Below are 56,661 nucleotides of genomic sequence, written 5' to 3' on the forward strand. Positions count from 1 at the left end.
GTTAGCTTCCCCTCTATATCCCAAATGATCTCCCCATGTAAAAAATATTTCACGGAATCCCGTTGGTCTCCGATTAATATGCCCTGTTCAATTTCACGGCTGCCGACATGCAGCAGTTGGTATGCCGATTCTCCGCTTATGCCGTGTTCGATGCGCTGTTCCGTCTCCTCCAAGCCATGGTGCACAACCATAATGAGATACTCGAAATCATGCAGCAGCGAGTCATGGGAGCCGGCTTGATCCAGGCGATATCCGACCGCTCCAATGGCCCCATGCCCGGCTTTCTCCTCGTCCAAGATCGAAAAAATGGTTGTTTCCACGGATACCCTCCCAGCTTGGCGTATTCCTGCCGATTCGTTATAATATAGTTCTACGCCTAATCTGAGTTTCCTTCTTGTTTTTTTGGAGCACTTGGAAAAAGTCGGGGGAGGTTCCCCTATCAATAGCTGATGAAACGAGGTGGCCCAATGTTCTTTAAATCGAGCAAAATCAATGAATTCCGTTTATGGGGCTTGCTGTTGACCATGCTTGGGATGGGCCTGATGGTGCTGGGCACCGCCGGGATCGTATTTTGGGGGCCATCGGGTAAAGTGGTCGCCGCAATCGGATTAGTCATCGGCTTAATCGCGATGCTGGCGAGCTTGGCCATTTATTTCTGGGCTGGCATGTTGTCCACCTCCGCAGTGCAGTTGGAGTGCCCGGAATGCCACAAGCTGACCAAAATGCTGGGCAAAACGGACCGTTGCATGTTCTGCAAAACCATTCTGACTCTGGATCCGGCGCAGGCAACCATCACCGCCGATCAATTGGAACAGCAGCAAACGGCAGGCGTTTCCAACCAAAGCTGAACCGCCAAGTCTGCCATCCTCTCATCAAATGAATCTGTTAAAAAAACGGACCCTGCCAATAAAGCAGCGGTCCGTTTTGTTTCAGCGTATCCTCTATTTTTCAATGTTCCGCAGCGTCTCCCAGGCATCGTCGGAAGCAAAGCCGCGAGTCCAGGTGGCAATGCCGCCTAGCTTGAATGACTTGGCCAATTCCACGCGGCGTTTCAACGATTCCGTGTCCTCCAGCCAAATGCGGTGCCGTCCCTCTTGATCCTCATATTCCACATAGTTCTGTCCCGTCTCTTCGGAGAAGCTCGGTTTCAGCTTTTTCTCGGCGATGATTTGCTGCGCTTTGTCCATTCCGATCGCTTTGGACTTGACCTCCGTTTTGCCGTCCTTCTCCGTTTCCGTCCAGACTCGAGTATACAGAGGGATACCTAGGATCAACTTGCTCGGCGGTACACCGTCCTCCTCCAGAACTCGGGTCACCGACGATCGGACCCAAGGCAACGAGGCAACGGAACCGGATACCGGACTGGCCGCCCAATGCTCATCGTAGGCCATCAGAATGAGATAATCCACCACTTCACCCAAGGCCCTGCGATCCAAAAAAGCCGACCACATTTCGCTGTTCGATTTCGGAGTCACGTCGATGGATACCATTAACCCCTGCTCCTCAGCTAACGGGCGAAGCTCGCGCATGAATTGGGTTAAGTTCTCCCCGTCTTTCGTATAGACATTCTCATAGTCGATGTTGATGCCGTCCAAGTCATAGATCTTCGCATAATGAAGCATTTGCAGGATGGTCCTCAGCCGGTTCTCGAAGCTGGACAATGCCTTGGTGGTTAAATCCGGCTCAAAGCTGTTGCTGAACAACCCCCAGACTTGCATCCCCTGGCTGTGCGCCCATTTGACATAGGCGCTGTCCGCTTTGCTCTGCACATTGCCGCTCCCGTCCACCAGGGAAAACCAGGTGGGACTTACGACATTGACCCCCGGCAGCTTGCCGATGGAGGACGGCTTCGGAGCTACCTGATACACCGCCTCCCAAGTCATATTGACCGTTTGGGTCTGCCATTTCTGTTTGGCTGCGGATAATTCCAGCTTCTGCTCGGGGATGAACTGTTTCTCGCCTATCCTCACATTTTTCTTCCGAACGTAACCGGTATACCCGTTGTCCAGTTGGACGTAATACCACTCGTCGTCCGAGGTCTGCAGAATCCGCAGAGCTGTATCCGCCTTCATATCGGCCAGGATCGGCTCATGAATGCTGGGTCCGGTTCGCAGCGCAACGGTCCCGTCCTTCTTGCCGGACCCGGTGTTCACCGCAGCCGGCAGGATACTTTCCCCTGCCCGGAACAGCCGCACCGCGCCGGAGGCAGGATCCTCGCGCACCTCGGCCCCGTATAATTCTTGGATCAAATGAGCCGGCAGATAAAAAACGCCGTCCTTTTCCTCGGGGGCAAACCGCAGCTCGGTTGGCTTATTGTTCACTTTAGCGATCTTCTCGTCCGCTTTAAGCAGAACCAGTTTTCGCGGCGTAGTCAAGATGACCGACTTGGTCTCTTCCTCATAACGGATCGTGGGTTCGATGACTTGCTGAATCACCGGAAGCGGGAGCTTCAAGCGATCTCCCGATCCAATTCCGGTCCCGTCCAGCAGTTGCCCGTTGGCAAAGAGGGGTTTATCCACCTGGCCCAGCCACTCGGGATCGACATGCTCCCGGTTAGGCAACCATACCGATTGGGCCCAATAAAGTCCTGCTATAATAAGAATCAGTCCGAAAAACCATGTTGTTTTTCTCCTGCCGCGTTTTTTTCTACGATACGTCTCTTTTCTGCTCTTCAAGGACAACCCTCCGTCTATCAATCACTATCTATTAATAATAACTGATGAAGCCTGCCGAAAGTTACCGAAAAAATAAAAACGTGAAGAATTCGCGAAGGAATTCCACACGTTCTCTAAATTCTCACAGAATATGGCTGTTTAATGTTCGACGCGGCACTCGCGGCAAACCCCATGCAATTCCAACCGGTGTCCGTGAATCTCAAACCCGGTTGCCTCTTCCGCTTTGCGCTCCACATCTTCCAGGGAGGGATACATGAAATCCTCGATTTTACCGCATTTCTCGCAAATTACATGATAATGATTGGACACGTCGGCATCAAAACGGCTCGAATTATCCCCGTATGTCAACTCCCGGACCATGCCGGCTTCAATCAGCATTTTCAAATTGTTGTAAACCGTAGCTACGCTCATGTTCGGGAAGCGGGGCTCCAGGGACCGGTAAATCTCGTCCGCGGTTGGATGGCTCATCGATTCCATCAGATACGTAAGTATGGCGTGACGCTGCGGCGTAATGCGGACACCATTGTTCTTCAATTGGTCCAGGGCATGTTGTACGCGCGTTGTCATCTCGTCCACCGCCTTCTAAATGCTCATTCCTTACTAATAGTTATGCCAAAAAAGTTCGCAAGATTATTGTACGTTTAGGTCAAAACTTTTGTCAACGCAGGATCAACGCTAGTGCGCCGGGGCATCGCCTGATTTTTCCGGTGTTCAGCTTTTATTCACATATAGATCGCTGTTGCCGTCAATCTTGAGCTGATGCTCGCCGCTTCCGACGATGCCATGAATTTCCTTCCGGTCGACCTCAAAAGGCAAATCGGTATAAATATCACCGTATCCGCTGGATCCCTTCAGTTCGTAATCGCCCTCCGCCGGAAGTTCCAGCCTTAGCTCACCAACCGCACTGTACACCTCCCAGTCGCCCTCGACAAGGTGGGAGGTGATATAAACTTTGCCGTTGAGCGACTCAACTTGCAGCCCGAGCGGAACACCGTCCACGCGGATGTTTCCGTTCTTCGTGCGCGCCTGAATCGCTTCCTGAGCTTCCGTTAAGGTGATATCGCCCACCAAGGTGGATAAGGATACCTTGCCGGTAATCCCCCGGCCCTTAATGTTCCCGCCTTGCGTATCAACTTGAGCCTCGCCGAAAATCCGGTACAACTCGACGTCCCCGTTCAAGGTCTTGGCCGAGACATCCCCGATCACATCCCACAAACGCAAATCCCCATTCCCGGTCTGCAGCTTCACCTGCTTCATGGCCTGGACGCCGGTCAGGGTGATATTGCCGTTAGAGGTCGTGATGTTCAGGTCCAAAAACCGGTTTTCAGGGACGATCAGCGTCACATTCACGCGCGGATGCCGGCGTCCGGACTCCCCATAAGCTTTGTCCTTCACGGATATGCCCAGCGATTTGCCTTCATTCACTTCCATGGAGGTCACCGCCGCGATTTTGCGGGCTTCTTCCGTATCCAACTGGTCGATCCATACCGTATAGCGGACGATGATATGATCGATCTCCGCTTTACGCACCTCGATATCTCCGTTCATTCCGTCAACAACGATCCGTTCGGTATCCAGGTCAATGGGGATGTCGAGCTGCGGCTTCTCCACACGGTAACCTTCCTGCGCGCCGTATTCCGCCCCGGCTGCCGTCAAATCAAGACTAACCCGGTTCCATACGTGCATATATTGATCCTGCTGCGTAATCGCGAACACCGAGAAGCCCATGAACAGGGACAACAGAAGCCCTTTTACGTCCACATGCGGCCGCCGTCTGGCTTGCGTCTTTTTCATAGGGTTCCATGCTAATATCATAATATGCTCGATTCCCCATAAAACGAATACTAAAGGCCACCCTTTCACAAGCAGCCGCATGTCATCCAGTCCCGTTATCGCATCGCGCAGAAGGATAACCGCAACCGCCAACAGCAGCAAGGCAGAGGTAAAGCGCCCTGATCGTATAAACGCGCGTTTGGCTTCACGCAGCACCAACAGCAGTGCCGCCAGTGCCAAGGCAAACGAGACCAGATAAGCTCCGGCGTCTTGCACAAGCAGTTGCAGCCAGAACGGCTTCATTCGGAAGAGGAACAGGACAGCGCCGCCGCCGATCAGCACAGCCCCGGCTCCAAGTCCTTGCTTGACGTTCCGGACGGAGGGCGCATCCGCCGGGAGCGCTTGACCCGCTTCAAGCTCTCGTCTCAGGCGCGCATTATGGGCATCCGTAGATTGAAGAACATCATAGATGCTGAAGAAGTATGCCGCAGGAATCAGCAAGCCGAGCCAAATCAGCAGCGGGACGTTAATCGCCATGCGAACCGAAGAGAAATAAATCAACGCCGATGCGTCGATTAAAATGAAATACATGAAGCAAAGGCCGCGTAAATAGAGACGCAAGTACAAATGTCCCAAACCTGGGAGCAGGGCGGACAGCAAGCAGGCTACCAGCTTACGCTTCCGTCGCCGGGGCTGATAACCTTTGATTCGCGTCTCTGTCGTCGGCCGGCCTATAGGCAGTATCTCCGGCATCCTCTCCCCACCCCTTTCTATTCTATCGTTGTCTTGATTCGCGCAGATCCGTCGTTTTCCTTAATCATAACCGAAATCGGCGGCATCTGTAATGTGGAATGAACTGGACCGGCGATGAGCCCGACTTCTCAAGCAGAAAGGCACACTCCCAAACCCGAAACCTCGGTTCGAAAGTGTGCCCAATAACTAGGACGGGTCCAGTTGAAATATCGTCAGTTCAACACCTGCGGCGGAACTCACTTGCTTGACCGGTTGAAAGCCGAACTTGCTGTATAATGCAACCGCAGGAGTGTTCAGGGTGCTAGCCGTTACGGTAAACCTCTGTATGACGGAGAAATTCGCCAGGACGTACTGCAGCAGCTTGGTCCCGATCCCCTGACGCAAATGATTAGGGTGAACCATCAAACGGGTGATTTCCAGCGTACCGGGCAGTTCCTCGCGAACCGCGATCGCCCCCATTAACTCCTCGTCCTCCGACACCTCACCGAAAAACAGATCGCGGCTCGTGCGGATGGAGTCAAACGTATCCGGCAGCGGCGGCGTTTCCGTCAGACCGACAGCCTTCGCCTCCAGTCGGTAAGCCGAATGCTGTAAGCTCCACAGCTGCTCTACGATATCGGTATCCTTCAGCGTCAATCGCTTGATCACGGGCTGTCCTCCCTTGGACTGGCCTTCGGCCTGATTCCAGCTGCTCTAGATTCCGCATCTACCTTCGTGCAATGCCGTTAACCCTTCAGCACTTCCACCAGCAGCTTGTTGACCAGCCCCGGGTTGGCTTTCCCTTTGCTTTGCTTCATGACCTGGCCGACGAGGAAGCCGATAGCTTTCTCCTTGCCCGCCTTGTAATCCTCGACGGAAGCCGGATTGTTCGCCACAACCTCTTGGACGATGGCCAAAATCGCCCCTTCGTCGCTGATTTGCACAAGGCCCTGCTCCTCTACGATCTGCTGGGGCAGCTTGCCGCTTTGCAGCATTTCTTTAAACACCGTTTTGGCGATCTTGGAGCTGATCGTGCCTTTCTCCAGCAGGCCGATCATCTCGCCGAGACCTTGACCTGTCAGCTTCACATCGGACAATTCCAACGAATTGCTGTTCAGGTAGCCGAGCAGATCGCCCATAATCCAGTTCGCCACCGCTTTGGCGTCCTGCGTATACGCGAGGCTGCTCTCGAACAGGTCCGCCAGCGCTTTGGAAGACGTAATCACGCTTGCATCGTATTCCGGCAAGCCGTACTCCGCAGTATAACGGGCCTTCCGCGCGTCCGGAAGCTCCGGAATCGACGCGCGAATCCGATCCTTCCACGCCTGGTCGATGTGCAAGGTAACCAGATCGGGATCCGGGAAGTAGCGATAGTCATGCGCTTCTTCCTTGCCGCGCATCGAGAACGTCTTGCCCTGGGTTTCGTCCCAGCGGCGCGTCTCTTGCACCACTTCTCCGCCTTCGTCCAAAATCTCGGCCTGGCGCAACTGCTCATACTCCAAGCCGCGAACCACGCCGCGGAAGGAGTTCATGTTCTTGAGCTCGGCCCGCGTGCCGAACTCCTTCTGCCCCTGCGGCCGCAAGCTGATGTTGGCGTCGCAGCGCATCGAGCCTTCCTCCATTTTCACGTCGGAAACCTCGCAGTACTGCATGATCGCCCGCAGCTTCTCCAGATACGCCCGCGCTTCCTCCGGCGAGGAAATGTCCGGCTCGGACACAATTTCCACGAGCGGTGTGCCGACGCGGTTAAAGTCGACCAACGAAGCGTATCCGCCGTCCACGTGCGTTAGCTTACCGGCGTCTTCCTCCAGATGCAGACGGGTAATCCCGATCCGTTTCGTCTTCCCGTCCACTTCAATATCGATATATCCGTTCAAGCCGATCGGCTGATCGTATTGGGAAATCTGATACGCTTTGGGTGAATCGGGGTAAAAATAGTTCTTCCGGTCGAACTTGCTGACATCGCCGATTTCGCAATTCAGCGCCATCGCCGCTTTCATCGCGTAGTCGACGGCCTGGCGGTTCAGCACCGGCAAAACGCCGGGATGCCCCAGGCAAACCGGGCAGGTATGCGTGTTGGGCGGAGCGCCGAACTCGGTGGAGCAGCCGCAGAAAATTTTCGTCTTCGTATGCAGCTCCACGTGCACCTCCAGCCCGATCACCGTTTCATATTTGGATGTTGACATGGCCTATCCTCCTGCAAAACATTGATATGGAACCTACAAGGCGGGACGTTGTTTGTGATGATCCGTATTCGCTTCAAAGGCGTGAGCCACGCGCAAAACCGTGCTTTCATCGAACGGCTTGCCGATGATTTGCAGCCCGACCGGCAGGCTTTCGGCAAATCCGCATGGCACGCTGACGGCAGGAACCCCGGCCAAGCTCACCGGTATCGTCAAAATATCGTTTAAATACATCGTCAGCGGATCGTCAACCTGCGAACCTAACGGGAACGCCGGGGTTGGCGCCGTTGGTCCGAGAATCACGTCGTATTTGTCAAAGGTCTGATCGAAATCCTGTTTGATCAGCGTTCTGACCTTCTGCGCCTTCAGATAGTAGGCGTCGTAATAACCCGAGCTGAGCGCATAGGTTCCCAGCATGATCCGGCGTTTCACTTCCGGGCCGAATCCCTGGCTGCGCGAATCGTAGTAGAGGTCCAGCAAGCTGCCGGCATGGTCGGCGCGAACGCCGTAACGAACGCCGTCGAAACGCGACAAGTTGGACGAAGCCTCCGAGGACGCCAGCAGATAATAAGCGGCCACCGCGTATTCCGTATGCGGCAGCGATACTTCTTCCCATACGGCGCCTAAGCCTTCAAGCACGCGCAGGGCGTCCAGAATGGAAGCCTTGACCTGCGGGTCAACGCCGTCCAGATATTCCTTCGGCACGGCGATGCGCAGTCCGGAAATGTCGCCGGTGAGGGCGCTCAAATAATCCGGCACGTCCACATTGGCCGAAGTGGAATCCTTCGGATCGTGGCCGGCGATCGCCTGCAGAACGTAGGCGGCGTCCTCAACGTTCTTCGTGATCGGCCCGATCTGGTCCAACGATGAGGCAAACGCCACAAGGCCGTAGCGCGATACCCGGCCATACGTTGGCTTAAGACCCACTACGCCGCAATACGATGCGGGTTGGCGAATCGAACCGCCGGTATCGGAGCCCAGCGTAAAGAACGCTTCGCCTGCGGCTACCGCTGCGGCCGAACCCCCGCTGGAGCCGCCCGGTACGCGGCTTAAATCCCACGGATTCCGCACCGGATGGAAGCTGGAATTCTCGTTGGAGCCGCCCATGGCGAACTCGTCCATATTCAACTTGCCGATCGTAACCGCTTCGGCTTCCTTCAGCTTCGTCACGACCGTAGCGTCATAAATCGGATCGTAATTCTTCAAAAATTGGCTGCCGCATGTCGTCAGCAACCCCTCGGTCACCATGTTGTCCTTAATGCCTACGGGGAGTCCAAACAACAGCCCGCGCGCTTCGCCCTGCACCAGCTTGGCGTCCAGACGGGACGCCTCCGCACGGGCCCCTTCCTCGTTCAGCGCCAAATAAGCGCCGATCTTCCCGTCGTATTCCCGAATTTTGGCGAAAGCTTCGCCAACCAAATCGGAAACGGACAACTCCTTGTTGTGAAGCCGATTATGTATCTCCTGTAAACGCAAATCAAAAAGCGCCAATCTAAGCTTCCTCCTTTTAAGAACCCTCTGATTTCTAAAGCCATCCAGCAAGCCTCGTAACGAGCTTCCTACTCCAATACGGCCGGAACCTTAAACTGCCCGTCCTCTTCGTCCGGCGCATTCCGAAATACCTTCTCCGGCGGCAGGCTCTCCTTCACTTCGTCCTCCCGCATGACGTTGCTTAAATGAAGCACATGCGTGGTTGGTGCAATCTCGTCCGTATTTAATTCGTTTAACTTCTCGGCGTATTGTAAAATCGCATTTAATTGTTCGGTGAACTTCTCCCGTTCTTCGTCGCTGAGATGCAGTCGGGCCAACTTCGCCACATGCTCCACATCCTTGGTCTGAATACTCATCCTCAGGCGCCTCCTTTAGTGATGCGTTCGAACACTATTCGTACATTCTACCATGCTTGTACAATTGAATAAAATTATATTGTAGTTTCCGGTTCAATTCAATCCGTTAAAGCGCAAAGGGGGAAAGAAAAAGAGCCGGCTTAAGCCGACTCCCTTCTTATATCCATGCCCGCAGGTTCACTTGTTTGATGAACTCCGCTTGAGACATTACTTCCTTTGTTGGTTCCTGCTCCCCGTCTGCCCCGCTGTCTTCGCCGTTCATGATTTGCCGGAACAGCTTCTCATTGTGCGTAGCCAGCGCGTAATCGATCAAGGCTTCCTGTGTCGCGCGTTCCGCTTCTTGCTCGATCAGCCGACTTTCGGATTCTATATCGCTCTGCGGAACGAAGTAATTCCGCCCCGTCTTCGGAGACCGGATGACATAGTCAAAAGCATTGTCCGGATTGCGGTCGTAAGCAATAACGTAGCCATATTCCCCAACAGGAAGATTCTGCTCAAAAGCATCGCCGACGATAACAATTTTCTCTCCCAAATGAAGCATCGTCTACCTCCCTGAGTTATTTGGTTGCTAAATATTCCTCATAAACTTGTATTGCTTTATATCATCCTACTAAAAGAGACGGAGATTGGTCAAGTTCTTCACCGGAATCCCGGATGTTAACAGCGTATGCATCTCGGCGCCGAGGTGTCCATCCCCGATCAATGGACGGGACGAGACAAAAAAGAACGCAAACCGGGATCATTCCGCAGCTTGCGTGCTTCGCAAAAATTACAATGTTTTAATAAGTACATCCTATCAAAGGGTTGTACTTTTGTCCACTATTTTTGTACTTTTTCGTCGATTTTTATTTGAATGGCAGCAGTTCCAGAGATGAACCGCCGCTAGGAGACGTACGGATTGTTCGTCCGTTCGAAGCCGATCGTCGTTCTGGGCCCGTGCCCGGGGTAGACTTTGACTTCGTCCTTCAGCCGATACAGCTTCCCGCGAATCGAATTGTACAGGTCCGCTTCACGGCCTCCCGGCAAGTCCGTCCGCCCAACGCCGAGTCGAAACAATACGTCTCCGGAGAAAAGATCGTCTCCGCACAGAAAGCTCACGCTCCCCGGAGAGTGGCCCGGCGTATGGTATACGGTGAACTCATGCCCGATGAGTCGCAGCTTCTGCCCTTCGGCCAGGTCGAACTCTGCCGGGTCCGTTGCAACAGGCGGTCCGACCTCCGGCCATAAGAGCGAACCGTTCAGCTTCGGTGTGGTCAGCCACTCGCTTTCCAGCGGATGGACATAAACCGGGCATTTCTTCGCCTTCCGAATCGGGTCCACGCCTCCGATATGGTCAAAATGGGCATGGGTGAGCAAGATCGCCTCAATCTCCAGGTCTTCGATTTTGCGTAACAGCGGCCCCGGATTCGTGCCGGGATCGATAATAACGGCCCGGCCTTCGTCTTCTCCCCGCAGCAGATATGCGTTGGTTTGCAGAGGGCCCAAGGAAAAACTTTCAATCTTCAACATGGTTCTCGCTCGGAATAAGCTCTCGTCGATGAAGGTCGACAACCTGGCTTATTCCGCCTCCTCTCCTGTAACTTCTTGGCTGGCTTGCCGGCTCGTCCAAATCGCACGGCAGCTTGAAGCGTTTCGGGTCAGGCGTCGCGTTTCTTCCGGCTTCCGAAGCTCTTGACGATCAAATACACGATCAACAGCGCCAGAGCGCCTAATAAAATGGGCATGACATAAGGCCCGGCCTTCTCGTCAACATGCTGCCACTGCTCGCCCAGCAACATCCCCAGATAGATGAACAACACCGACCACGGAATCACCGCCAGAGTCGTCAGCAGCAGAAACTTGCTGACCGGCATTTTGGCCATCCCTGCAGGAATAGAGATCGCATGCCGTGCCACCGGAATAAACCGTGCAGTGAAGATGACCCCGGAGCCGTACTTCAGGAACCAGGCTTCGGATACGTCGATATGCTTCTTCTGGATCAAGATATACTTCCCGTACTTCTCCAAAATCGGCCTGCCCCCATAGCGTCCGATCCAGTAGATAAACAACTGGGCAATCACACCGCCAACCGTGCCGAAGAAGACGGCTCCGATAAAGTTGATATCTCCCTGATGCACAAGATAACCACCGTACGCCAGTACGATTTCACTGGGAATAATCTCGATCATCAATCCCAGCATGATCCCGAAATAACCCAATTGCTGCACCCAATCCAATAATACGCCCACTAAATTCGATATCCACTCCACAGCTTCGTCCTCTTTCCCGTTAGCTTACCGTCCCGAAAGACAGCAAAATTTCCCCTTTTATCTCAGTCTATTCTATCATAGCCGGGGACATGCGTTCTACTTCGCACTTCCGCCCCGGTGACTCCGGGAAATCCGCCCGCATATGCTGGAGCAAAAGGAGGCGACTTTAAGCCATGACCAATTTCCCGGCAAAACATCGGACTTCCCTCCCGACTCCGCGCAAAATCCGCCGCAGCTGCAGCAAGGAGCTGTACCGGACGGTCAAACGGCTCGGCGTGTATATTCCGGAGGACCGAATGAAGCAAGGCGAAGCTATGTATTACAAGAAGGTGATCGGCAACCTGTTGTGGATCGGCGAAAATATCAGCAACCGTAAGCTGCTGGCGGACTGGTGGGATGAGGCCGTCAGCGCCGAGCTTGCCGAGCTGTGGGAGGTCGATCGAGAGGCGTTGTCCGCTGCGTTTCGCGCGGCGTTCGGGGGATAGGCCGCAAAGCGGATGAGCCCCTGGCGGAAATGCGGTTCCGCGAGCCTGGATGGGGAGGGAGGACGGCGCTTATTTCAGGGCATCCCCCGCGGTTAACAGGCCCGTCCGCTGCTGCAGCTTCCGTCCCAGTTCCATCGCCTCCGCCGTCAACCGGAACGCCCGGTCGTTACGCGCTACAGGGTCCTTGGCAACGGCTCGGGCAAGCCGCGAGTAGTCCGCATACAGGTTGGCCCCGGAGGTTGCGACCGCTTCGGCTTGCGGCAGTTGACCGCTGGCCTGCAGGCTTTGCGTCAACTGCCAGAACTCGCGCAAGGCGGCCGTTTGCTTGACCCGGTCGAACCGGTCCAGCTCGACGCTTCGCCGCAGCGCTTCTGCGGCGGAAGGATCATTTGCCCGGGCCAGGGTCTTGCCCAGAGCCAACCAAAGCTCGGCACGCTCCGGTTCGAAACGGCGGCCCTCCCGCAGGAGCAAGGCGGCCTGACTCGGCGCGGAGCGTTCCGCCAGCGCCAATCGCACCGCGGTCAGGTGCGGGGAGAGAGCCAGCGAGCGGCGGAGCAACTCCGCCGCCTCCCCGTGAGCTTGCGGCGGCAGAGCCAGGGCTTGGCGGTGCAGCCGCTGGCTCTCGGCTTCGCGCAAGCCGGACGCGCTAAGCGCGAGCAGCGCGGCGGCGGCCAGGCCGCATAGAATCGAGCGCAGCGCGGCGCGCTGGAGCAGGGCGCGCAGGCGGAGCACGAGACGGGGCGCAGGCCGGACAAGCCGGGGGAGAAGCCAAGTGCGAGTTTGCGGCGTCCCGGTTAACGAGGCGGGGTGCTGCGGAAAGCCTAGGCGGCCGGCGCGAACCTCGGCGATCCCCATGGCCGCCGCCCACAACAGCAGCAGCCAGACCAACCCGTAGCTGAGGTCAAAGTCGATGGCGCTGTGCAGCAGCAGCGCGAAGTAAGCCGGGAACAACGCGCTGCGGGTTCGCAGCAGGGGGATGGCCAGCGCCCCCAGCCATAGCAAGGAGACGGCGAGGCCAAGCAGGCCCAGATCGAGCNCGACTGTACCGACAGCGGGCCGGCCGCAAGCCGGGCTCCATACCCGGCGGCGATCACAAACGGGCCGGCGGACAACGCTAAGGCATACCGTGCTGCCAGTTCTGTCCACATCGAGTCGGAACCCGCCGGCCGCTTCGTAATCGTCAGATTCCCTTGGCTTAACCCAAGCAGGATCGCCCCTCCCCCCGTTACCAGAGCGCCCGCAGCCAGCGTTCCGGACACCAGCCACAGTGCTCCCGGGCGGTCCGTCCAGAACAAGCCGTGATTGAAGCAAGCCAACACGCCGATCAACCCCAGGGTGCCTATTCCCCACCTCGCCAGCCGTTGCCCCACAACCTCACCTCCTCTTTAAATGGTTTGAATTCTTCCAATTCTTTAATAATTCAGATCCTCTTCCCATCCTTCGCTCATTTCCTTCGCTTCAACCCCACCTTATAAGGGCCAAGCCGCGGCTTTACCTCCATTCATTGGCAAGTTCAGGCCAGGGTATTCTTCCGCGGAGCCAAGTGCCCTTTCATCAAATTGCACAAGTGCGGCTGTTTTCCGGCCAGGGGAGCGATTTTTGCAAATAACGGCCTTATTGCGTGCGCTACACAGCAAAAACCGGTCGGGTCTCCCCAACCGGTTCATCCATTTCATAATTTTCCTGCCGTTGCTTCCCGCAGCAAGTCGCGGCAAGCCCGCTCCAGGTAAGGATCGGCGCTTAAAAAATCGCGAAAAGCCGCATACTCCCGCCATTGCTCCAAAGCGTTCCCGCCGCTCGATTTCACGGCGCGGATCAGGATGTTTTTCGGCGTGTGTTCCATATCGATGAACTCCAGCAGCTGCGTTTTGTAGCCCATCACATCCAGCAGCTTGGCGCGAATCGCATCGGTCGCCAGCGCGGAGAAACGCTCCTTTAGGATGCCATGCTCCAGCAAAGGCTGCAACACCTCGCTTTGCACCTGGTTAAACAACTCATGCTGGCAGCATGGGACGGACAGGATGACGGATGCGCCCCAACGGACCGCTTTCTCCAGCGCCGCATCCGTCGCTGTATCGCAAGCGTGGAGGGTGACCACCATATCGACGGCGCTTAGCTCGTCGTAATCGGCAATGTCGCCGACGAGAAACCGCAGATCATCGTATTGCAGCTTGCGGGCTAACCCGCAGCAGTGCTCAATAACGTCGGCTTTCAAATCCAGACCGACTACGTTCAGTTTTCTTTGCTGTTGCACCGCCAGATAATGGTATAGCGCAAACGTCAGGTACGATTTGCCGCAGCCAAAATCAACGATCGTCAGCGGGCGACCCTCCGGCAGGTGCGGAAGAACATCCTGGACCATTTCGAGAAACCGATTGATCTGTTTGAATTTATCGTACTTTTTGGCGAGCACTCTGCCTTCCGCATTCATGATTCCCAGCTCCACCAAGAACGGAATTGGCGTCCCTTCCTCCAAGACGTATTGCTTCTTCCGATTATGGGATAACGTTCCGAGGGGCTTGCGGGACGGCGCCTTTTTCAGGATCGTCACTTTGAACTTCTTGCTGATCAGCACCTGATAATCAGCCTCTGCCGTGCATAGCAGCCCTTGCCGAAACTCCGCAAACCGCTTCGTCAGCTCGTCCGCCAACGCGTCGGCCGGGATGTTTTGATGCAGCACTTTATTGGTGTAGTGGTAGGCGAATTGATAGTGCAGACGCTTCTTGATCTCGACCGGCTTGATCTGCACCTTGCTATATTCCGTCTCTCCCGGTTTACGCCGGCCGCTGATCGTCGCGGTGATCAGGGCGCCTTGCTCCGCCAATTCGCTCGCGAGTTTGTGCAGGGATTCCATCTATAATTAACAACTGCCTTTCTGCCTATAAAATAGTTACGCTCAAAACCGGGCTTCTGCTTCGGCGAGCCCCTCTTCAACCTCCTCAACCGGCAAGCCGCCGGCGGCAAGCTTATCGGCCGGAAGCGTCAGCAGCCTCCGATAGAACCCGGTAGCCTCTTCTCTGGTCGCATGTCCTTCCTCCAGCAAACGATAGAGGGAATTTTCCGCCAGGTCGTACCGGCCTTCCGCTTCCTCCCAGCGCAGGACAAGCCGCTCGGTGTCCGGCGGCAGCCGGTATTCCTTCAGCAGCGATTGCAACTCGGTGATCGCGCCGGGCAAGTCCCATAACGAGCGCTCAGCGCCATGCAATGCGGCGGTCAGGTAAAGATGAAGCGACTTCAGCCACCGCGAAGCCCCTTCGTCAGGTTCTCCGGAGTTGTCGTACACGTCGCCTTCTTCTTTGAGGAGCCGGGCCAGACTTTGCAGCTTGTCCGCTTCTACCTCGCCGCCGGTCTGAAACAGGCGCACAATGTCTTGGGCGGACAGGTTCTCCAGCAGTTGGGAGCTCAAGCGAAACTGTCCTTTAAACAGCTCATCGAGGGCCCATAACGCCTCAACCTTCTTTTTCTGCTGTTTCAGCATAAACACTTTCCCCAACACTTCGGTCATTTCCTCGATCATTCGAACGAGATAATCTCTGCGCAGCATGATACTCCCCCTTTTCCCCTTCTTCAAGCAGGATTCCCCGCCGGTTCAGAAAAAGCCAAAACCGGAGATTCAGATCGAAACTCCGGTTCTTTTGCATCGGATTCACTTATGCCGAAGAGGCGCAATGTTCTATCATCGCTTGCCTCACGCTTCTCCCTGTTCCGATACACTGCGCAAAAAGTCAGCAATCACCGCCGCCAGCTGCTCCGGCGCTTCGTACATGCTCATATGTCCCGCGCCTTTGATGACGGCCTTTGTGACGTTCGGGCCTTCCGTGGTAAACAGCCGTGCCATCGGGATGACGGCATCGTCTTCACCGGCGACTAACAGCAGCGGAAGCTGCGTCCCTTCCATCACGTCCCGGCGATCCGGCCGCTCCCGCATCGCCAGCGCCGCTCCGGTTGCCCCTTGGGGCGGCGTTTTGTAGCCGATTTCCTTCACGCGATCCACTTCAGCCCCCAGCTTGGCAACGTTGTCCGGCGAGAACAACCCCGGCACGAGGCCGTCCACGAAATGGGTGATGCCTTCGGATCGAATGTGCGAAACCGCCTGAAGCCGCTTCTCCTTCGCTTCCTCGCTATCCGGAAACCCGGTTGAATGAATCAGGCCAAAAGCGTTCAAACGGGAAGCATAACGCTGCGCCAGGGATAGGGCTGTATAGCCGCCCATCGAATGGCCTAGCAACGTATATTTGGAAATGCCCAGCGTCTCCATCAAGCCGGCGACATCGTCCGCCATTTGATCGATGGTGTATGCGCCCATTGGCGCACCAGTAGCCCCATGACCCCGAAGGTCGGGGGCAATCACCTGATATTGCTCGGCAAGCAGCGGCTGAACCTTCTCCCAGTAAGCGGAGCTGCCGCAGAAGCCGTGCAGCAAAACTACCGTTTCGCCTTGTCCTTGTTGTTCATAGGCGATCGTTATTCCGTTGACCGTTACTTTGTCCATTACGCTACCCACTTTCATCCCATATTTTAGAGGAAGTTCAAAAAATCATCTTCGGATCACGCAGTAGTTCATTGAAGGGATTTCGGCATCGAATCTTGCATTCAGTCGGTCGCTCCGTTGCTCTCGTACCTACATGTACGCTCCGCTACTCACTCCCTGACTTCATCCAACCTTCTCGGTGCTCCAAACCTGACTTTTTGAACCTTGATTTGAACGGAAGTTCAAAAACTCATCTTCGGATCACGCAGCAATTCATTGAAGGACTTCGGCATCGAATCTTGCATTCAGTCGGTCGCTCTTCACTCAAATGCCGAAGCTGCGGCGCCCGCGATTTCATCGGCCATTTGCATGACCTTGTAAAGCGAGGTCATCTGCAGCGTCCAATAAGGTTTGGGGCCATTGACGTTAACGACTGCGGCTATGCTGTAATGTCCAACCTCCGGCAAGCTTGCCCCGACAGACTGAGCGGGCTGCAGCGGCTGGCCGGAAACCAGGTAATACCCGACCGAATCCGCCATTCCCAGACAGGCATCGATCGCGATGACCACACGCCCCTCGGGAATCTCGGCCATACGCTGCTCCAGATTCGTGGCGTCACAGGGTTCGCGAAGCGTCCCGATGACATGCTCGAACCCCAGCTCCGTTAATTTCGTGCCGACAAGCGGTCCCAGCGCGTCCCCTGTAGATCGGTCCGTCCCAATACAGAGAAAGGTGACGGCCTCACGGAGATGCCGGGCGCGAATGCCTGCGAAAAAAGCCAACAGCTCGCTGCCGCTCAGCTTCTTCCGGTTCAAGCCCGCCGCCGGCCATTCCTTCTGTTCCTGCATGACCTTGACACGCTCCCTCCCGGTATTCCGTACCCTGATTGTAACGCATTGGAACGGCCGACCGCAAAACTTCATGAACCCGCTGCTCTCATGTTACAATAATGAATAACCCCTAACCCGGAAGGATGAATAAGAAAATGGATCTGTCCGCAAAAAGCCAGGAAAATATCGAATACATGATTGAGGCGATCAAAAACAAGCTGAAGATGGCCTCGGGCGCAGCGATGTCGGCGTCCGCATTCCATGTTAACCAATATGATGATATTCGCGACGTTTATGACATCATTATGAGCAAGGAACGCCTCAGCATCTCCGAGGTTGAAGCGCTCGCCCAAGAGCTTGGGAGACTGCGCAGCAAAGCCTAGCATGGCCTAGGCTAGGCCAGAGCCACAGACGCAAGCCTCGGGTTACCGTTCCAGTTGAAACGCCGTTTCGGCTTGCCCCACTTGCCAGCCCTCATCGTTCCTGATCGAAGACGGGAACGCGTCGCGGAGCTTCCGCAGCGTTTCCTCGTTTTCGTATCCGAGCTGCTCCAGCACGGATAAGGCGATCATGCCCCACTCTTCCTCGGAACCGTCCTGAATCTTAAAGGTCACCCCTAAGCGCTCGCGGCGCAGGGCAAAGGCATAAACCCCTTTAAAACCGCCCTTGGCTACGATGTTCGAGTCGCCCAGCAGGATGGAATCGATCCGTCCGGTGCCGGCAACGAGCAGCGGATGAGCATTCATTGCGCCGGTAATGACCTTGGCGGCTTCTGCCGTCTTGGGATCCCCGATTAAATCCGGACAAGCCAGTTTCAAATAGGCAGCCGCCAGAGCGGACAGCGGCAGCGCAAACACAGGAAAGCCGCAGCCATCGGTTCCCAGCGAAATCTGCGTTTCGGGAATCCCCGCCAGCCCGGCCAACGTTGCTAAAATTTCTCGCTGAACCGGATGATCCGGTTGATTGTAGGTGTCCAGCGGATATCCCCTCATTTTGCAATAAGCCAAGACGCCCAGGTGCTTGCCCGAGCAGTTATGGTAGATCCGGCGATACGCTCCGCCCTTGCGCAGCAACCGCTCCCTGGCTGCAGGATCCAGCGGAAGACTTGGAGCGCATACCAGCCGCTCCTCGGCGAGTCCCGTTTTGCTCAGCAGGCTTTCGAGCGTACCGACGTGAATCTCCTCGGCCCGGTGGGAAGCGGTCATGATGGCGATCTCCTCGTCCGTTAATCCGAATGCTTCCTGGATCCCCGCGCGAATGCCCGGAAGGGCTTGAATCGGCTTGGCTGAGGAACGGGTAAATACGGTCGCCTGGGGATTCCCCGCCCGCCCGGCAATCTTCCCTTGTTCATCTATGATACTGATATGTCCATAATGGGCGCATTCCAGCAGCCCTCCGCGATATTCCTTCACCAGCAACGCTTCGTTGTAATTCATCTCATTGTTCTCTCCTTAACCAGTTCCATTCCTACACAGTATAGTACAGTGGAAGCCCGCTGGCTATAGAGCCTCCGGCAAGCTCTCCCGCCTAAATCCGGTATACGAAAGGAGCCGTTCTGTGCAAACTAGAGAGGGTTCACAAACAAGATAGAAGGAGGCATTCCGATGACCCAACCCGAAGACCGGCAAGAGCAGTATATCGCCAAGCAGATCCGGGCCGCCCAAGCCGGGGAATATCCCGAGCACAAAGATATCAACGAAGCCGAGAACGGATCCATGGTGAATGATATGGAGGATCTGGTTCAACTGGGGGAAGATATGGAAGCGATGAGAACGAGCCAGGAGGACGTGGAACAAAACGGATTGCGGTCCGATCCGGAGCAATAGGGCGCTTTCAAAAAAAGCGCTGCCTCGGCTTCCGCAGGCAACGCATTCAGGTCGTGTTCATATGATTCATGATCTGCTTCAATCTTTCGGTCGCCCGCTTCTGAATCCGGGATACACTCATTTGAGACATCCCCAACTTCTGGGCGATCGCCCTTTGGGATTGCCCTTCCTGATAAGCCATCAGCAGAACCTGCTGCTCCTGAGCCTTCAACTGACTCAGCGCTTGCTGCAAATCCATCCGATTCTCCACAACATCATACTCATCGGCATCCGTACTGATCATCTCGCCCAGCGTTGCGGCACTTTCGTCCGGTGACAACGGCGAATCCAGAGACACGTAGTGATAACACTCCCGCCCGGCCAGCACCTCGACCGTCTCCTCGACCGAGAGCTCCAAATATTCCGCGATCTCTTGAATGTCGGGAGATCGCTCCAGCTTGACGGTCAACTCATCAATAGCCTGCTGAACCAGCGCTCCCTTTTCCTTAATCCTTCGCGGTACCTGGATATACCAGGACTTGTCGCGCAAATAATTTTTCATATGCCCAATCATGCTTTTCATCGCATAAGGTTCAAACGGGATACCGAGCTCGCTATCGTACTGTTGAAGCAAACGAACCAACGCCATTTCGCCTACCTGGTACAAATCCTCGTATAAATCCGGCCGATTGCGGGCGATTTTGCCTGCAGCCATTTTGACCATAGGATCATATTTATGGATTAACTGGGTGGCAATTTCGTTGTCTCTCGTTTGCTGGTACAGCTGAATCAAGCGGGTGGATTCGTGAAATGACTCTTGGGGAGCCGATCGATCGGTCATACCTTTTCCTCGCTCTTCTGGAGTCGGCGGACCATCATCACCTTCGTTCCTTTTCCGGCTTGCGTCTCCACGCTGACGTCATCCATCAACGCCTGCATCAGATAGAAGCCTAATCCTCCAATCGGGGCTTCGCTCAACTCCTTCTCGTGAAGCGTAACGCCCCCCGCCAGCCCATACGAATCAAAGCTCTCCCCTTCATCTCTGACCGTAATCGACAAGGCGTCGTCTAGTACCTCGAACGTGATCTCCATTTGACCGACATCCTGCCGGTAAGCGTACAATACAGAATTGTTACAGGCTTCGGATACCGCCACCTTCATATCTTCAATTTCCTCATACGAAAATCCCATCTTTGAGGCCACACCGTATAAATTCAACCTCACGATATCCACATATTCCGCTGTAGCCGGAAGGCTGATGACGATTCTCTCTACTTCCTCTATCATTAAGACTCGATCCTTTCCTTATTGGGAGTTCTCCTGCTCCGCGAAAAACTTAGCTATCCCGGTCATTTCAAACAGTTTCCGGATATGGTCCGGCACTTCCCGCACGTAAAACCTCGAGTCCATTCCTTGTCTCGCTTTGAGGATGGACAGAAAAATGCCGATCCCGGTGCTGTCGATATACTTCAGTTCTTTCAGGTTCAGGACTAAATCCGCATCATCCCTGCCAACCAACGGATCCATCACCTTGCGAAAATCAGGGGCTACGGACAAGTCCAGCTCGCCGCGTAAGGATACGGTGCAAACTCCGTTTTCCAGTTGTGTCGTAGTGAAAAATTTTAAACTTTTTCTCGTATTCATGAAATACTCTCCCTGGATAGGTATTCTTATTACAACATAACCCAGCTTGTCCGCTGCTGAATCAAGGGGCTGCGGCTTCGCTAAGGGCGCTGCTCCGAAAGATGACCGTAAAAGTGAAGGCCGTGCCTTTCTCTTCAAGCGGCTTCACCAGAAGCTCGCCGCCCATCATATTCACCAATTTTCGGCAAATCGCTAGTCCCAGACCAAGACCGCCATAATTTCTGGTCATGGTAGAATTGATCTGGGCAAACGGTTCAAACAATTGATAGGTTTTGTCCATGGGAATACCGATCCCGGTATCCCCTATCGTGAAGCTTAGCCCGATTTTGCCGCTGTCGGCAGGCCGGGGGTCTACGCTTAGATAGATTCTGCCCCTATCGGTGAACTTGACGGCGTTCGCCAGCAAATGTTCCAACACCTTACGCAGCCGCCGCATATCGCCATAGAGCAGATCGGGGATTTGTTCGTCAACCCCGAAGTAGAGGTTCACCCCTTTATCCTGGGTCTCTTGACGAAATGCGGCAAGGATATCCCCCAGCGCTTCCCGCAGCGCAAACGGGGTTTCCTCCAGCTCCGGCCGATCTTGATCCAGCCGGATAAAATCAAGAATATCATCAAAGATCGACAGCAAGTCAATCGCGTTATGATGGATGAGGCTAGCGTACCTCTTCTGCTCCTCGGTCAACTCTGTCTCCAGCAGCAGTTCACTCATGACAAACACGCCGTTCAACGGGGAACGAATCTCATGGCCAACCATCGCCAGGAAATCCTGTTTGGCATGCCGGGCCGCCTCTGCAGCGGCCTTCGCTGCGACGAGTTCTAAGTTCATATTCTCCAAGGCGCGTTCCCTATGTTCTAACGCCAATTCGGCTTGCCGTAGTGCAACTGCCGCCTGCTCCAGCCGATCGCGCAGGTCTTCCTTTTCCCCTTCCGCCCGCTCGTTGCTGCCTGTATCTTTCATTTTAACGAGATCCAAACCAGACATTTGTCATCTTCTCTTTTTCGTTGGGCGGTCTCTTCGAAGAACAACCGGCTCATCGCCTCTCTGTCAAAGTCATGGCCGTAGGTATTTAGCTGCTCCTCCAGCCGGGTCTGCCTTGCTTCCACTGATTCCTCCTGGGAGTCGATCAACCCATCGGTGTAGAGCACCAGATGGCCCGGCCCTTCATAATGAAGAATCTGCGGGTCCGTTTCGATGCCTTCAAACAAACCAACCGGCGGCCCGACCCTGTCCAAGCGGACAACCTGCTTATTCTCTGTAAACAGCAAGGCCGGCGGATGTCCGGCGTTAATGTATTCGATCTCCTTGCGCCGGGTATCAACCACAAGATAGATTGCCGTAAAATAATACTGAATGAGCTTGCTCTCGATATGGAGCTGGATAAACCGGCGATTCAATTCCTGGATAACCTTCTTAGGTTTAACGTAAGTATGTACGGTGTCTTTCAAGACAGAAGAGATGAACATGCAGAATAAGGAAGAGGAGATGCCGTGACCCATCATATCAAGCAGGATGATCGCATATTTTCCCTCGCCGAGCGAATACCAGGAGTATAAATCTCCAGCCAACTCGTAGGAAGGCTTATAGATGGCCTCAATCTCGACTTCCGGATCCCGGATCGGGGAACTTAAGACCGCATTCTGAACCAGCGATGCCAGCTTCAATTCCTCCTGGATTCGTTGATCCCGGTTCCGGTGCCAATCCTTCTCCAGCTTCAGCCGCAAAGCCAAGCGAATCCGCGCCATGAGTTCAACCTTGTTGATCGGCTTCGTCACGTAGTCAACGGCCCCGGCATCCAGCGCTTCGGCCAGCTTGTTGGAGTCCCCTACTGCCGTGACTACAATGATCGGGATCTCCCTCAGATGCTCGGAGCGCTGCAAAATTCGGCAAGCCTGGATTCCGTCCATCTCCGGCATCATCATATCGAGCAGAATTAAATCCACATCGGATGGTCCGCTTTCCTCCACTGCATCCAGGTTCTTGACGCCAAGCCTCTCGAACATTTCTCGGGCTGAAGTCACCGCGACGGTGTTCCGGTAATTCTCCTTCTTCAAAATTTCGCGGATGATAATGGTGTTTGTCGGATTGTCGTCAACGATCAATATTCTCATGTTAATCTCCTTAGAATGAGCTTGAGCTATGGGTGATACCTAAATTCGGCACAAATCGCCGTCAATCCTGCCCGATCATGCAACCCGTTTACACGCTCAGCTGCGAAAAAAGGAACGGGGCGCTTTCCCCGTTCCTTCTTCCTCGAGTAACAACACGGGCAAGGCTTGAGTAATAGTGTACATTACCCCGCCTAACCAAGATTGAAACGGCAGATCGGGGCGTCGTTCATAGAGCGCCTTAACTCCGGTATTTCTGCCAGACGTCGGCGGCAACATCCACCCACTTGATCCAACCCGCCGGCTTCCGATTCTCCTCCTGCTCCGCCAGTTCCCTTTCAGCTTGCGCCGGCTGAGAAGCCGGGGGTACCGGAGCTTCCGGAGCTGAAGCGGGAACCTTCCGTTTCGCCATTCGAGGGCGACTAGCGATGCGGCTCGCCAGAGCAGCCGAGACCTGCTTTGTTGCGAGTGTGACTTCACTCAACACCTCACCGGCATGTTTCACCGATTCCATCAACGGATCAATTTGCTTCAGTTTATGCTGAATATCGCCGGTCATATCGTTGGCTTGCCGAACAACCTGACGGACCTCGGTCCCCAGCTCATCGATCGTTTTTTGGACCTCCCGCAGCGTTTCTGTCGTTGTCTGGAGCGAATGCTCCGCCGCTTTCAGCGTTTTGACCAAATATACGACGAGTACCACAAAAGCTGCCGCGGCCACCGCCACGCTGATTTCCCAAATCATACCTTCGTTCCTCGCTTTCCGTCCATAGGGGTTCAACCGCACTTTATTATTAACTATACACGAAAATGTGCGGAAGAACAGTCGCTTTCTATAGACGGCATCACGAGAAAAATAAAACCGCTTTGCCCGTTCCCTCTAAAGCAGAAAACGAATCAAAGCGGCTTGGTTTCGTTTATTTCAGGACACTTCCGCCAAACATAAAGCGATGAACCCAGGCACCGTCGAGTTGATCGACGATAACCCCGCCCGACTCTTTCGAATACGTGTGCAAGAGCTGGCCATTGCCCAGATAGATCGCCACGTGGGTAATCCGCTGTTTTTGCTTATCGATCCCTTGATACGATTTGGCAGAAGAGCCTTTATAACTCATGAAGAAAACCAGATCGCCTCGTTTCAGACTGTCGATGCTGTAAACGGCCGTACCGTTGTCCTTGATGTAATCCCCTTGCTGGCGGGAATCCGCAGGAAGGGTAAGACCTAACGCATCCTTGTATGCTTGTCTCACGAAATCGGAGCAATCGAACGTCGCCGTGCTGCTGCGGCTTGAACCGTACTCATATGGCGTGCCGAGGGATTTCATCCCCGCCCCGATCACCTGCTCGATCTGCCGGCTGATTCCGTTCGCTGGTTTTTGGGGCGGTGTGGGGACAGGATCCGGNCACCTGCTCGATCTGCCGGCTGATTCCGTTCGCTGGTTTTGGAGTCGGTGTGGGCACAGGATCCGGCGTTGGAGCTGGCGTTGGGGTCGGGGCAGGCGTTTGAGGCTGCCCGCCAACTTCCAAATATTTATCCTTTGTGCTGACGTAACCGATCGTTCCGTCGGACGTCCGTACTTTATAGAAATATTCATTGCTCTGCTCAAGGATGGTCAGCGCTGTGCCAGTGCGAAGCATCGTAATGACGCTGCCCGAGGTGGACGGCTCATCGCGCATATTGACGCCGTACGTCACCGTAGCTGGCAAATTCAGCGAAGGCTGGGAAGTCACAGGAGACGTCTTGTCGATCTGCAGATATTTATCATTGGTGCTGACATAGCCAACTTGTCCAGCAGACGTCTGTACCTTATAGAAATAGTCGTTGCTTTGCTCAAGGATGGTCAACTGCGTGCCTTTGCTCAGCATATCGATGACATGGCTTGAAGCGGACGCATCATCGCGCATATTCACCCCATAGACGACCGTTGCCGGCCAGCCCAGATATGGCTGGGAGGGGGTGCCCGCCACGGTTTCCAACTGAATATATTTGTCACTAGAACTAACATAACCAGTTGTTCCATCATTCGTTTTTACTTGATAGAAATATCGATTGCTTTGGTCCAGAACAGTCACTTCGGAACCTTTCTCAAGGAATCCGATGACTCTGCCTGAAGTGGAGGGTTGATCTCGAAAATTAACCCCGCCCACGATATGACCTTTGGTTACTGTCTGGGCAGTCGCTGTTGCCGCTGCGGCCTGGTGAGGGAGAGCTGTATAAGAAGAGAGAAGTAAGGCACTCAATAATGTGATCGCTACGCTACGTTTCATAGATGATGTCCTGCCTCCTAAAGTAAAATCTAGTTGATTAAATTTCGTTCCAACGTCTCCTTTCCTTGGTCTTGCGTCCATTATATCCCTTGTCGAAATTAGTCTAAATCGGTCGAAGATCACATTATAGGTAAGCGTATTCATAGACATTGGGCCTAGTTTCCATATGCAAAAATTAGAGGCAGGCGACCTATAAACCCCGGCGCTCAACTCGCCGATGTAAACGCTTTCCTTTGCGATCATGCTTAATTTATGTATCAAAAGTACCTATTTCCGCCAAAGTCCGAGGTTCATTCATAATAATTCCAAATTATCCAATCGGACTATTTTTTAGGGATAAACGCCCGGGTAAGAAGACGAAAAAGCCCAAACGATTAGGCCTGGTAATGATCCCCACAGACCCTTCCGCTTGGACGACAAAGTGCTTGATGACTAGTTCCCTTATTTTCTTATGTATCCCGAATGGTACGGACGACCACACGGAGAGTTATCCTTCTTTAGGTTCAACATGAACGTGAACATGCATCACGTTTTGCTTGCTTCTCATTCGCTCCTCAACCTGGTCGCTGATTTTATGACTTTCAATTACCGTCAGCTGCGGATCGACTTCAATGACGACGTCAACCAGCACATGGTTGCCATGTACGCGGGCCTTCAAGTCCTTAATCCCTTCAACGCCTTGAGTTCGGGCAATGGTGCTGCGCAGGTCGCCCAGCTCCTTCTCATCAAACCCGTCAGTCAAGTTATGCGTCGATTGGCGGAAGATGTCCCAGGCGGTCTTGCATATGAGCAGACCTACCGCAATCGCTGCCACCACGTCCAGCCAAGGCAGCCCGAATTGCGCCCCGATAATCCCGACCGCCGCCCCCACGCTGACCAATGCATCCGACAAATTATCCTTCGCCGCTGCCATTAGCGCTTGGTTGTTAATCTGCTTCGCCAGCTTACGGTTATAGGCATAAACCCCGCCCATCGCCAAAGCACACACGACGGCTATTGCCGCCGAGAGAATATCAGGCTGGCTGTGCTCACCTGCTGCCAACGAACGGATCGCGTCGAGAATCACCTGAATGCCGACCATCGCCATAATAAAAGAGGCAATCAACGCAGCGATCGTTTCCGCTCGAAAATGCCCGTACGCATGATCCGAGTCCGGCGGTTTCTGCGAGATTTTAAGTCCAATCAACACCGCTACCGAAGCCACGATGTCCGTGAGGTTGTTGAAGCCGTCAGCCAACAGTGCGTTGGAATCAAAGTAATAGCCGCTGACCAATTTAAATGCGGACAGCAATAAATAAGCGACAATGCTCACCCAAGCCCCGCGTTCCCCTTTGCGTATATCATCGTAAATATCCAAGTCCAGCACCTCCAGACTTCTCCCCGAAGCCAATGACCTGCTTCTATCCCATCATCTTGTTGCTTGATTCGAAAAACGTTTTATCATCGTAGCAAATAAACCCCGTGTAAGTCTAGAGAAACAGTGTTGCCTCCAGGAAAAGCAAGCCTTCACCATTATTCCCGTTGTACGCGCTTTTAAAAACGTATAAAATAGGGACAGCCCCTTTCCACTTACGAGGAGATGATATCGGTGACGGAATCGAAAGAACCGCGCAAAATCGACTTAGCCGAAGCGATGCGCCAGAAGCTGCAGCAAAAAAAACAACAGCAGCAAGCAGCCAATAAGCCGGGGATGAAGGATCAACTTCAAACCAAGGCACTCAAGAGTCAAAATAATAAGAAACCCAACAATCAGCGCCGCCGGACGGGTGGTTCTTAAGAATCCCGCGCAGCGCAAAAGAAGCCGCACGGAGCAGGTCCTGTCAGACCTGCCCTGTCNGGTTTTGGATTTCTTCGCTCTCCAGGTACTCATCGTAAGTCATGACGCGATCGATGATCCCGTTTGGCGTAATTTCAATGATGCGGTTAGCAATCGTCTGGATGAACTGATGGTCATGGGACGTGAACAAAATCGTTCCGTCAAAGTCGATCAACCCGTTATTGAGCGCCGTGATCGATTCCAGATCCAAGTGGTTGGTCGGTTCGTCGAACAGCAGCACATTGGCACCGTTCAGCATCATTTTGGCCAGCATACAGCGAACCTTCTCGCCCCCGGACAACACGCTTGCTTTCTTCAGCGCCTCCTCACCGGAGAACAACATCCGGCCAAGGAAGCCGCGCAGGAACGTTTCATCCTGATCGTTCGAATATTGACGCAGCCATTCGACCAGATTCAGATCAACGCCGTCAAAGTAACGAGAGTTGTCCTTCGGGAAATAAGCCTGCGAGGTCGTAACCCCCCAGCTGTATTCACCGCCGTCTGCCTCCAGCTCGCCCATCACAACTTGAAACAACGTCGTTTTCGGCAGGCTGTTAGGGCCGACGAATGCGATTTTGTCGCCTTTGTTTACGACAAAGCTGACGTTATCCAGCACCTTTTCGCCTTCAACGGTTTTGGTCAGACCGTCAACCGTCAGCAGTTGCTTACCGGCTTCGCGTTCAGCTTTAAAATGCAGGAACGGATATTTCCGGTTGGACGGACGAATATCCTCCAGCGTGATTTTGTCCAGTTGCTTCTTCCGGGAAGTTGCTTGCTTCGATTTCGAGGCGTTCGCGGAGAACCGCTGGATAAAAGCTTGCAGCTCCTTGATCTTCTCTTCCTTCTTCTTGTTGGCGTCCCGCTGCATTTGCAATGCCAGCTGACTGGACTCGTACCAGAAGTCGTAGTTGCCGACGTACATCTGGATTTTACCGAAGTCGATGTCCGCAATATGCGTACATACTTTGTTCAGGAAGTGCCGGTCATGGGAGACAACGATGACGGTACCTTCGTAATCCATCAAGAAATTCTCAAGCCACTGGATCGATTCGAGATCCAAGTGGTTGGTCGGTTCGTCCAGCAGCAGGTTGTTGGGACGTCCAAACAAGGCCTGCGCCAACAGAACGCGGACCTTCTCATTGCCGCTAAGCTCAGCCATCTTCTTGTCATGCAGCTCGCGCGGAATGCCGAGGCCGATTAGGAGCGCAGCCGCATCCGGTTCAGCATCCCAGCCGTTCAACTCGGCAAATTCGCCTTCCAGCTCGCCGGCACGCATGCCGTCCTCTTCGGAGAAATCGGCTTTGGCGTATAACGCGTCCTTCTCTTTCATAATCGAATACAGCCGGCCGTGGCCCATAATTACCGTTTCCAGCACCGGGTATTCGTCGTATTCGTAGTGGTTCTGCTTGAGGACGGCCATGCGCTCGCCCGGCGTCATAAACACTTCGCCTTGGTTCGGCTCGATTTCGCCGGAGAGAATCTTCAGGAACGTCGATTTCCCCGCCCCGTTCGCCCCGATCAAGCCATAGCAGTTGCCAGGGGTAAACTTTATATTTACGTCTTCAAAAAGTGCCCGTTTTCCGTACCGGAGCGTTACACCGTTAGTGCTGATCATGTTAGGCATTACCATCCTTTTATCATAGTGAGTGCAGACTATCTCAAAATAGTCGATACTACTGGCGTATTATATCATAGATCGCCAAAGAATTTGAACCAAAAGCGTAGAAAGTCGTAAATCAAGCCCGGTGGTCTACATTAGGCGGCGACTTGATTTGTATTGACTTTTTTTATATTTGAGGTGACTTTACCCGTGTCGATGGTGCTGGAAGTAATTTTCCTGAGGTTATGTTTTATGCTTTATACTTCATGTTTCATGTTTCATGTTTCATGTTTCATGTTTCAAGCTCCATGCTCCATGTCCGATGCCCCTTTAGCACGATTATCCCTTTCATTCAGTTGGTTTGAAAATTACAAAAAAATGGAGATACAGGGTCTATTCACTTGACACAAGAACATTTGTTCGATACAATGAAGAAAACACGAACGCACGTTCTTTTTTTTCCGAAATTGGGAGGCGAGCAGACATGGACGATATTTCAGGGAAAAATCTTTATCCGATCAGCACCCGATTTGACAGCGAGGAAGTCTGCATGGAGGCATTAATCGCAATGAAGTGGCGAAATGGCTTTGTCTGCCCGCGCTGCCATTTCACCCGGGGTACACGCCTGAGCTCTCGCCGAATTCCCTTGTTCGAGTGCGGGAGATGCGCGTATCAAGCGTCACCTTTGGTTGGCACGATTTTTGAAGGAACGCATCTTCCTCTCATGAAATGGTTCCAGGCATTGGAGTTGTTCCTGCTCCCCGATGGGATTTCAGCGGTGCGGCTAAGCCAGGCGATTCGAGTCACCTACAAGACCGCTTGGTTGATGCTGCACAAAATTCGCCATACCCTTGGAGAATGCAACGCTCGGGAGCTCTTGAGTGGAGACGTGAAGGTGAACAGCGACCAATACGGGAAGAATCCGACCCGATATTACCATTTCCCTCATCCATATGCCACAGCGGTCGTTGCCGGCTGCACGGTGACAGAGTCAGGTGAACCGGAACAAGTTAAAATCCAGTTGCTGCCACAAAAGCGGGGAGAAGGGCTCAGAGCCACCCGACACGAACTCACCGCGTTTATCAATCAGCACGTAGATATTCACACATCGGTCGTACAGTCGTACCCCCTGGCTTATCGGTTGTATGGGCCCTTATGGAACGTAGTGAGAGAGGCTTGGAAATCGCTAAGGAATACCTATGTAGCCTTAGGACCGAAGTATTTGCAGGCATATCTGAACGAGTTCACCGTACGCCGCGGGCTACGTCTGTCCGGAGCGACGAAGATAGCCCTGCATCAGAAGCTGCTGCGCATGTGTGCGTCAATCCCGACCATCTCTTACCCCAATTTAATTGCGCACCGCCCCAACCCGCCTATCGCATTTGCAGCCTGATCGTGCACTTAGCGAATCTGGCTATGGCGGCTGCAACCTGATCATGCGCTCAGCAATCTGGCTATGGCAGCAGCGGCCTGATCATGCGCTCAGCAATCTGGCTATGGCAGCAGCAGGTTGAACGCACCAACCTTATCTTCCTCTTCATCAAGCGCCGCTTGATCGCATGTCAACTGAACCTGCTCAAATGGATGATAAGCTGGCTATCGTAACCTCTTGATTCAACGAAGGGAGCATGCGAACTGTCGTAACCCCTTGATTCAACGAAGGGAGTATGAGAACTATCGTAACCTCTTGATTTAACGGAGGGATAAACGAGCTTCGTAAACTCCTGATTCAACGGGATAATCGTGCTAAAGGGCCGGCAACGAGTGACGCCCCGCCGCCAAGCCCAAAGTCTAAAATCCTATCTATTCGATTCTTCCGCTCAACTGAGGAATTCGCTCCTCAGCTTCCCCCAGTACCGAAGCCGGAAGCTGAGGTGACAACAGATGTGGCAACCGCAGCGTCTCACCATGATGCAGCAATCGGATCTTCTCTTCGGAGATACCGCGCTGCTTTCGGTCCGCCTCCAAACGATCAAGCGCCTCGCGCGCCGTATCGTCAGCCAGCCGGAATGTGCCGTAATGCATAGGGATCATCAACTTTGCCTTCACATCAACAAACGCCTGGAGTGCCTCCTCCGGTGTCGTATGCTGGCTGGTCATAAACCATTCCGGCTCATACGCGCCAATAGGCAACAATGCCACATCGATCTCATAGCGGCTGCCGATTTCCGCAAATCCACGGAAATAGCCGCTATCCCCGGCAAAATAAATGATCGGCGGCTTCTCCTCCGGCTTGGTCCGCACGGGCTCCAACACAAATCCGCCCCAATGGGACGTATTGGTATCGAACGGGGTACGGCGCGTCCAGTGCTGGGTTGGCACAAACGAGATATCAACGTCTCCGATTCGTACCTGCTCCCACCAGCTCATTTCCTGAACGCAGGAAAAGCCTTTGCGACGCATTTTCCGCCCGAGCCCGACAGGCACCAATATCATAGTCCCCTTGCCGTAAATACGGCGGATCGACGCCATGTGCATATGATCGTAATGGGAATGCGAGATCATGATGACGTCGATCGGCGGCAACTGATCGATCGGAATTCCCGGATCGCAAAGCCGTCGCTGAAATCCCATTCGCATGGCCCAGACCGGATCCGTGATGAGATTTAACCCCTGGTACTGAATGAGAAAGGTAGAATGTCCGATCCACGTAATCGTGCTCTCCTCACGGTTGCCATGCAAATAATCGAGTTGCGGCGGCATATTGGGGATGACGTAGGAATAGTCCTTCCTCTTTCTTCGGCGTTCTTCCCGCAATTGCTTGAACTGCTTCAACGTTTTATCGGTGCTCACGTTATCGAGGTTGTTGTAGCGCGTTCTTCTTGGCATCGCTCCAGTTACTCCTCTCCGCATTTCTTGGCTTTCCACCTATTTTAGAGTAATTTCGGCGGCAATCCAAACTTCTCGCTTCAGTCCTCCCGATCCTTATATTTCCAGGCATAAGTAAACAGGAACAGGATCGCTCCAACTACAACCAGCTCCGGTGCCACCATCACCATAAACCACTCCACCGCCATCATCCTTTCTCCGGCGAGCTGCCCCGTACATATTTCGCATCAAACAAAAACAGGCGCATCAGCAAAAACAAGGAAGGAACGAGAATACAAAGCCCGGCGATAAAAGCGGTAATCAAGGCAACGGCCATCGTCTCATTTGTGAAGCTTTCGTAAATGCTGACCTGCTTATAGAGAATATAAGGAAGGTGACTTCGGCCATAACCGTACCAGGCAAAAGCGAACTGCAGCATAACCAGCAGAAATGCCCAGCCCAGCCGCTTTTTTTTCCAGACCAAGGTTACAGCTGCCAGATAACAGACCAACGAGGCAATAAACATCCACGCTACCTCCAACATATGAGCGTAATGCTCCGGATTTTGCCGGTTGATCTGAAAAAAGGCGAACACACAGGCGAGAATCGTCGGCCCGCTCCATAACAGCGCATAGCCGCGCAGTACATCGAAGGCCCGGCGGTCTCCCGCTTTTTGCGCATAAAACGCAAGAAACATCGCCGAAATATACAGCACGGATACGAGCGCCAGCAGGATGACCGACCAGGTATACGGATTGCGAACAAAAGCTCCCCAATCCAATACCACCTTGCCATCGACCTCTCCGATAATCCCGCCCTCCGAGATCGCCAGGATCGTTGAAAGGGCAGCAGGAATCAGCAGTCCCGTCGCCCCGTAGATCCCCATATACGTTTTATTGTTTGCCTTGCTGCTGCCATAGGTGTTGTAGGCGTAATAAGCTCCCCGCAAGGCGAGCAGCACGGTGACTAAACTCCCGGGAACGAGCAACGCGGTACCGTAATAATAGGCCGAATCGGGGAAGAAGCCGACCAACCCTACCACGAAAAAAATCAAAAATACATTGGTCACCTCCCACACTGGAGACAGGTAACGCTGAACGATGTCATGAATTTTATTCTCATGCCCGGTAATTACGCTGTAATAGCTGAAAAATCCGGCCCCGAAATCGATGGAGGCCACGATTAAATACCCGAACAAAAACGTCCACAGCACGGTGATGCCTACCAGTTCATAACTCATTGCGCGCCTCCTTGATCAAGCCCGGCTTGCCGCAGCTCCGTCAGCACATCCTTGTTCCGGAACATCCGGGACAAAACGAGAACACAGGAAAGACACAAGACCAGATACAACACAGCGAACATCAGCAGCATCGGGCCAACGCTTTCTGATGTGGTGGCCGCCTCTCCCACCTTCATAAACCCTCGGATGATCCACGGTTGTCGGCCGAACTCAGCAAACATCCAGCCCAGCTCGATCGCTGTCATCGCCAGCGGCCCCAGTGCCAGAATGCCGATCAGCAGCCACACTGGAGTCCCTTTTTTACGGCCGGGCAAATAACGCCGCAGTAAGTACAGAAACGGAATCAGGACAAGCAGCGCCCCGAGCGTGACTTTGAGATCGAACATATAATGAATCAGCAGAGGCGGACGTTCATCCTCCGGAAATTCCTCAAGTCCGATCACCCGGGTGTTCGGCGAGTTTCCAGCGAGGATGCTGAGCGCATAGGGGATTTCCAGCGCATATTTGACATTCCCCTCCTCATCCAGCACACCGCCGAAGACGAGCGGAGCTTGCTCCCTCGTTTCGAAGTGCCACTCCGCAGCGGCCAGCTTCTCCGGCTGGTATTTGGCCAGAAACTTGCCGGAGAAGTCACCGATTGCCGCCGTAGCCAATGCAAACACAAAGGAGGACACGACCGTCAGTTTCAGCGCCTTCTTGAAATAGACATGATTCCGTCCTCGCAACAGACTGAAGGCGGCAATCCCTGCCAGAATACCGGCGCTGACGGTGTAGGAGGAAGCCAGCACATGCGAGACCTTGGTTGGCGTCGCCGGATTAAACATCGCCACTAGCGGTTGAAAATCAGCGATGACGCCGTTTCGGATCGTAAATCCCTGCGGCGTATTCATGAAGGCGTTCAGTGTTGTGATGAAGAACGCAGACGCGGAAGACCCGATAGCTACGGGGATCAGCAGCAGCAGGTGCAGCAGCTTGTTGGTGAATCGATCCCACGTATAAAGGTAGATGCCGAGGAAAATCGCCTCCACGAAGAAAGCGAAGGTCTCCATAAACAGCGGCAGCGCAATCGCCTGACCGGCAACCCGCATAAATGTCGGCCAAAGCAAGCTCAGTTGGAGCCCAATGGATGTCCCTGTCACGACCCCGATCGCCACGGATATCACGAAGCCGCGAGCCCAGCGCCGGGCCAGCAGGGTATAGTGCGGATCGGCGGCACGAATCCCCCGCCATTCCGCGAGCGCGATCATCAGCGGTATGCCGACCCCGATCGACGCAAACACGATATGTACGAATAAAGTCAGCCCGGTCAACATCCGGCTTAAGGTGACCGGATCAAGGTTTGCCATAATTATGCTCCTTCAAGAGAAGTAATGGAGAAAGCGGATCACACTTTTGATGAAGGCATACAGCATGATGACGGCCACCACGAGACACACGATCGCTAGAGTTCGTTCCTGTTTCTTATGCATGCTATAGCCCCCTTGCCCATTTAGTGTGTCGCCGATGTTCCTTTTTATTCCTACTAAGCTTGGGCTAAGCGTCACATTGAGTTACAATGAAAATTGAGAATAATTAAAATTAAAACGTCCGCTCGTTAATCGATACGATCGGCCGATTTGGGTGGAGTCCCTATTTTGGAAGGAGACGTGGTATTTTATGAAAATCATCTTTATCGAACCGACCCCCAGCCCGAATTCCATGAAGCTGCATTTGGATGAAAGCCTGGAGCCGGGGATCCGAAAAACATATACGCTAGACAACGAACGCTCTGCCCCAGCTTGGATCCGTGGACTTCTGCAAATTCCCGGGGTAAAAAGCGTGTTCCATACGGCGGACTTCGTTGCTTTAGACCGTAAAGGGAATGCCGATTGGGCGGCCATTCTGTCCGAGGTGCAGAAGCAGTTTGGACAGGAGGGGGTCGAATCAGCCTGGAGTCCGGAGGGCACAGAGGCCTCGGGGTACGGGGAGGCGCAGGTGTTCGTGCAGTTCTTCCGCGGCATCCCGATGCAAATTCGGGTGAAAGCGGGGAACCGCGAGGAGCGGATTTCACTGTCCGAGAGATTCGTAAACGCCGTAACGGAGGTTGCCAGCGCCACGCTGATCAAGGAGCGCAAGCTCACCGATTACGGCGTCCGCTATGGCGAACTGCCCGAGATCGCCCGCGAGATCGAGCAGGAGCTGGAAGCGGCGTATCCGCCGGAGCGGCTGGAAGGGATCGTCGCACAGGCGATCGCCCACGGCCGCAGCGAGACAGAATTCGTCGAGCAACGGCGCGAGCTTAGCCTGGACGAAATCCGCGAGCGGATGAAGGATGCCGATTGGCGCGTGCGGTACGCCGCGCTCGAAGCCCTGCAGCAGCCAAGCGCTAAAGCGCTGCCGCTGCTGGCGGAGGCGCTGCGCGACCCGCAAATGCAGCTCCGCCGGCTTGCCGTCGTCTACCTCGGCGACCTGCGGACGCCTGCGGCGATGGAGCTGCTGTACGAGGCGCTGCGCGATGCCTCCGCCTCCGTGCGCCGCACCGCCGGCGACACGCTGTCCGACATCGGCGATCCTGCGGCCACCGGGCCGATGATCGCGGCGCTGTCGGACAGCAGCAAGCTGGTCCGCTGGCGCGCGGCCCGCTTCCTTTACGAGGTCGGCACTGACGATGCCTTGGAGGCGCTGCGCGCCGCGGTGGACGACCCCGAGTTTGAAGTGGGTCTGCAGGCGCGCATGGCCGTGGAGCGAATCGAGTCCGGCGAGCAAGCCGCCGGCACCGTCTGGCAGCAGATGGCCGGACGGGATCGCGGGAGCAGCAAATAACGGCGTTATTTGCCGGATTCCACCTAGGCAATTGTCATGAATTTGACATAGCCCAGCTATCCCCCCTTGCGCTATACTTTGAAGTTAGTGCTATCTTCATGGAATGGTGCGGAATAAACGGTATCCTGATGGCCGCGGAGTCCTTTCCGCGGCCTTTTTGATCTGTGGGCTCGCTATCTGTGGGGCTTGCTCAACCTTCGCCGGCGCATCGCAGACGGGTTCCGGGGAAAACTACAGGATGAGAAGGAGTGTTTCACCCATGAGTAAACCAAACAACACGGCGAACGAGCGGCTAAAGCCCGGTCTCAAAGCCCGCCATATGACAATGATCGCCTTGGGCGGGTCGATCGGGACCGGTCTGTTCCTCGCGAGCGGAGGGGCTATTGCCTCGGCAGGTCCCGGCGGGGCGCTGCTAGCTTATGCGGCTGTCGGCATCATGGTTTATTTCCTGATGACCAGCTTGGGCGAGCTGGCGACCTATTTGCCGGATTCCGGCTCGTTCGAAACCTACGCCTCCCGCTTCGTCGATCCGTCCCTCGGTTTCGCCATGGGCTGGAACTTCTGGTATAACTGGGCGATCACTATCGCAGCCGAATTGTCTGCGGCAACGCTGATCATTAAATACTGGTTCCCCCACAGCCCGTCGCTGCTCTGGAGCGTGTTGTTCCTGGCCTTGATCGTCTTGCTGAACGTCCTATCGGTAAAAGGTTACGGAGAATCGGAATACTGGTTCGCCATGATCAAAATCGTCGTTGTCATCGTATTCCTGATCGTGGGGGTACTCATGATCTTCGGCATCATGGGCGGCGAAGCGGTTGGCTTCTCGAACTTCACGGCAGGCGATGCGCCGTTTCACGGCGGATTCTTCGCGATCCTCGGCGTATTTATGGCCGCCGGCTTCTCGTTCCAAGGAACGGAAATGGTCGGCGTAGCCGCCGGGGAGAGCGACAACCCGAGAGAGCATGTTCCTCGGGCGATTCGACAGGTGTTCTGGCGGATCCTGGTCTTTTACATATTGTCGATCCTCGTGATCGGTCTGCTGATTCCCTACACCAATCCGAATCTGCTGCAAGGCGGAGTGGAGCATATTGGTGTCAGCCCGTTTACGCTTGTGTTCGAAAAAGCCGGACTTGCCTTCGCCGCGTCGGTTATGAACGCCGTGATCCTGTCCTCCGTGCTGTCCGCCGGCAACTCCGGGATGTACGCTTCCTCGCGGGTGCTGTATTCTTTAGCTCTGCGCGGGAAAGCGCCGAAGTTCCTGGCAAGACTGAACTCCCGCGGCATTCCGATGAATGCGCTTTTGATCACAACACTGGTTGGCATGGTCGCCTTCTTCGCCTCATTATTCGGAGACGGTGTGGTGTACAACTGGCTGCTGAACGCCTCCGGCATGTGCGGCTTCATCACATGGCTGGGCATTGCCATCAGCCACTACCGGTTCCGCCGGGCTTATGTGGCCCAAGGCCGGGACCTGAACGACCTGCCGTACAAAGCGCGCTGGTTCCCGTTTGGCCCGCTTTTCGCTTTTGCCCTATGCTTTGTGGTCATTCTGGGGCAGAACGTGTCCGCCTTTACCGGCGAAACGATCGATTGGTATGGCGTCGCCGTCTCCTACATCAGCATTCCGCTGTTCCTGATCGTCTGGCTGGGTTACAAATGGACCAAGAAGACGAAGCTCATTCCGCTGCAGGAATGCGACCTTGAGGTCCCCGCGGCGGATATAGGAAAATAAATACGCACACAAAATGAGCAGGAGCCCTGACTGACCTAATGTCGTCGACTCCTGCTCTTTGATTCAGATTTTATTCCCAATGAATCTCCACCCGTAAATCCTCCGTGCCTTCGAGCGGCTGCATCAGATAACGGATATTGCGAATACCTAAATTGTACAATTCGGCCAGATCTTCCAGCAACTGCTGCTGATCTGTACCGGCATAACGTACGGTCAACGTGCTCTTCCCGTCTTTCAGACTGTCCTTGACCTTGTCCACCAACCCTCTGGCGCTGGACACCGCCGCACTGGCCTCATACAAATCGTAGCCAAGCGCCGTTTTCAGGGCAAGGTAGGTCCCTTTTTTCGCTCCGCTCCCCTCAATTAAAGCTTGAAGCGTCTTTAAATAGGGTACGGTCGCCGGAGGATAATCCGCCGCGGCCCAGGTATGATCCTTCCGCATTTGCTCATCCGTACGCAGATAATACGTATAGTTTACTCGATTCGGGAGATCGGGGACCGGGTCATCCCAGGTCGTGTCCAGATGATACCAGCGGTTATCGAGGCGCACGAGATTCCAAGCATGCAGTTGGTCTCCGGCCGTGCCTTCAACCAAACGATTTTCAATGCCAGCTTCCTTCAGCAGTTCATAAGTCAATAAAGCGTAGCCCTGACATACCGCTTCACCGGTTTTCAGCCCTTCAAAAGCGGTGTACTTCTGCAGATCGGTATCGTACTTCAAGTTAAGCACGACATAATCGTGAATCGCTTTAACTTTCTGGTGGGTATCCATACCGGGTTCAATCTGCTGCTTCAAAATTTCCTTGACCTTTTGCTGGACGTACGCGGTCTGTTGTGCCGTTTCGCGGTAATGGACCTGAAGCGTGATTTTCGCCGACCCCGTGGTGCCTCGCCAGGAGTACACGTATCGGTCTACGATATACTTCGTGTACGGATCGGCATCCAGCGCATCGTTCACCGCTTGCTTCAGCTGTTTCTCCAGATTTTTGGTCGACCCCTTATACTTCACAGTAATCGTCGTGTTCCGAGCCGCCATCCCTTCCGCCAACTTCGTCTGCAGTTGCTTGGAAGTGGTGACCGTAGCCGGATCTGTGGCCGCATGAACCGGAACAGCAATCCATCCGATCGGCTCGGAACCCAGTAGTAAACCGCCGATTAATCCGGTTATGAGCCACCCCTTCGAAAGCTTTTCGATTTTCTTTCCCATCTGGCTTCCCTCACCTTCCGGTCAAGCTGCATAAAGTGTCCTTCTGCCGGCCTATCAAGCCCATTGTAACACAGCCTCTTCTGCAAAAGCTTACTAGTTTTGTCGAACGGTAAGAAGGTTTCGGACAACCTCTTGGATCGGGAATTTTTCGCAAAACTGACTTGATTCCGACGCCTAAAATTCACATTCAGCTTCTACAAATGAACGCCGGGCTTATGTATAATAAAAAATATCAACTTGTGATTTTTGTCATTGCATCACCATACAGACTTTCCACAGGAATGGAGAATCGATCGGATGACTATCGTGAATATTTCGGATATATCCGTGGAGTTGTTTATTGCCGTTATGTTTTTTCTGCTTATTGTGGCCCCTTTGGTCAGCCTTGGCATCCTGCGATTATTCCAGGGGCGTAAACGATCCGGCTTAACGTTGATCGGCAGCGGCGTATTAGGTTATTTCATCTTTCAGCTCGTTGCGGGACTGTTCAGTTGAGGAGCAGCAGGGCTGACTTAACGAGAAAGTTAAAAAACGGCGGTACAGGGGTCTTCCCTGTATCGCCGTTTTGCTGTTTGATTATTTTACGGCAGCAGCCGCTTCCTCATGCTCCATGCTTTCGATGAATTTCTCGCAATCGATGGCGGCCATACAACCGCTTCCCGCTGCAGTGATCGCTTGGCGGTAACGGGTATCCTGCACGTCGCCGCAAGCGAAGACACCGGGTACGTTGGTCTCGGACGTGCCTGGCTTCACCACGATGTAGCCGTTCGCGTCGAGGTCGATTTGCCCGCCCAGGAACGAGGTGTTGGGATGATGGCCAATCGCTACAAATACGCCGCTGGCCGGGAGAATTTCTTCCTCTCCCGTCGCGTTGTTACGCACCTTCAGGCCGGTAACCCCATGCTCGCCGGCAATCACTTCAAGCGGCGTCCGGTTCAGGGCCATCTCGATCTTCTCGTTGCTGCGCACGCGGTCCTGCATGATCTTCGAAGCGCGCAGCTCGTCGCGACGATGCACCAAGGTTACTTTCGAAGCAAAGCGGGTCAGGAAACCGGCTTCCTCCAATGCGGAATCGCCGCCGCCCACCACAATGATCTCTTTGCCGCGGAAGAAAAAGCCGTCGCAGGTTGCGCATGTGCTTACGCCCCGGCCAACATTGGTCTCTTCGCCGGGAATGCCCAGGTATTTAGCCGTTGCCCCCGTGGACAGAACCAGTGTCTCAGCAACGAGCTCGCCTAGTCCTTCCACCTGCAGCTTAAACGGACGCTGGCTCAGGTCAACGCTGTTCACCCAGCCGGTGCGGAATTCAGCGCCGAAGCGCTCCGCTTGCTTGCGCATATTATCCATCAATTCCGGGCCCATGATCCCATCCGGGAACCCCGGAAAATTTTCCACTTCCGTCGTCGTCGTCAATTGCCCCCCCGGTTGCGGGCCTTCGATAATCAGCGGATTCATGTTGGCGCGGGCCAGGTAAATCGCTGCGGTTAACCCCGCAGGACCGGTGCCGATGATAATTGATTTGTACATATCCTCAAACCCCTTCAAATGGATTCATCCGAGTAAAATAGAAATAGAATCATTATTACTTGATTCTAATTATGTGAATGCTGCAGCATCCTGTCAATCTTTGTAACGGAAGGGTTCGGTGAAGGTTAAATGAAGGAATGATGAAGCGACGGTTCCTCTCCCCTCTCCGTCTTTGCCGATTGGGCGTTAACGGAGCAGCCGCAGCCCGTTCAAGATCACCAGCAGCGTGCTGCCCTCATGGCCTACGACGCCGAGCGGCAGCGCGATCCCTGCCGCAAAATTGCTCACGATCAGCATCAGGATGACCGCTCCGGCGAAGGTCAGGTTCTGCTTGACGATCCGCCGGGCTCGCCGGGCAAGCGCGATCGTCTCCGCGATCCGTTCAATGCTGTCGTTCATCAGCACAACGTCAGCGACCTCCAGCGCTGCGCCGCTGCCGCCTCCGCCCATGGCGATGCCTAGGGAAGCCGCCGCCAGCGCCGGTGCGTCGTTTACGCCGTCGCCGACCATCGCGACGCTGCCGTAGCGCTCCCGCAGCGCCTTCACGTGCTCGACCTTCTCCTGCGGAAGCAGGTCGCCGTACACGAGGTCGACGCCGATCTCCCCGGCCAGCGCGTTCGCGGTCACGCTGCGGTCGCCCGTCAGCATTGCGACGGCGATGCCCAGCTCGTGAAGCCGGGCGATGGCCGCCTTGGCCTGCGGGCGAACCTCGTCGCGAAGCGCGATCAAGCCGGCGTATACGCCGTTCCGCTGGATGGCGGACACGGTGTGGCCTTCGGCGATCCAGGCGCGAAGCTGCTCGGCTAACGGCGCTGGCAACTGCGAATCGCCGTCATCCGCCTTGCCGACACGCCACGTTGCGCCGGAGACCTCGGCTTCGATGCCCCAGCCCGGCAGCGCCCGCAGCTCCTCCGCACCGCGAAGCGGGAGCCCTTCGGCCTCCGCTTGGCGCACGATCGCTTGGGCCAGCGGATGCTCCGACAGGCTCTCCGCCGCAGCGCAGGCGGCCAGTACCTCCCGCGGGTCAAAGCCCTCGGCGGTGTACAGGCCGGTTACGGCTGGCGAGCCTGCCGTCAGCGTCCCGGTTTTGTCGAAGGCGACGACCTGAATGCCGCCCAGGTGGTCCATGTGCGCGCCGGCCTTGAACAATACGCCTTTCCGGGCGCTCTTCGACATCGCCGAAAGCATGGCCGGCATGACCGACGACACGATCGCGCACGGCGAAGCAACGACAAGGAACACCATCGCCTTATAGAAGGCGAAGGACCAGCTCCAGCCGATCAGCCAAGGGCTGAGCAGGATAAGCGCCAGTGTGGCGGCAACGATCGTTTTGGCATAGACGCCTTCGAGCCGTTTGATAAACCGCTGCGTCTCCGGCACCTCTTGCTGCGCCTGCTCGACAAGGGTGATGATCTTCGCAAACAAAGTACCTTCCGCGGGACTGGTCACCTCGACGTAGATCGCCCCTTCGCCGTTTAGCGTCCCGGCATACACCCCGTCGCCCGGCTGCTTATCCACCGGAATCGATTCGCCGGTGATTGCCGACTGGTTCACTGCGGAGCTGCCGGTTCGGATCGTCCCATCCGCCGGAATCACCTCGCCCGGCTTGACCAGGAGCAGATCCCCCGTCTCAAGCGCCTCCACCGGCACGACTTCCATCCCGTCTCCTCCCACGCGAAGCGCGGTATCCGGCTTCATTGCGATCAGCGCGGAGATATCCTTGCGACTCCGATCGCTGGCGAACGATTCCATGGCGCCGCTTAGCGCAAAAATAAAGATCAGCATCGCTCCCTCGTTCCAGTAGCCGATCGAAGCTGCACCAAGCGCCGCGGCGATCATCAGCAGGTTCACATCCAGATCCCGCTCCTTCACTAACGTGATCAGGCCTTCCCGGGCCTTGACGAATCCCCCGACGGCGTAAGCGGCGATATACAACGCCACCGAGATCCACGGCATCGTTCCCTGTATCCCCCAGGCCCATGCGGCAAGCATCAGCACGCCGCTGCCCAGAGCGAGCAGCATCTCCCGGTGGCGCAAGAGCCGCACCCAATCGAACCTTGGTTTTCGACCCGGGCTGGGTTGATGAGCTGGTTGATGGGCCACGTGAACTGTTCTTTTTTGCGCAGCTTCCATAATGAACTCCTCCTTATATCTCGCTGTTTCAGCTGAGAATGAATATTATTGTTAACCCCCTAAAAATGGCGCAAGCTGCCCCGGGATTTCCCGGAGCAGCTCACAAATGAGAACGATAATCATTGTTGTATTAGGACAATAGTTTTGTACTAGTGAAACTTTACTTCTATTCTATGCTACCTTTGCCGGCTTGTAAACACATGTTTGATGGCTGGTTCTGGTTCTGGTTCTGGTTCTGGTTCTGGTTCTGGTTCTGCTACTGCTTCTACTTAGCTCGTTCAGCCTTCTGGAGCTTGCGAAAGTTGCAATTTGTGCAACATTTAGCGCCGGACTCAGCCGATTTGGGCGAAAATGCTGCATTTTGTGCAACAAATTAATCGGATTTGGGAAAAAACAGCCCAAATTGTTGCAGGTTATGCAACATTTCGTTGACTGCGCCAGCTAAGGTCGCTTAAATGTTGTACTTTTTGCAACTTTTGGAGCGAACAGCGAAACTTGAGGAGGGGGCGTATTCGCGGCAACGGCCGCGGGAACGGCAAACGGTCGCGGAGGCTAGTAGGTGGCGGTGATGGCGTTAGCGACGTCGGTGGTGGTGACAGTGGTGGTGGCGGCGACCAGCTACTATGGCCTGGCCTGCAGCAGCGCTCAGCAACTGCGGACTGCGGCTGTTGCAGCGGACTGCGACTGTGGCCTGCGGTAGCGATTAGCTACTATGGCCTGGCCTGCAGCAACAACCAGCGCCAGCAACCAGCGCCAGCGACCTGCGACTGCAGCCTGCAGCAGCCCCCAGCAACAGCGACCTGCGACCTGCGCCAATCGCCAGCGCGAATAAAACCGCGGGCTGCCTCCGCCCGCAAGGTCCCCCGCCCGTGCCGCCGCATGCCAAAAAAGCCGCTGACCGAAGAACGGATCCTCCCGTCCCCCGGTACAGCGGCTTCAGATGCTTGCGGATTAAGCTTGGCTGGCGGCGATTGCTTGCTCTAGATCGTAAAGGATGTCGTCGATCGACTCCGTCCCTACGGACAAGCGGATCAAGCCTGGCGTAACGCCGGCTGCCAGTTGCTCGGCATCACCCAACTGCTGATGCGTGGTGCTGGCCGGATGGATGATCAGCGACTTGGAATCGCCAACGTTGGCCAAATGCGAGAACAGCTTCACGTTCTCGATCAGCTTGCGCCCGGCATCCACGCCGCCGCGAATCTCGAAGGTGAGGATGGCGCCTTGGCCTTTCGGCAAATATTTTTGCGCCAGCTCGTAGGATTCGTGACTCGGCAGTCCGGCATAGCTGACCCACTCAACATGCTCGTGCGCTTCCAGATACTGCGCCACCTTCAGAGCGTTCTGACTGTGGCGTTCCACTCGCAGATGCAGCGTCTCCAGCCCTTGCAGCAGCAGCCAGGCGTTAAACGGCGACAGCGATGCGCCTAAGTCGCGCTGCAGTTGAACGCGGGCCTTGATGATGTATGCCAGCGGACCAACCGCTTGCGTATAGACGACGCCGTGATAGCTAGGATCCGGTTCCGTGAGACCCGGGAACTTGCCGCTCGCCGCCCAATCGAATTTGCCGCTGTCGACGATGATGCCGCCGATCGAGGTGCCGTGTCCGCCGATGAACTTGGTCGCCGAATGCACGACGATGTCCGCACCGAACTCGATCGGACGCAGCAAGTACGGGCTTGGGAACGTGTTGTCCACGATCAGCGGAATCCCGTGCTCATGGGCGATCGCGGCGACCGCCTCGATGTCCAGCACGTCTCCCTTCGGATTGCCGATCGTTTCGGCGTAAAGCGCCTTCGTCTTGTCCGTGATCGCGGCGCGGAAATTTTCCGGATTGGAGGAATCCACGAACTTCACGTGAACGCCAAGCTTGGGCAGTGTCGTCGAGAACAGGTTATATGTACCGCCGTAGAGCGTGGTGGAAGAGACGATTTCATCGCCCGCTCCGGCGATATTCAAGATGGAGAAAGTGATCGCCGCCTGGCCGGAGGCCGTCGCAAGCGCCCCAACACCGCCTTCCAGCGCAGCCACGCGCTTCTCGAACACGTCGTTGGTCGGATTCATGATCCGGGAATAAATATTGCCGAATTCCTTCAGGCCAAACAGGTTAGCTGCGTGCTCGGTGTCGCGAAAACCGTAGGACGTCGTTTGATACAGCGGGACCGCCCGGGAGTATGTAGTGGGGTCGATCTCCTGGCCGGCGTGAATGGCCAACGTTTCCGGAGCAAATGGACGCTCTTGGGACATGGATAATTCCTCCTTTAAATAACGTAAGATTGATGAGACCAGCTCATGTTTTTCATATTCTCTCACATCTCGCGTTATTTGAAAATAGGAAATCCGATAAAAATAATATGAATTACAAAAATTACAAAAAACGCTTAGCCTCCGGCGTGTTTTCGCATAAAATAAACGTCCTCCAGCGATGGCTCACCTTCCGCAAGCCCTGGAAACGGCGGCGACTCCGCCACCAGCCGGACGTACATCCCGCCGGGTACCTCCCGGAAAACGATCAATCCCTCCTCCGGACAGGCGGCGAACTGCTCGCGCGTGATCGCGCCCTCCCAAACCCGGTAAGGCAGTTCCTCCAGCCACGACGATTTCCGGCCGCAAAAACGGACTTGGCCGCGGTCCAGCCATACAATGTAGTCCGCCGCCGCGCCCCACTCGTTCATCTCATGCACCGCGGCGATGACCGTGCGCCCTTCGGCGTACCGGTTCAGGTAAGACACCACCAGCTTCCGCTCTTCGGAATCCATCGCGTTTAGCGGCTCATCCAGAAACAGAAAGTTCGGCGCGGCCAGCAGGGATTGGGCCAGGACGATCCGCCGCCGCACGCCTTGGGATAACGCTTTGATCCGCGTATTCCGGTACGGCTCCAGCCGAAAATCACGGATCAGCTCCCCGGCCCGCTCCGGGTGGAACACGCCTTTCAGCTCGGAAAAATACGCCAGTAGCCGGTACGTCGTCATCTCTTCGTATAACTCGATGTCTGCCGGTACATATCCGATTTGGCTGCGCACGAGCGGCAAATCCTCAAGCGCTGACCGCCGCTGGTATCGAATCGTCCCCCGGTACGGCATCCGCACCGTGGCCAGCAGCTCCAGCAGCGTCGTTTTCCCGGCACCATTGGCACCGACCAGCAGCGTTAGCCCCGGATGCAGCCGCAGCGCATCGATCTGCAGGCAAAAGCCGCCCGACGGTTGCTCGCGCAATTGTTCGACGGCGATCATAGCTGCCGTTCCTCCGCGTCCGCTCCGGCCACTTGCAGGATTCGGCTGCGCCGATAGGAGCGATGCAGCAGCACGATGCCGCCTAGCAGCAGCGCGGCGTTCAGCGCCGTTTCTCGCCCGGCGATTCCGTGCAGCGCTAACGATCCGCTTTCGGCGAACAACCAGAAGAGGTAAATGCCCGCCGCGGCGAACAGCGCCGTCTTGACTCCATAGCGAAACAAGGCATACATCGCGGCCCCTCCGGTCATGAGCGATATCCCCAGCCACTGCAGCAAAAACGGGATGAACGGCATCGTGGCTTCCCCCGCCGCCGTCACGCGAATGCCGACAATAACGGTGCTGATCAATGCCCACCCGACCACGAGCGCAATTACCATCAGCATCCGGGAGTACACGACCAGGGAGGGCGGATACGGCGTAATGCTCTCCACGGCACGCATGCCGCGATCCCATGAGCGGTAGCTGTACAGCATGGAGGCCATCAGCATCAGCGGCGTAACCAGCGGGAAGACGCCCGGCAGATCGTTGCCGAACAAGAAATTGGAGAACGGACGCGCCGGATCAACCAGAAAGATCAGCATGAGGAACACCGCCGCCCCGGTCAGCACCAGCGACCTCCGGTTCAGCCGGAACTGGCTCCACAACAGCCGGCGCAGCGAAGGCGCCTCGACGTACGGGTTGAAATCCAGCGTCTTTGCCTCGCTTTGCGCCCGGAGCGCATCGAATTCCGGCTGCAGCGCAGCGATCAGGGCGGCCGTATCCGACGGCGTCGGCCCGGGCTGCAGCGCCTGCCGCAGCGGTTCGCGCAGCTCTCGCTCCAGGTGTTCCAGCTCTTTGTCAATGGATGGTTCCATGAATCGGCACCTCGCTTTCTTCTTCTCGAGTTTTTGGAGGTTTGGCGCTCCAGGCGGTAAACTCCTCCGATTTCCCCAACACGCGCTTCAGCTTGCGCAGCGCCCCGTACAGATGGGATTTCACCGAGCTGAGCGGCAACTCCAGCATTTCGGCGATTTCCTGGAGCTTCAGCTCATGGAAGAAGCGCATGCGCACGACTTCCTGCTGCACCTCCGGCAGCCGGGTCAGCGACTCCGCAAGCTGCTGCACCGTCTCCTGGCGTTCGATCAACTCCTCCGCCTGCGGGGAGAAATCCGCCCCTTCCATCAGTTCGACGGCGCCAACGGATTCCGAACGGTAGGCGGCGCTGCGCCAGTAATCCCGGCACAAATTAAGCGCCACCTTGTACAGCCAGGGACGGAGCTGCTCCATCGCGCCGTGCCGCCTCAAATGCCGGATCAGCCGGATAAACGTCTCCTGGACAATGTCTTCCGCTTTGTTTCTGTCGTTGAGCTGGCTGGTGACATAGCTGAGCAATAAGCCGTGATACCTTGTCACCAGCAGCTCAAACGCTTCCTGATCCCCTTGTGCCATTCGCTCGGCCAACAGCTGATCCGAAATCATGGTCGTCTCCCCTCCTCCGTCTGCTCAAGTTCCGATCTATTCCTGAAAATTATTCCTCTTCCACCGCGATCCAGCGTTCCCGCCGTCCGATCAGCCAAACCGCAAAACCGAGCAGCAGCGCGGACGCCGTCAGCAGCGCGAACCGGTTCATCGGAAACGAATCCCCCGGCCGCAAATACGACGCGTACAGGGTCCATTGGCCCAGCCAGCTTCCTCCGCTGATCGTATCAAGCATCCAGACGGCAAATCCCAGGATCAGACCGCCATAGATTTTACGGAATCCAATGATCCCCGCCACCGTCAGCGAAACAAGCAACACATAGGCCGGCAAATTTTGCAGCAGCAAAGCGGCGACGCTGATCTCGCTTTTCGGAATGGGGGCTGCGCCGCTCCACGGGTAGCGAACGGTCGTTATGGTTCCAAACCTCCCTAGGTAGACCGACATAAGGACGGCCCCGAGGCCCAGCGTAAGCAGGATAGCCATCCCCCACTTGCGCAGTGCCAGCGCCCTCAGCGAGACGGGATAAGTGGCGATTAACTCCATGCCGCCTCCGCCGAGTTCCCGTTGAAACTGCAGCAAGGTCAACATGATCGCGACCGGAAACATCCCCATTTCCGAGAAATAATAAACGGTTCGCGGCCGCTCCGGGTCGCTGAGCACGATGCTGAGCAGGTACAACCCGAACACCAGCAGCGTTACCCAGGCCATCGGCTGCTTATGCAGCCTGACATCAAAGCCAAGCCCCCGGCTCCAGCTTTTCATGTGCGTCATCACTCGCCCATCACCTTCTTCCACTCCTGTTCCCATTCTTCATACGGAATCCTGTTTTGAAGCGGCGCAGTCTCCGTCTCCGGAGGTTCGATTTCCAGACCTTTATCGTAAAAATAGTTCAGCACTTGCTTGACTTGCTTCTGTTTTCCTTCGTCAAAGGCGCGCCCCACCTCGCGAACCATCCGCAGCGCCAGCCCGTCCGGATCGTTCTCATGCGGATTGTTGAACAAATAATAGAGCCTATTCCCGGGCGCCCCTGTCTTTAATTCTTCTTCGGAGTATCCCTTATGTTCCCGGTAATACAGGTACCACATCAATGAGCGGATTTGCTGGCGCACGTCCTCGCTTGTCTGCCCCAACCAGGCATCGCCCGCCATGGTGCCGAGCAGCATGTTGTCCATCAGAGACACCGCGTCCGCCTCCGGCTCCCCGTTCATCCAGTACATATAGTAAGTCCGATCGTTTTTCCGTTCAGACGTAGGCGTATGGGGATCATCGATCCAAAAATACTGCACGGTGTCCAGCTTCGGCTGATACCGCTCCACCCAGGATGTGAAATAAGCGTGCATATCCGCCCACTTCTCCAACAGTTCGCCGGCCACTCTCTCCTTGTAGGGGACGGTGATCATATTTACCGGAACTCCGGGATGGCTCAGCTCGATGAAATTTCCGCCAAGCAGCCGGATGTCGGTGACGTCCTTGCTTGCGAAGGTTTGCCCGTCGCCGTCCCGCCCGGTCTCCGTCAGATTGGCGTACAGCGGCGTTTTGAAGCCGGAGACGCGCAGGCGCACCTCCGCCGGCGGAAGACGCCGCTGATCCCAATTCAGATAGTCCGTTGCCAATTGCAGCTTCGAGCGGTTAAATTCTTCCTTCAAGTATACCGAGCGATGGCCCGCCAGGGGATACCAGGCGATAAATTCCGGCAACAGGACGTTCTCTCCCTTTACAAAAGCGTAAAAAGCCCCTTGCGTAAAGTCCGTTGGCACGTAATCTTCGACTTTCCCGCTATATTCCAGTTCGACCTCAAGGGCGCTTTTTGGCGCTTCCTTCAAGTGGACGGTCAACGCTTCCCCCCGATGGTCAAACGATACCTCGGTGCCGTTTACCTTAACCCGCTTTATGTTGAAAGCGCGGTTGAGCGTTAGCGGAAGCTCGCGGGCTCCCTCATCCAACTGGCCGGCCGGAATTTCCAGGTGCAGCTGAATTTGAAGGCGGTCGTTCGTTTCCCTTTTCAAGTCGATATCATAGCGCGAAATGTGAAAATCCGCCGGTTTTTCATCTCGAAATTGATCCTCCGTCTTCACGGAGGGGTCATGCACCTTTGCCTCATATTGGGCATAACGCTCCTTCCAGATCAGTCCGTAAGGAACAAACGCCCCGGCCGCGAGCAGCAGCGCCAAGCCGCCCGCCATCCAGGAAGCCCAACGGCGTTTCGTCGGGCGCAGTTGGTTCAGGATGAGAACGCAAGCCACCAGCAACAACAGGGTAAAAGCCAGCACAAACCAGCGGGAAGCCGTCAACTCGTCGGAGATGAGGTGGATCCCCCAGGCTTCGGCGCTCATGTCCCCCGTTAGAAATAATCTGCTCAGATGAAAGACGCTGAGGTAAAACAAACCGCTGCGGCTGAGCAGAAAGAGATCCATAAAGAACGTGCCGAACATCCAGGCGCAAAACGCGATCAGATAGACGACGCGGTTGCCGATGCACACCGCCAGCAGCATAGCCAGCGCCAGGGTGACAATATAGGACACTTCATAAGAGATCGTGAAAAACGCCGTGTACTCCCAGGTTACCCCGGGGGCGACGCCGGTTCGCGCCGACGCCCAGGCAAAAGCCGCCCCGGCCAAGACGGTAAACGGTGTAAAGTACAGCAAGCCGGCCAGATATTTCGCCGAGATGCGGGCGGCGTAAGAGACCGGCAGGGCCGCACTCCATTCGTAAGCGGCGCGCCGGACGTCCCTGCGCACGGTCAACACGCCAAGCAGCATAACCAGACCGAGACTTAAGGTGTTCATGAGCGCCAGCAGCGTATACGCGTCGTCGTAAAATCCGCCATACGGACCCGTTACTTTCCCGAGGTTCCAAAACAGCACCAGGCCAAACAACAGCGGCAGAGCAAGCAGCCACGGATTGCGGAACATCATCCGCAGTTCAAATTGAAACAGGCGTTGCCATCGGTTCATCGCCCAGCCGCCCCTTCCGTCCGGCCCATGCGCAGCAGAGCCAAATACCCGTCCTCCAGGGTGGGAGGAACAGGGATCGCATCGGTCCCGGACGGCGGCGCTTCACCGATGATCCGGCACAGCAGCCCCCCGTCGACCGGCCGCGTAGACACGACGGACATCGGGTCCAGACCAGCGAACTGGCTTTCCGAGAGCCGGCCTTCCCAGACTTTGCCGCGCCCGAATTCCTGCAGGTCGGCCAATTCGCCGGACAGTTTGACTTTGCCTTTGTCCAGCACGGCGATCTGCCGGCAGTTGCTTTCGATATCGGCGACGATGTGCGTCGACAGCAGCACGATCCGGCCCAAGCTGAAGCGGGTCAGCAGATTGCGGAAGCGGACGCGCTCCTCGGGATCCAGACCAGCGGTCGGCTCGTCCACGATCAGCACCTGCGGCGAACCCAGCAGCGCCTGGGCGATCCCGAGACGGCGTTTCATGCCCCCGGAGTAGGTTTGCACTCTTCTTCGCGCCTTATCCTTCAGGTTGACCTGTTCCAGCAGCGCGTCGATTTCCGCCTTGCGCTTCTTCTTGTCCGTCATCCCTTTCATGACGGCAACGTAATCGAGGTATTCCACACCGGTCAACTGCGGGTACACCTGGAACTGCTGCGGCAAATAACCGATAAGGCGGCGGATTTCCTCCGCCTGGCGCAGCGGCACGCCGAAGACGGTCGCCTCACCCGAGGTGGGCGGCGTAAGCGTGGCCAGAATACGCATCAGCGACGACTTGCCGGCCCCGTTCGGGCCGAGCAGACCGACCATGCCCTCGTTCAGCGTTAAGGTGACCTCATCCAGCGCCAAACCGCCGCGCCCATATTTTTTCGATAAATGATCCATCTGTATCATATTGTTCCTCTTTTCCGAAATCGTGATTCTCAGCCTTCCGCGGTAGGCTTCTGTTCCTGTAACGGGGGCGGCGGCAAAAAAGTTTTAAATGCGAGTTCACGAATTCAAAAAAAGGATGCTACCCCACAACCGCTCTGGAATAGCACCCTGTTTCTCTATCTTGCTTCAGCTTATAGACCTATATACCGAGCGGGATCGCACCGGACTACCTTCAATCGTCTTAATATTAATATGCGTTCTGCCCGCTTTGACCCTGGGCAATCGCCACGCCGGCGCTCGTGCCGAGACGCGTCGCTCCCGCCCGGATCATCGCTTCGGCATCGGCCAGCGAACGCACGCCGCCGGAAGCCTTCACGCCAACGTCCGGTCCGACCGTTTTGCGCATTAACGCCACCGCTTCCACGGTCGCGCCGCCGGTTGAAAAGCCGGTCGACGTCTTGACGAAATCCGCTCCGGCTTCAACGGACAGCTTGCTGGCCCGCACGATTTCCTCGTCGGTGAGCAGGCAGGTCTCGATGATGACCTTCACCAGCGCTTTGCCGGCAGCAGACTGAACGACCCCGGCGATATCGCGGCGGACGAAATCGTCGTCGCCGTCTTTGAGCGCGCCGATGTTGATGACCATATCGACTTCGCCGGCCCCTTCGGCAATGGCATGGGCGGCTTCAAACGCCTTCACTTCCGGAGCCGAAGCTCCCAGCGGAAAGCCGATCACCGTGCAAACTTTAACCGGCGAGTCCTTCAGCACCTCCGCAGCCGTCTTCACCCAGGTCGGGTTGACGCACACCGAAGCGAAGCCGTACTGCTTGGCTTCCTCAGCCAACTTGATGATTGCCGCGCGTCCGGCGTCCGCTTTCAGCAGCGTATGATCGATCATGGCGGTAATGGATTGAGTCGAATTTGACAAGGAAATTCCTCCGTTCGTGTTTCGAAGTTCTTTACAGCTAAGGGGTTCTCAATATAAGCTGGAAATCATTACACCGCTCGGCAGCTTGAACGGGTGTTCGGGGCTAATATGATCATAGAACATGATGCCGTTCAGATGATCGATTTCATGCTGCATTACAATGGCATCAAAGCCTTTGAACCGCAGCTTGATTTCGTTGCCGGCTTCGTCGTAAGCCTTCACCTGAACCTTCTCGTAACGCGGAACGAAGCCCTGCACCGGCCGGTCAACCGACAGGCAGCCCTCGCTCTCCGGCAAATACGTCATTGCCTGGGAATGGCTGATAATCTTCGGGTTATACATCGCGATCGGCCGATCCTGACCGTTCTCGTCCGTCAGCAGAGCGGCGAACATCCGCTTGTTCAGCCCGATCTGGTTCGCCGATAAGCCCACGCCTGCCCGCAGCTTGTATTTCTTCGCTATTTCCGGATCCTGGCTGTTCTTCAGAAACTGCAGCATCGCCGCCATTTCCTCGCGGTCCTCTTCGGTCGGGGGAATGCTGACCGGCTCCGTCACCACTCGAAGAATAGGTTCCCCTTCCCTTACAATATCATCCATCGTAATGATATAATCGCGGTTGAATTTAGTCATAAATAAACAGTTCATCCACCTTCGTCTGCAAAATATGCGCAAGCTTGAAAGCAAGCTCCAGCGTCGGGTCGTACCGGTTGTTCTCCACGCTATTGATCGTTTGGCGCGTTACGCCGCATTCCGCAGCCAGCTCGTTCTGGGTTAAGCCCAGCCGCTTGCGAAATTGCTTGATCTTATTGTTCATCGGCACCACCAAAATGTCAAAAGTTTTGGACTTCATCATCGTATCACGCCCCGACGGACCTGTCAAAATCAAGATTTCATCTTGATCCCCCAAACGGAATCCTTCCGGAATTCAGCCGCTTCCCGCAGTCCCGGAAGCCGCTCATCCTCCGGATAATGCTGTTCCAAATAGCGAACGTACGCTTCGCGAAGACGAATCTCCTGATCCAGCTTATTAAATTCGCTCGGGTGCTTCTCCAGCCGCGCCAATGCGGCATCCCAGCGCGCCAGATCCGCCTTCGTTGTCCGGCCTTTGCGGGTCCGCTCCGCCAGCAAGGTCAGCTCTTCATAAGAGTCCCGAAGCTTGGCCGAATATTTGAACTTCCGGTTAAACAAACCCAGCCCGACGATGACCAGGAAAAAGATGATCCACGCCCCAATCTCCATGTTCCGCCACCTCCCTCACACAAAAATAAAAGCTCCCGCTTCCAGGAGCCGCTATACTTTGATCCCTTATTTATACTTGTGCCAGTCCAGATCGCTCGTATTCAGCAGGTGTTCGAAATCGTTATCGAGCCGCTTCTGTTCGGCCCGGCGCGCTTCCTCCTTGCGGAGTCGGGCTTCCTCCTGGCGGCGTTCCTCATCCTTCTTCAGCTCATTGGCTTGCGCCTTCAGCTTGGCGAGCGTATCTTCGCCAAGGAGATCCTTCAGCGTGGCCGGTTTATCCGCCGCGCCATTGGCCGGCGCCCCTTGCGCGGAACGTGCTTTCTTCTTGCTCATGGATGCTTCACCTCGGTTTCCTTGCGATCCTCTATGTTCAAGCCTAAAGTATCACAGGCGAAAAATCGTTGTCAATTGGAAACGCCGCAACTATCGGTGACGACGGAGGTTGATCTCATCCGCGCGGCCGGGCAAGTTGATCCAATCCCCCAAGGAACAAGCTGAGATTAAACTGCAGACTGTCCATTAGTTCCAGCGGAAGGCCAAACGCTCCGCGCCGTTCCAACGAGGCGAAGCCATGGATCAAGCTCCGCAGTCCGCGAACGGCATGCAGGGCCTGATCGTTCGTTAAGGAGTAACCGCCAAGATGCTGCAGGATCAGATCTACGATACGCCCCCCTGCTGCCTGCAGCGCCGGATCATCTGGACTAGGCGCAGCCTGGGCCGCATCGTACTGGCCGGGATAAGCATAAGCAAATTCCAGGTACGCCTTGGCAAAACGGCGGATCGCCGCTTCCCCTGCGCCATCTCCGATGCGGGAGAAAATATGTTCATAGAGCCGGTCCAGGGCGTATTTCGCCAACTCTGCGCGAATCTGCTCCAGCCCGCTCACATGGTTATAAAGGGAAGGCGGCCGGATTCCCAATTTCTTGGCCACTGAAGTGATCGTAACGGCCTCCAAGCCCTCGGCATCCGCCACTTCCACGGCTGCCATCAAGACCGCCGTGCGGTCAATCCCGATTCTCGGCGACATGCCCATCCTCCTCTCGGTCGGTTCCCGCCGCTGCGGCTGCGGCTGTTGCCGGCTTCAGGCCGAGTGCGCGCTCGGCAGCCGCTATCGCTTTGGCAATGGCGTCCGCCGGCTGCTCCAGCACCGGCCCGTGTCCGGCTGCCAGCAGCGACGGCTTCAGGCCGGCCAGCTTGCGGGCGCTGGCCAATGCGGTTTCCTTGTGCCAGGTCGCCAGCGCCGGAAACGGGAACAGCGGGCGGAGCGTGCCGCTCACGGCGATGCCTGCCCGGGTTTGGAAGGCGTCGCCCGCAATAAGCGCGCCGCTGCGCGTGTCGAGCAGGGCGAACGATCCCGGCGTATGGCCCGGTGCGGCCACGGCCAGCAACGAACCGATGCGGTCTCCATCCGTGAACGTGAGATCGGCACGGGTGATCAGCTTCTTCGGCACCCCGCCGCGAATCGGAGTGGAAGGCTCCCCGGGATCAAGCGAGACATCGCCGTTCATGAGGCGAGCATCGCGGGCGGATACGTAGACCGGAACCTCGGGGAGCGCAGCTTTCAAAGCATCCAGTGCGCCGATATGATCATCGTGGACATGGGTCAGAACGATCCGTACCAACGGCTTCCCGGTTTCTTGCACCGCCTGAAGGATGCCCTTTGCGCTGTACGGCAACGCTGCATCGATTAAGGTGATGCCCTCCTCTTCCTTCACCAGATAACAATTTACCGGAAACAACCGCGGCATAAAAGACAGCTGTGTTAACTGCCCGTATGTTGTTTTTCGCATCTTTCTCGCCTCTCTCTCCGAAAACTAAAACCTTTAGTTTTAATTTAAACTAATATATTTAGTTTTGCAAGAGGCATTTTTCATTTTTTTAAGTCGTACAAGCGTACCGGATTGAATATGCTGTACAAGCAGCCCATTCATTTTTCCGACTTTTGGAGGTTTTCGCCATGAACAGCTTTCTTAGCTACGTGCTACTTGGTTTATCTTTATCCGCCCCGATCGGACCCGTGAACGCCGCCCAACTGGACAAAGGCATCCGCGGCGGATTCCTTCACGCCTGGTTCGTTGGCCTGGGCGCCCTCGCCGCCGACCTGGCGTACATGCTGCTCGTATATTTCGGGGTTGTACACTTCCTGAATACGCCGTTTATGAAAACCTTTCTCTGGTTGTTTGGATTCTTCGTACTCACCTATATCGGAATCGACAGCCTGAAGCAAGCCGGCAAAATCCCCGAAGGGGAAATGAGAGGCAGCGAGCCGCTGCGCAAATCGTTCCTGTCCGGATTTCTGATGTCCGTCAGCAACCCGCTGTCCATTTTGTTCTGGCTGGGAATCTACGGTTCGGTATTGGCCCAGGCCTCCGCAACGATGGGAACCCCGGAGCTGATCCTTAATAGCAGCGCCATTATCATTGGTCTGCTGCTTTGGGATTTCACTATGGCCGGGTTTGCCAGCGTGTTCCGTAGACTGCTGACCCACCGAATTTTGGTCTTCATTTCGGTATTGTCCGGCATATCCCTGATCGGGTTCGGCCTTTATTTCGGTTATCAAGCCGCCCTGCTGCTGGCTGAGCGGCTTTAGGTTTTACGTCGTCCGCTTGGGGCGCAGCACCAGCGATTTAGCCGAACGCCCCCGCCGCCCCTTGGCCGGCTTCCTTGGCTTCCATACGGCAAACTGCAGAATGAGCGTCACGATTCCAATCACGCCAACGAACACCAGGCTCCCCCAAAAGCCCGGTCGGCTGGTGTTATGGAACAAAGTTCCGGTCACCGCCAGGGCAATCAGGGCCATGCCGCCCCATCGCTTGACCTGTCCAAATACGCTAAGCTTGAGCAGCTTGCCCGAGGTCACGAGGATAAAAAACCAGTTATATAAAAGCAGCAATCCCGCCGATGTTGTGATGTATTCATAAATTCGCCCCGGCATGACGAAGGACAACACGACGGAAGCCGCAAGTCCGGCTGCAGTCATGCCGATGGCAAATACCGGGCGCTCCCGCCAGCCCTTTCGGGCAAATAACGGCGGCGCATCCTTGTCCTTGGCCAGCGTGACCAGCATCGTGGTTACCGCGTATAACGAAGCCACCATCGTAGAGAAGCCGGCTACGATCAATACGCCGTTAAACACATGGGGAATAAACGGAAGTGGATATTTGCCGAGAGCCGTAACGAAGGGGCTTCGTTTCGGGTCAATGGCATTCCAAGCCACCATCGTAACCGCAAGCCCGATCGATAATAAATACACCACTGAGAGCAGCAGCAGCATGATCGTGCCGGACTTCGGGGCCTCCTTCGGATTCCGCAGCCGGATGGCCATCATTCCCATCACCTCGATCCCGCCAAAGGCATAGAAGGCAAAGATAAATCCGGACCACAACCCCATTCCTCCCGCCGGAAAGAACGTCTTCGCGGTATGCGGAAATTCCGGCGCTTTCCCGCCCCCTCCGGGAATCCAGCCCATCAGCGCGGCACCGGCCACCCCCAGGAACATCAGAATGGCGGCGATTTTGATGACCGACAGCACATTTTCCATGGAATCAAACACCTTGTTGCCGAGCAGAATGACGCCAAGCCCCAGCACGGCATAACCGATCGCGAAGATCCACATCGGCACGCCGGGGAACCAAAAGCGTGAGAACAGCGACAACGCCGTTAACTGACTGCCCATGATCAGCAGCTCCGAACTCCAATATACCCAGCCGCTGCCGAAGCCTGCCCAACGCCCGAAGGCCCGCTTCGCGTACGATCGGAAGGAGCCCTGTTCCGGCCGATCCGCGGTCATACGCGCCAGCACCTCAAATACCGTGTAAGTGCCAATTGCAGCCAGCAGGAACGCAATCAGGATGGATGGACCTGCCATTCGAATCCCGATGCCTGAGCCGAGAAAATACCCAGTGCCTATGGTTGACGCAACCCCCAACAGGGAAAGTTGCCACCAGCGGAGCTCTCCTTTTTTCCCCTCACCGTCATGCGCCTTCGCCATTTGCCTTGATCCCTCGTTTCTTGAATTTCTTCAACCCTGCCATCCACCTATTGTGCGGCCC

The 56,661-nt window shown here is 55.4% G+C and carries 58 protein-coding genes (1 of these 58 cut by a window edge); 10 read left to right on the forward strand and 48 right to left on the reverse strand.

Translation table 11 applies throughout. The features are described 5' to 3' along the window. On the reverse strand, positions 1-320 hold the start of the coding sequence (locus BN3795_RS04415; RefSeq protein ID WP_068783506.1) for a nucleotidyltransferase-like protein. The gene continues 559 nt to the left of window position 1, outside the view; only the first 320 of its 879 coding nucleotides appear in the window; its start codon is at positions 318-320; its stop codon lies off the left edge, out of view. A gap of 147 nt (positions 321-467) precedes the next feature. Between BN3795_RS04415 and BN3795_RS04420 the strand changes: the two genes are divergently transcribed. Next, a complete protein-coding gene (locus tag BN3795_RS04420; protein ID WP_068783507.1) occupies positions 468-848 on the forward strand; it encodes a DUF2614 family zinc ribbon-containing protein in 381 nt (126 codons plus the stop codon). Positions 849-941: 93 nt separating this feature from the next. On the opposite strand, the gene BN3795_RS04425 is transcribed toward BN3795_RS04420, so the two are convergent. The 10 genes from BN3795_RS04425 to BN3795_RS04470 all read right to left on the reverse strand — a co-directional run bounded on the left by BN3795_RS04425 (position 942) and on the right by BN3795_RS04470 (position 11,459). Further along, complete coding sequence (locus tag BN3795_RS04425) at positions 942-2,675, reverse strand: glycosyl hydrolase family 18 protein (RefSeq protein ID WP_068783508.1); 1,734 nt, start codon at positions 2,673-2,675, stop codon at positions 942-944. A 138-nt stretch (positions 2,676-2,813) separates the two neighbouring features. After that, positions 2,814-3,242, reverse strand: coding sequence for a Fur family transcriptional regulator (locus tag BN3795_RS04430; RefSeq protein WP_068783509.1), 429 nt, complete (start codon positions 3,240-3,242; stop codon positions 2,814-2,816). A 144-nt stretch (positions 3,243-3,386) separates the two neighbouring features. Continuing rightward, on the reverse strand, positions 3,387-5,201 hold the full coding sequence (locus BN3795_RS04435; RefSeq protein WP_110945006.1) for a DUF4097 family beta strand repeat-containing protein: 1,815 nt from the start codon (positions 5,199-5,201) through the stop codon (positions 3,387-3,389). Between the two features lie 186 nt (positions 5,202-5,387). After that, positions 5,388-5,849, reverse strand: a complete 462-nt coding sequence (locus BN3795_RS04440) for a GNAT family N-acetyltransferase (RefSeq protein WP_068783510.1) — start codon at positions 5,847-5,849, stop codon at positions 5,388-5,390. A gap of 77 nt (positions 5,850-5,926) precedes the next feature. Next, on the reverse strand, positions 5,927-7,366 hold the full coding sequence (gene gatB / locus BN3795_RS04445; RefSeq protein WP_068783511.1) for an Asp-tRNA(Asn)/Glu-tRNA(Gln) amidotransferase subunit GatB: 1,440 nt from the start codon (positions 7,364-7,366) through the stop codon (positions 5,927-5,929). A gap of 33 nt (positions 7,367-7,399) precedes the next feature. After that, positions 7,400-8,854 carry an Asp-tRNA(Asn)/Glu-tRNA(Gln) amidotransferase subunit GatA gene (gatA, locus tag BN3795_RS04450; RefSeq protein WP_068783512.1) on the reverse strand — a complete coding sequence of 485 codons (1,455 nt, stop codon included), beginning with the start codon at positions 8,852-8,854 and terminating at the stop codon, positions 7,400-7,402. Between the two features lie 68 nt (positions 8,855-8,922). Next, on the reverse strand, positions 8,923-9,210 hold the full coding sequence (gene gatC / locus BN3795_RS04455; protein ID WP_068783513.1) for an Asp-tRNA(Asn)/Glu-tRNA(Gln) amidotransferase subunit GatC: 288 nt from the start codon (positions 9,208-9,210) through the stop codon (positions 8,923-8,925). Positions 9,211-9,367: 157 nt separating this feature from the next. Then, the gene (locus BN3795_RS04460; RefSeq protein ID WP_068783514.1) at positions 9,368-9,751 is read right to left on the reverse strand and encodes an ATPase; all 384 of its coding nucleotides are present in this window, start codon (positions 9,749-9,751) and stop codon (positions 9,368-9,370) included. A 341-nt stretch (positions 9,752-10,092) separates the two neighbouring features. Continuing rightward, positions 10,093-10,719 (reverse strand): MBL fold metallo-hydrolase, encoded by a 627-nt coding sequence (locus tag BN3795_RS04465; protein WP_068783654.1) that lies wholly within the window; start codon positions 10,717-10,719, stop codon positions 10,093-10,095. Positions 10,720-10,847: 128 nt separating this feature from the next. After that, positions 10,848-11,459, reverse strand: coding sequence for a DedA family protein (locus BN3795_RS04470; protein WP_068783515.1), 612 nt, complete (start codon positions 11,457-11,459; stop codon positions 10,848-10,850). Positions 11,460-11,632: 173 nt separating this feature from the next. Here BN3795_RS04470 and BN3795_RS04475 point away from each other — a divergent pair, with 173 nt between their 5' ends. Continuing rightward, positions 11,633-11,944 (forward strand): dehydrogenase, encoded by a 312-nt coding sequence (locus tag BN3795_RS04475; RefSeq protein WP_068783516.1) that lies wholly within the window; start codon positions 11,633-11,635, stop codon positions 11,942-11,944. Between the two features lie 1,672 nt (positions 11,945-13,616). Here the strand turns inward: BN3795_RS04475 and BN3795_RS04485 are convergent. The 4 genes from BN3795_RS04485 to yyaC all read right to left on the reverse strand — a co-directional run bounded on the left by BN3795_RS04485 (position 13,617) and on the right by yyaC (position 17,263). Further along, the gene (locus BN3795_RS04485) at positions 13,617-14,798 is read right to left on the reverse strand and encodes a class I SAM-dependent methyltransferase (RefSeq protein WP_068783518.1); all 1,182 of its coding nucleotides are present in this window, start codon (positions 14,796-14,798) and stop codon (positions 13,617-13,619) included. A gap of 42 nt (positions 14,799-14,840) precedes the next feature. Further along, on the reverse strand, positions 14,841-15,488 hold the full coding sequence (locus tag BN3795_RS04490) for a DUF6483 family protein (protein WP_068783519.1): 648 nt from the start codon (positions 15,486-15,488) through the stop codon (positions 14,841-14,843). Between the two features lie 144 nt (positions 15,489-15,632). Next, positions 15,633-16,436 carry an alpha/beta fold hydrolase gene (locus BN3795_RS04495; RefSeq protein ID WP_068783520.1) on the reverse strand — a complete coding sequence of 268 codons (804 nt, stop codon included), beginning with the start codon at positions 16,434-16,436 and terminating at the stop codon, positions 15,633-15,635. Between the two features lie 299 nt (positions 16,437-16,735). Then, entirely contained in the window at positions 16,736-17,263 is a 528-nt protein-coding gene (yyaC, locus tag BN3795_RS04500) for a spore protease YyaC (protein WP_068783521.1), read from the reverse strand. Positions 17,264-17,400: 137 nt separating this feature from the next. On the opposite strand from yyaC, the gene BN3795_RS04505 reads away from it, so the two are divergent. Next, complete coding sequence (locus tag BN3795_RS04505) at positions 17,401-17,628, forward strand: DUF1128 family protein (RefSeq protein ID WP_068783522.1); 228 nt, start codon at positions 17,401-17,403, stop codon at positions 17,626-17,628. 42 nt (positions 17,629-17,670) lie between these two features. Here the strand turns inward: BN3795_RS04505 and BN3795_RS04510 are convergent, their stop codons facing one another. Further along, positions 17,671-18,681, reverse strand: coding sequence for an asparaginase (locus BN3795_RS04510; RefSeq protein ID WP_068783523.1), 1,011 nt, complete (start codon positions 18,679-18,681; stop codon positions 17,671-17,673). A 168-nt stretch (positions 18,682-18,849) separates the two neighbouring features. Here BN3795_RS04510 and BN3795_RS04515 point away from each other — a divergent pair, with 168 nt between their 5' ends. Continuing rightward, positions 18,850-19,071, forward strand: coding sequence for a hypothetical protein (locus BN3795_RS04515; RefSeq protein ID WP_068783524.1), 222 nt, complete (start codon positions 18,850-18,852; stop codon positions 19,069-19,071). A 46-nt stretch (positions 19,072-19,117) separates the two neighbouring features. Here the strand turns inward: BN3795_RS04515 and BN3795_RS04520 are convergent, their stop codons facing one another. From BN3795_RS04520 to BN3795_RS04555, 9 genes are all read right to left on the reverse strand, one after another. Further along, a complete protein-coding gene (locus BN3795_RS04520; protein ID WP_068783525.1) occupies positions 19,118-19,891 on the reverse strand; it encodes a sigma-70 family RNA polymerase sigma factor in 774 nt (257 codons plus the stop codon). Beyond that, positions 19,888-20,337, reverse strand: coding sequence for an anti-sigma B factor RsbW (rsbW, locus tag BN3795_RS04525; RefSeq protein ID WP_068783526.1), 450 nt, complete (start codon positions 20,335-20,337; stop codon positions 19,888-19,890). The genes BN3795_RS04520 and rsbW overlap by 4 nt, the downstream gene beginning before the upstream one ends. A gap of 18 nt (positions 20,338-20,355) precedes the next feature. Then, the gene (locus tag BN3795_RS04530; protein ID WP_068783527.1) at positions 20,356-20,694 is read right to left on the reverse strand and encodes an STAS domain-containing protein; all 339 of its coding nucleotides are present in this window, start codon (positions 20,692-20,694) and stop codon (positions 20,356-20,358) included. A gap of 61 nt (positions 20,695-20,755) precedes the next feature. Continuing rightward, a complete protein-coding gene (locus BN3795_RS04535; protein ID WP_110945008.1) occupies positions 20,756-21,679 on the reverse strand; it encodes a sensor histidine kinase in 924 nt (307 codons plus the stop codon). Beyond that, positions 21,652-22,806: a PP2C family protein-serine/threonine phosphatase gene (locus tag BN3795_RS04540; protein ID WP_068783529.1), complete on the reverse strand. Its 1,155-nt coding sequence runs from the start codon at positions 22,804-22,806 to the stop codon at positions 21,652-21,654. The genes BN3795_RS04535 and BN3795_RS04540 overlap by 28 nt, the downstream gene beginning before the upstream one ends. A gap of 238 nt (positions 22,807-23,044) precedes the next feature. Beyond that, entirely contained in the window at positions 23,045-23,548 is a 504-nt protein-coding gene (locus tag BN3795_RS04545; RefSeq protein ID WP_068783530.1) for a DUF948 domain-containing protein, read from the reverse strand. A 172-nt stretch (positions 23,549-23,720) separates the two neighbouring features. After that, entirely contained in the window at positions 23,721-24,128 is a 408-nt protein-coding gene (locus BN3795_RS04550) for a C40 family peptidase (RefSeq protein ID WP_408635001.1), read from the reverse strand. Further along, the gene (locus BN3795_RS25825) at positions 24,103-25,314 is read right to left on the reverse strand and encodes an SH3 domain-containing protein (protein WP_456319961.1); all 1,212 of its coding nucleotides are present in this window, start codon (positions 25,312-25,314) and stop codon (positions 24,103-24,105) included. Before BN3795_RS25825 ends, BN3795_RS04550 begins: the two co-directional genes overlap by 26 nt. 244 nt (positions 25,315-25,558) lie before the next feature. Beyond that, a complete protein-coding gene (locus BN3795_RS04555; RefSeq protein ID WP_068783655.1) occupies positions 25,559-26,428 on the reverse strand; it encodes a cation diffusion facilitator family transporter in 870 nt (289 codons plus the stop codon). 231 nt (positions 26,429-26,659) lie between these two features. On the opposite strand from BN3795_RS04555, the gene BN3795_RS04560 reads away from it, so the two are divergent. Further along, positions 26,660-26,848: a hypothetical protein gene (locus BN3795_RS04560; protein ID WP_068783531.1), complete on the forward strand. Its 189-nt coding sequence runs from the start codon at positions 26,660-26,662 to the stop codon at positions 26,846-26,848. 43 nt (positions 26,849-26,891) lie between these two features. On the opposite strand, the gene BN3795_RS04565 is transcribed toward BN3795_RS04560, so the two are convergent. Continuing rightward, the gene (locus tag BN3795_RS04565; protein ID WP_068783532.1) at positions 26,892-28,502 is read right to left on the reverse strand and encodes an ABC-F family ATP-binding cassette domain-containing protein; all 1,611 of its coding nucleotides are present in this window, start codon (positions 28,500-28,502) and stop codon (positions 26,892-26,894) included. Positions 28,503-28,971: 469 nt separating this feature from the next. Between BN3795_RS04565 and BN3795_RS04570 the strand changes: the two genes are divergently transcribed. Continuing rightward, positions 28,972-29,880, forward strand: coding sequence for a transposase (locus BN3795_RS04570; protein ID WP_068783533.1), 909 nt, complete (start codon positions 28,972-28,974; stop codon positions 29,878-29,880). Between the two features lie 410 nt (positions 29,881-30,290). On the opposite strand, the gene BN3795_RS04575 is transcribed toward BN3795_RS04570, so the two are convergent. The 4 genes from BN3795_RS04575 to BN3795_RS04585 all read right to left on the reverse strand — a co-directional run bounded on the left by BN3795_RS04575 (position 30,291) and on the right by BN3795_RS04585 (position 33,881). Next, a complete protein-coding gene (locus BN3795_RS04575) occupies positions 30,291-31,316 on the reverse strand; it encodes an MBL fold metallo-hydrolase (protein WP_110945010.1) in 1,026 nt (341 codons plus the stop codon). An 80-nt stretch (positions 31,317-31,396) separates the two neighbouring features. After that, positions 31,397-31,498, reverse strand: a complete 102-nt coding sequence (cydS, locus tag BN3795_RS26240) for a cytochrome bd oxidase small subunit CydS (RefSeq protein ID WP_408635004.1) — start codon at positions 31,496-31,498, stop codon at positions 31,397-31,399. Between the two features lie 5 nt (positions 31,499-31,503). Then, a complete protein-coding gene (locus BN3795_RS04580) occupies positions 31,504-32,535 on the reverse strand; it encodes a cytochrome d ubiquinol oxidase subunit II (RefSeq protein ID WP_068783534.1) in 1,032 nt (343 codons plus the stop codon). Beyond that, positions 32,532-33,881, reverse strand: a complete 1,350-nt coding sequence (locus BN3795_RS04585) for a cytochrome ubiquinol oxidase subunit I (RefSeq protein WP_068783535.1) — start codon at positions 33,879-33,881, stop codon at positions 32,532-32,534. Before BN3795_RS04585 ends, BN3795_RS04580 begins: the two co-directional genes overlap by 4 nt. Positions 33,882-34,191: 310 nt before the next feature. On the opposite strand from BN3795_RS04585, the gene BN3795_RS04590 reads away from it, so the two are divergent. Together BN3795_RS04590 and BN3795_RS04595 are read left to right on the forward strand one after the other, a co-directional pair. After that, positions 34,192-35,337, forward strand: coding sequence for a virulence factor (locus BN3795_RS04590; protein WP_068783536.1), 1,146 nt, complete (start codon positions 34,192-34,194; stop codon positions 35,335-35,337). 259 nt (positions 35,338-35,596) lie between these two features. Next, positions 35,597-37,069, forward strand: coding sequence for an amino acid permease (locus BN3795_RS04595; protein ID WP_068783537.1), 1,473 nt, complete (start codon positions 35,597-35,599; stop codon positions 37,067-37,069). A 70-nt stretch (positions 37,070-37,139) separates the two neighbouring features. Here BN3795_RS04595 and BN3795_RS04600 read toward each other — a convergent pair whose 3' ends face one another. Next, on the reverse strand, positions 37,140-38,276 hold the full coding sequence (locus BN3795_RS04600) for a transglutaminase domain-containing protein (RefSeq protein WP_068783538.1): 1,137 nt from the start codon (positions 38,274-38,276) through the stop codon (positions 37,140-37,142). 297 nt (positions 38,277-38,573) lie between these two features. On the opposite strand from BN3795_RS04600, the gene BN3795_RS04605 reads away from it, so the two are divergent. Next, positions 38,574-38,771, forward strand: a complete 198-nt coding sequence (locus BN3795_RS04605) for a hypothetical protein (RefSeq protein ID WP_068783539.1) — start codon at positions 38,574-38,576, stop codon at positions 38,769-38,771. A gap of 81 nt (positions 38,772-38,852) precedes the next feature. On the opposite strand, the gene trxB is transcribed toward BN3795_RS04605, so the two are convergent. From trxB to BN3795_RS04685, 16 genes are all read right to left on the reverse strand, one after another. Further along, complete coding sequence (gene trxB / locus BN3795_RS04610; RefSeq protein ID WP_068783540.1) at positions 38,853-39,803, reverse strand: thioredoxin-disulfide reductase; 951 nt, start codon at positions 39,801-39,803, stop codon at positions 38,853-38,855. Positions 39,804-39,989: 186 nt separating this feature from the next. After that, a complete protein-coding gene (locus BN3795_RS04615) occupies positions 39,990-41,936 on the reverse strand; it encodes a heavy metal translocating P-type ATPase (RefSeq protein WP_068783541.1) in 1,947 nt (648 codons plus the stop codon). Between the two features lie 951 nt (positions 41,937-42,887). Beyond that, on the reverse strand, positions 42,888-44,180 hold the full coding sequence (locus tag BN3795_RS04620; RefSeq protein WP_068783542.1) for a homocysteine synthase: 1,293 nt from the start codon (positions 44,178-44,180) through the stop codon (positions 42,888-42,890). Between the two features lie 134 nt (positions 44,181-44,314). After that, positions 44,315-45,166 carry an ATP-binding cassette domain-containing protein gene (locus BN3795_RS04625; protein WP_068783543.1) on the reverse strand — a complete coding sequence of 284 codons (852 nt, stop codon included), beginning with the start codon at positions 45,164-45,166 and terminating at the stop codon, positions 44,315-44,317. Beyond that, positions 45,163-46,020, reverse strand: coding sequence for an ABC-2 transporter permease (locus BN3795_RS04630; RefSeq protein WP_068783544.1), 858 nt, complete (start codon positions 46,018-46,020; stop codon positions 45,163-45,165). Before BN3795_RS04630 ends, BN3795_RS04625 begins: the two co-directional genes overlap by 4 nt. Further along, entirely contained in the window at positions 46,004-46,624 is a 621-nt protein-coding gene (locus BN3795_RS04635) for an RNA polymerase sigma factor (RefSeq protein ID WP_068783545.1), read from the reverse strand. The genes BN3795_RS04630 and BN3795_RS04635 overlap by 17 nt, the downstream gene beginning before the upstream one ends. 49 nt (positions 46,625-46,673) lie before the next feature. After that, positions 46,674-47,396: a hypothetical protein gene (locus BN3795_RS04640; protein WP_068783546.1), complete on the reverse strand. Its 723-nt coding sequence runs from the start codon at positions 47,394-47,396 to the stop codon at positions 46,674-46,676. Further along, complete coding sequence (locus BN3795_RS04645) at positions 47,396-49,579, reverse strand: M1 aminopeptidase family protein (protein WP_068783547.1); 2,184 nt, start codon at positions 49,577-49,579, stop codon at positions 47,396-47,398. Before BN3795_RS04645 ends, BN3795_RS04640 begins: the two co-directional genes overlap by 1 nt. Further along, positions 49,576-50,463: an ABC transporter ATP-binding protein gene (locus tag BN3795_RS04650; protein WP_068783548.1), complete on the reverse strand. Its 888-nt coding sequence runs from the start codon at positions 50,461-50,463 to the stop codon at positions 49,576-49,578. Before BN3795_RS04650 ends, BN3795_RS04645 begins: the two co-directional genes overlap by 4 nt. Before the next feature lie 226 nt (positions 50,464-50,689). After that, on the reverse strand, positions 50,690-51,340 hold the full coding sequence (deoC, locus tag BN3795_RS04655) for a deoxyribose-phosphate aldolase (RefSeq protein WP_068783656.1): 651 nt from the start codon (positions 51,338-51,340) through the stop codon (positions 50,690-50,692). 78 nt (positions 51,341-51,418) lie between these two features. Continuing rightward, complete coding sequence (gene def / locus BN3795_RS04660; RefSeq protein ID WP_068783549.1) at positions 51,419-52,000, reverse strand: peptide deformylase; 582 nt, start codon at positions 51,998-52,000, stop codon at positions 51,419-51,421. Further along, on the reverse strand, positions 51,993-52,184 hold the full coding sequence (locus tag BN3795_RS04665) for a helix-turn-helix transcriptional regulator (RefSeq protein WP_068783657.1): 192 nt from the start codon (positions 52,182-52,184) through the stop codon (positions 51,993-51,995). The genes def and BN3795_RS04665 overlap by 8 nt, the downstream gene beginning before the upstream one ends. 68 nt (positions 52,185-52,252) lie before the next feature. Next, complete coding sequence (locus BN3795_RS04670; RefSeq protein ID WP_068783550.1) at positions 52,253-52,609, reverse strand: hypothetical protein; 357 nt, start codon at positions 52,607-52,609, stop codon at positions 52,253-52,255. Between the two features lie 66 nt (positions 52,610-52,675). Continuing rightward, on the reverse strand, positions 52,676-52,942 hold the full coding sequence (locus BN3795_RS04675) for a YqkE family protein (RefSeq protein WP_068783551.1): 267 nt from the start codon (positions 52,940-52,942) through the stop codon (positions 52,676-52,678). Between the two features lie 115 nt (positions 52,943-53,057). Further along, the gene (locus BN3795_RS04680; RefSeq protein WP_068783552.1) at positions 53,058-53,636 is read right to left on the reverse strand and encodes a TetR/AcrR family transcriptional regulator; all 579 of its coding nucleotides are present in this window, start codon (positions 53,634-53,636) and stop codon (positions 53,058-53,060) included. Next, a complete protein-coding gene (locus tag BN3795_RS04685; protein ID WP_068783553.1) occupies positions 53,614-54,399 on the reverse strand; it encodes an MBL fold metallo-hydrolase in 786 nt (261 codons plus the stop codon). Before BN3795_RS04685 ends, BN3795_RS04680 begins: the two co-directional genes overlap by 23 nt. 167 nt (positions 54,400-54,566) lie before the next feature. Here BN3795_RS04685 and BN3795_RS04690 point away from each other — a divergent pair, with 167 nt between their 5' ends. Further along, positions 54,567-55,199: a LysE family transporter gene (locus BN3795_RS04690; protein WP_068783554.1), complete on the forward strand. Its 633-nt coding sequence runs from the start codon at positions 54,567-54,569 to the stop codon at positions 55,197-55,199. A 3-nt stretch (positions 55,200-55,202) separates the two neighbouring features. On the opposite strand, the gene BN3795_RS04695 is transcribed toward BN3795_RS04690, so the two are convergent. Then, entirely contained in the window at positions 55,203-56,600 is a 1,398-nt protein-coding gene (locus BN3795_RS04695; RefSeq protein ID WP_068783555.1) for an amino acid permease, read from the reverse strand. Between the last annotated feature and the right edge of the window lie 61 nt (positions 56,601-56,661).

This window comes from Paenibacillus phocaeensis (genome assembly GCF_900021165.1).
Taxonomy (GTDB): domain Bacteria; phylum Bacillota; class Bacilli; order Paenibacillales; family Paenibacillaceae; genus Fontibacillus; species Fontibacillus phocaensis.

Bases quoted from the DNA above. Each gene is read 5' to 3' on its own strand.
- BN3795_RS04420 (WP_068783507.1), top strand. From the start codon at position 468: ATGTTCTTTAAATCGAGCAAAATCAATGAATTCCGTTTATGGGGCTTG.
- BN3795_RS04430 (WP_068783509.1), bottom strand. From the start codon at position 3,242: ATGACAACGCGCGTACAACATGCCCTGGACCAATTGAAGAACAATGGT.
- BN3795_RS04435 (WP_110945006.1), bottom strand. From the start codon at position 5,201: ATGCCGGAGATACTGCCTATAGGCCGGCCGACGACAGAGACGCGAATC.
- gatB (WP_068783511.1), bottom strand. From the start codon at position 7,366: ATGTCAACATCCAAATATGAAACGGTGATCGGGCTGGAGGTGCACGTG.
- gatC (WP_068783513.1), bottom strand. From the start codon at position 9,210: ATGAGTATTCAGACCAAGGATGTGGAGCATGTGGCGAAGTTGGCCCGA.
- BN3795_RS04460 (WP_068783514.1), bottom strand. From the start codon at position 9,751: ATGCTTCATTTGGGAGAGAAAATTGTTATCGTCGGCGATGCTTTTGAG.
- BN3795_RS04465 (WP_068783654.1), bottom strand. From the start codon at position 10,719: ATGTTGAAGATTGAAAGTTTTTCCTTGGGCCCTCTGCAAACCAACGCA.
- BN3795_RS04475 (WP_068783516.1), top strand. From the start codon at position 11,633: ATGACCAATTTCCCGGCAAAACATCGGACTTCCCTCCCGACTCCGCGC.
- BN3795_RS04485 (WP_068783518.1), bottom strand. From the start codon at position 14,798: ATGGAATCCCTGCACAAACTCGCGAGCGAATTGGCGGAGCAAGGCGCC.
- BN3795_RS04490 (WP_068783519.1), bottom strand. From the start codon at position 15,488: ATGCTGCGCAGAGATTATCTCGTTCGAATGATCGAGGAAATGACCGAA.
- BN3795_RS04495 (WP_068783520.1), bottom strand. From the start codon at position 16,436: ATGGACAAAGTAACGGTCAACGGAATAACGATCGCCTATGAACAACAA.
- yyaC (WP_068783521.1), bottom strand. From the start codon at position 17,263: ATGCAGGAACAGAAGGAATGGCCGGCGGCGGGCTTGAACCGGAAGAAG.
- BN3795_RS04505 (WP_068783522.1), top strand. From the start codon at position 17,401: ATGGATCTGTCCGCAAAAAGCCAGGAAAATATCGAATACATGATTGAG.
- BN3795_RS04510 (WP_068783523.1), bottom strand. From the start codon at position 18,681: ATGAATTACAACGAAGCGTTGCTGGTGAAGGAATATCGCGGAGGGCTG.
- BN3795_RS04515 (WP_068783524.1), top strand. From the start codon at position 18,850: ATGACCCAACCCGAAGACCGGCAAGAGCAGTATATCGCCAAGCAGATC.
- BN3795_RS04520 (WP_068783525.1), bottom strand. From the start codon at position 19,891: ATGACCGATCGATCGGCTCCCCAAGAGTCATTTCACGAATCCACCCGC.
- rsbW (WP_068783526.1), bottom strand. From the start codon at position 20,337: ATGATAGAGGAAGTAGAGAGAATCGTCATCAGCCTTCCGGCTACAGCG.
- BN3795_RS04530 (WP_068783527.1), bottom strand. From the start codon at position 20,694: ATGAATACGAGAAAAAGTTTAAAATTTTTCACTACGACACAACTGGAA.
- BN3795_RS04535 (WP_110945008.1), bottom strand. From the start codon at position 21,679: ATGTCTGGTTTGGATCTCGTTAAAATGAAAGATACAGGCAGCAACGAG.
- BN3795_RS04540 (WP_068783529.1), bottom strand. From the start codon at position 22,806: ATGAGAATATTGATCGTTGACGACAATCCGACAAACACCATTATCATC.
- BN3795_RS04545 (WP_068783530.1), bottom strand. From the start codon at position 23,548: ATGATTTGGGAAATCAGCGTGGCGGTGGCCGCGGCAGCTTTTGTGGTA.
- BN3795_RS04550 (WP_408635001.1), bottom strand. From the start codon at position 24,128: ATGAAATCCCTCGGCACGCCATATGAGTACGGTTCAAGCCGCAGCAGC.
- BN3795_RS04570 (WP_068783533.1), top strand. From the start codon at position 28,972: ATGGACGATATTTCAGGGAAAAATCTTTATCCGATCAGCACCCGATTT.
- BN3795_RS04575 (WP_110945010.1), bottom strand. From the start codon at position 31,316: ATGCCAAGAAGAACGCGCTACAACAACCTCGATAACGTGAGCACCGAT.
- BN3795_RS04580 (WP_068783534.1), bottom strand. From the start codon at position 32,535: ATGAGTTATGAACTGGTAGGCATCACCGTGCTGTGGACGTTTTTGTTC.
- BN3795_RS04585 (WP_068783535.1), bottom strand. From the start codon at position 33,881: ATGGCAAACCTTGATCCGGTCACCTTAAGCCGGATGTTGACCGGGCTG.
- BN3795_RS04590 (WP_068783536.1), top strand. From the start codon at position 34,192: ATGAAAATCATCTTTATCGAACCGACCCCCAGCCCGAATTCCATGAAG.
- BN3795_RS04595 (WP_068783537.1), top strand. From the start codon at position 35,597: ATGAGTAAACCAAACAACACGGCGAACGAGCGGCTAAAGCCCGGTCTC.
- BN3795_RS04600 (WP_068783538.1), bottom strand. From the start codon at position 38,276: ATGGGAAAGAAAATCGAAAAGCTTTCGAAGGGGTGGCTCATAACCGGA.
- BN3795_RS04605 (WP_068783539.1), top strand. From the start codon at position 38,574: ATGACTATCGTGAATATTTCGGATATATCCGTGGAGTTGTTTATTGCC.
- trxB (WP_068783540.1), bottom strand. From the start codon at position 39,803: ATGTACAAATCAATTATCATCGGCACCGGTCCTGCGGGGTTAACCGCA.
- BN3795_RS04615 (WP_068783541.1), bottom strand. From the start codon at position 41,936: ATGGAAGCTGCGCAAAAAAGAACAGTTCACGTGGCCCATCAACCAGCT.
- BN3795_RS04620 (WP_068783542.1), bottom strand. From the start codon at position 44,180: ATGTCCCAAGAGCGTCCATTTGCTCCGGAAACGTTGGCCATTCACGCC.
- BN3795_RS04625 (WP_068783543.1), bottom strand. From the start codon at position 45,166: ATGATCGCCGTCGAACAATTGCGCGAGCAACCGTCGGGCGGCTTTTGC.
- BN3795_RS04630 (WP_068783544.1), bottom strand. From the start codon at position 46,020: ATGGAACCATCCATTGACAAAGAGCTGGAACACCTGGAGCGAGAGCTG.
- BN3795_RS04635 (WP_068783545.1), bottom strand. From the start codon at position 46,624: ATGATTTCGGATCAGCTGTTGGCCGAGCGAATGGCACAAGGGGATCAG.
- BN3795_RS04640 (WP_068783546.1), bottom strand. From the start codon at position 47,396: ATGACGCACATGAAAAGCTGGAGCCGGGGGCTTGGCTTTGATGTCAGG.
- BN3795_RS04645 (WP_068783547.1), bottom strand. From the start codon at position 49,579: ATGAACCGATGGCAACGCCTGTTTCAATTTGAACTGCGGATGATGTTC.
- BN3795_RS04650 (WP_068783548.1), bottom strand. From the start codon at position 50,463: ATGATACAGATGGATCATTTATCGAAAAAATATGGGCGCGGCGGTTTG.
- deoC (WP_068783656.1), bottom strand. From the start codon at position 51,340: ATGATCGATCATACGCTGCTGAAAGCGGACGCCGGACGCGCGGCAATC.
- def (WP_068783549.1), bottom strand. From the start codon at position 52,000: ATGACTAAATTCAACCGCGATTATATCATTACGATGGATGATATTGTA.
- BN3795_RS04665 (WP_068783657.1), bottom strand. From the start codon at position 52,184: ATGAACAATAAGATCAAGCAATTTCGCAAGCGGCTGGGCTTAACCCAG.
- BN3795_RS04670 (WP_068783550.1), bottom strand. From the start codon at position 52,609: ATGGAGATTGGGGCGTGGATCATCTTTTTCCTGGTCATCGTCGGGCTG.
- BN3795_RS04675 (WP_068783551.1), bottom strand. From the start codon at position 52,942: ATGAGCAAGAAGAAAGCACGTTCCGCGCAAGGGGCGCCGGCCAATGGC.
- BN3795_RS04680 (WP_068783552.1), bottom strand. From the start codon at position 53,636: ATGTCGCCGAGAATCGGGATTGACCGCACGGCGGTCTTGATGGCAGCC.
- BN3795_RS04685 (WP_068783553.1), bottom strand. From the start codon at position 54,399: ATGCGAAAAACAACATACGGGCAGTTAACACAGCTGTCTTTTATGCCG.
- BN3795_RS04690 (WP_068783554.1), top strand. From the start codon at position 54,567: ATGAACAGCTTTCTTAGCTACGTGCTACTTGGTTTATCTTTATCCGCC.
- BN3795_RS04695 (WP_068783555.1), bottom strand. From the start codon at position 56,600: ATGGCGAAGGCGCATGACGGTGAGGGGAAAAAAGGAGAGCTCCGCTGG.